Genomic DNA, 53,859 nt, shown 5'->3' on the forward strand with positions numbered 1-53,859 from the left:
CCGACGGTTGTCCGGGACCCCCGCTGCTCGCCCTCGGCCAGGACATCGGCTTCCTCGTCGGGCTGCCGGACGACTACTCGGCCGCCGATGCCTGGACCGCATCCTGAAGGGGGCGAGCGCCTCGTCGACGTCCGCGTCCGCCGCAACCCGGATCGGCGACGGGCCCAGCCGCAGGGTGGCTGGGCCCGTGTGAATCAGCCGTGGCCGGGACAGGGATCACGCGTAGGGGTTCTGCGTCACCAGGTGGGCCTTGAATCCCTCGCCGAAGGTGCTGGTCGGAGTGCCGTTGGCGTCGGTGATGAGGACGTTGCCCGAGCTGTCGCAGACTCCCCAGGCGTTCCAGGTCCAGGCGAGGTAACCGACACCGTTCGCGTCGGCCCAGTTCATGACCTTGTCGATGTAGTCGTGGGCGCAGGTGTTCTGGCCGATCTCACCGGCCACCACCGGCACCTGCGCGGCGACGGCGCCGATCGTGTTGTTCCAGCAGGTGGTGTCCACGCACCCGTTGAAGTTGTAGGAGTGCCAGGAGGCCATCAGGTTGCCGGTCGGGTCTTTCGGCTTGTACTTCAGCCACTGGCTCAGGTCGTTGGTCCAGGTCAGACCGGCCGTCATGATGACGTTGGCGGCTCCGGTCGCACGGACCGCGTCGACCAGGGACTGCATGCCGGCGACCTGGTAGCCGATTCCGGTGCAGGTGCCGCCGTCACGCAGGCAGGTCCACGCCGCGGTGGCGTCCGTCCAGTTGTTGGCCGCGTCCGGATAGGGCTCGTTGAACAGGTCGAAGATGACGGCGTTGTTGCCCTTGAAGGTGTTCGCGACCTGGGTCCAGAACGTCGGCGCGTACTTCGCGTCGGGCATGGGCTTCTGGCAGGTCGCCGCCACATCCGAGCAGCCCGCGCCCGCGCCCGTGTACTGGCCGTAGTTCCAGTGCATCTCGACGATCGGAGTGATCCCGTTGGCGATCAGCAGGTTGACGTAGTCCTTGACCGCCTGCTGGTAGGCCGCGCCGCTGGTCCCGCCCGAAGGCACATTGCCGGTCCCCAGCCAGCACTCCTCGTTCAGCGGGATCCGCACCACATGGATGTTCCACGGCTTCATCGCGCCGACGGAGGCCTGATCCGCCGGGCCGTCCCACATGCCCCTGCCCTGGATGCAGGCGAACTCCCCACTGGAGCGGTTGACACCCAGCAGCCGGTACGGCTTGCCGGCCGAAGTCACCAACGTGTTGCCCGAGACATGCAACTGCGGGGCCGGCCCGCCGGGCTGGGGGCTGGGAGACGGGGATGGGCTCGGGGACGGGGATGGGCTCGGTTTCGGAGACGGACTTGGGCTGGGGCTGGGACTTTGGCTGGGGCTGGGGCTGGGGGACGCGCCGGTGCAGGTGACGCCGTTGACGCTGAACGCGGCGGGAACCGGGTTGCTCCCGCTCCACTTGCCGATGAAGCCGATCGACACCGAGCCGTTGGAGGGGACGTTGCCGTTCCAGCTCAGGCTCTTGGCGGTGACGTGCGCGCCGGACTGCGACCAGTCGGCGTTCCAGCCGTTGCTCACGCCCTGATTAGCCGCAGGGAAGTCGAACTCCAACGTCCAGCCTATCAGCGGGCCGCCGAGGCTGGTGATCGCGACGTCACCCTGGAAGCCACCCTGCCACTCGCTGACGACCTTGTACTGCACCGAGCACCCGCCGGGGGCGGCCGCGGCGGGGACGGATATCGCGGACATGCCTGCTGCAGCCAGCACTCCTGCGGCGGCTGCCGCCAATTTGACACGAAGTTGCATCGAAGCCTCCTTGCTGGGAACCGGACGGCCGTCGAGAGCAGCGCTGTGGATGAACGGTGGGTTACTTAAGGCTTAAGTCAAGGTCGTCTCTCTATGCGGGGGTGCGAGGCGGGCCGGATGCGGAAAGCGACGGAAACGGTTCCCCGCCGTCGAAAGCCGATCCGGACGTGCGGGTCCGTCGGCGGCTGTCGAAGCCTTCGAGGGCCGAAGCGCACCGTGCTCGAGGCCTTGATGGCGTGTGTGTACCGAGAAAGTTTCAGTGCGTCCCAATGTCGCACCGCACGCCGGACGATCGATGTGTTCCTTCGGCGGTCGCCATGGGGATCTCACCGACGTGGTGACTTAAGCGCTTAAGGAACTCACTGTGCTTGCGGACGTTCCATGCCTCCCCGTGAGAGGCGTGGGAAAGGCGATCCGGTGCTGTTCCTCTTCCGGCAGCGGTAACAGAATGGTCAGGACGTGAGGGGGGATGCGGTGAAGCGGCCGACCATCGCCGAGATCGCGGCAAGGGCCGGTGTCTCGATCGGCGCCGTGTCGTACGCGCTCAACGGACGGCCGGGGGTGTCCGCGGAAACCCGCAAACTCATCCTCGACATCGCCAACGAGATCGGCTGGCGGCCGAGCGCGGCGGCCAGATCTCTGTCCGGGTCCCGGGCGCACAGCGTCGGCCTGATCATCGCCCGCCCGGCGGACACGCTCGGTGTCGAGCCGTTCTTCATGCGGTTCATCGCCGGGCTGGAACGCGAACTGTCCGGGCGGCGCACCGCTCTGCTCCTGCAGGTCGTCGAGGACCACCGCGCCGCGATCGACGGATGCGGCTGTGCTGGGCGGAACGGCGCGTCGACGGCATGGTCGTCACCGACCTGTGGACAGAGGACGCGCGCATTCCGGTGCTCGAGGAACTCCAGATCCCGGCCGTCCTGGTCGGCCGGCCCCGGCCGGACACGGAGATACCCGCCGTCTGGACCGACGACGCGGCAGCCGTGGTCGTGGCGGTCGACTACCTCGTGGCGCTCGGACACCGCCGCATCGCCCGCGTCGCGGGGTTGTCCGCGCTGGAGCACACCCAAGTACGCATCGCGGCCTTCCGCCAGGCCGTGCTCGGTCACGGTCTCGGTGAACCACAGGTCATCGAGACCGACTACACCTGGGAGGAAGGCATGCGGGCCACGCGGACGCTGCTGTCCCGGCGCGACCGCCCGACCGCGATCATGTTCGACAACGACGTGATGGCCACCGCCGCGCTCAACGTGGCGCAGGAAATGGGTGTCGCCGTGCCGGACGATCTGTCCATCGTGGCCGGTGACGACTCGCAGCTGTGCGTGATGGTACGACCGGCGCTGACGGCGCTCTCGTGGGACATCCAGGCGTACGGCGTGCAGACCGCACGGGTGCTGGCGGACACGATCGACGACCGTTCCCCCGGCTCGCGACAGGTCGGCACGGCGAGTCTGGTCGTCCGGTCGAGCACCACCTCGCCGCCGGCCTGACCGACCCGCGCTTGAGCTAAGTCGCCATCACCGAGCAGAACAGCAGGAGCTTCGCGGCTGGGATCCGCCCGTACCCGGCTCCGTCAGCGCGGCCCAGGTGAGGTGAAAGAGGGTCCTCTGTGGTTCGGCGCCGGGTGACGATGACGTCGGGTTCGGGGGCTCATGTCCCGTCCGCTCTGCGGCGGTGAAACTCGATGAAGCTTCCGATGCTCGCATAGTCGGCGACCGCGTCCGGGTTGATCACTTCATCCACGGGACGGCCGCGGAGAATCTGCTTGATCGGCGCCTCCAGCTTCTTGCCGGTGAGGGTGCGAGGAACGGCGGGCACCGCCTCGATCGTGTCCGGGACATGCCTGGGCGACAATTCGCGGCGCAGGGCCGTCCGGATCTTCATGCGTAGCGTGTCGTCAAGGGTGGCCCCGCCGGTCAGCGCGACGAACAGCAGGAGATCCCCGGGGCCTCCGCCGGGGTCCTCGCAGTGCACCACCAGGCTGTCCCGTATTTCGGGCAGCTCCTCCACCACGGCGTAGAACTCCGAGGTGCCGAGCCTGACTCCGCCGCGGTTGAGGGTGGCATCGGACCGCCCGGTGATCACGCAGCTGCGTCGCTCGGTGAACCGCACCCAGTCACCGTGCCGCCAGATGCCCGGGTAGACGTCGAAATAGGACGATCGGTAGCGCCGGTCGTCCTCGTCGTTCCAGAACCGTACGGGCATCGACGGCATCGGCTGCCGGACGACGAGTTCGCCGAGTTCCCCCACGACCTCGTTGCCGGCCGGATCGAACGCGGTGACGTCGACACCCAGGCATGGCCCGGAAATCTCGCCGCGGTACACCGGCAACCACGGATTGCCCGTGACGAAACCACCGCAGACGTCGGTGCCCCCGCTCATGGAGTTGACGAGTACGCGATCGGCGAACTGCTCGCCGATCCAGTCGAATCCCTCGCCGGGGAGCGGAGATCCGGTGATGCCGACCATGCGCAGTGCGGACAGATCAAGCTGCCGGCTCGGTTCGAGACCGTCCTTACGGCAGGCCATGAGATAGGCGGGGTTGGTGCCCAGCAGGGTGACGCGGGCCTGCGCGGCCAGGCTCCACTCGGCCAGCAGGTCCGGCCAGAGCGGGTTGCCGTCGTGCAGTACGAGCGTGGCACGCCGCAACAGGCCGGAGACGAGGATGTTCCACATCGTCCATGCGGTGGTGGTGTACCACAGGACTCGGTCGCCGGGGCGGGTGTCGAGGGTGAAGGCGTGCGTCTTCAGATGTTCGAGGAGGATCCCGCCGTGACCGTGCACGATGGGCTTCGGCAGCCCGGTGGTGCCGGAGGAGAACAGTATGTACAGCGGGTGATCGAAGGGAACCGGCTCGAAATCCAGGGGGCCGGTGTCCGCCAGCGCGTCTTCCCAGCGCGTCACGTCCCCGGCGATCTCATGCGGGCCGTACGGCACGGCGACGACATGCCGTACGGTCGGAAGATTCGCCCGGATGGCCGCGACGTCACCGGTCTTGTCGACATTCTTGGTGCCGAAGACGTAGCCGGGGACGACCAGCAGGACCGTGGGCTCGATCTGGGAGAGCCGGTCGATCACCGAACGGACCCCGAACTCGGGCGCGCATGACGCCCACGTCGCGCCGAGGCTCGCGGTGGCCAGGAACGCGACCAGCGTCTCGGGGATGTTGGGCAGGTAGGCGGCAACCCGATCTCCTCGGCGGACCCCGAGCCTGCGCAGCCCGGCACGCGCCCGGGCGACCTGGTCGCGTAGCTGCGCGAAGGTCAGCTCCATGGGATCGCGGGTCTGTGAGTACGCGACAACCGCGAGTGCCTCCGCGTCGGTCGCCGAGTCCCCGAGCATGTGCTCGGCGTAGTTCAAGGCGGCGCCGGGAAACCACTGCGCTCCGGGCATCGTCCGGGACCCGAGCACTCGCTCGTACGGCTGGTGCGCGCGTACGCCGAAGTGGTCCCAGAGGGACGCCCAGAAGGCCTCGAGTTCGGTGATCGACCATCGCCACAAGGCGTCGTAGTCGGCGAACGCCAGACCCCGTTCGTCAGCCAGCCAGCGGACGTATTCGCCGATCGCCGTGGTCGAGAGTGCGTCCGGGTCGGACCGGCGCAGGATCGCACCCGGGGCCGTCATCTCGTCGCTGTCATGCCGCATCGATCGCCACCTTGGGGGAGGTCGTCACGCCGGCGCGCCGCAGCCGGTGGTCGAGCAGCAGCGCCACCCCGGAGGCGGTCAGGATGGTCGCGCCCATGACCAGGAGGGCCGCCGCGAAGTCACCGGTGGCTCCGCGGATGAGGCCGGTGATCTGGGGTCCGAAGTATCCGCCGATGTTGCCGAGCCCGTTGATGGTGGCCAGGCCGGCGGCGAGAGCGGCCCCCGACAGGAATGTCGAAGGAATGGCCAGCTGGGTGGCGATGCACGAGTACAGGCCGATCCCGGCGACGCAGAGCCCGGCGATCGCCGGCGCGGGGTGGTGGACCAGCAGGCCCGCCAGGAGGAAGCCCACGCCCGCCGTCGCGGCGGCGGCCGCGAAATGGCGGCTCCGTTCCTTCGTGCGGTCGGAGTGCCGGGCCCACCAGACCATGGGGCCGATCGCGAGCAACGGCGGCAGCGCGGCGACCCAGCCGACCGCGTTCGTCCCCAGGCCGAACTGCTGCAGGATCTGCGGGATGAAGAACTGATAGCCGAAGAGGCTGAAGGCGAACAGGATGTAGACGACGACGAGCACGAGGACGCGCGGGTTCATGACGCCGTGCCGGAAGCGGTCTCCTCGGACGCCGAGAGTCGCGTGCTCGCGGGACAGTTCGGCGCGCAGCCAGTCACGTTCTTCGAGGGAGAGGAACGCCGCGTCCTCGGGACCGTTACGGATGACTTTGTAGAAGAAGAATCCGAGGACGACCGCGGGCAGCCCGCTCAGCAGGAAGAGCCATCGCCAGCCGGCCATGCCGAGCAGACCGTCCATGCCGGTCATGACGCTGGTGAGCACCGGCGTGCCCACGGCGGCGAGCGGGACCGCCACCGCCATCAGGGACATCGTCATCGCCCGCCGCCCCGGCGGGAACCAGGACGCGATGAGGAACAGCATGGCCGGAGAGAATCCGGCCTCGGCCAGCCCGAGGAGCAGTCGCAGCACCAGCAGGCTGTTCTCCCCCGCGGCGGCGGCGGTCGCCATCGTCACCAGACCCCAGCTGACGATGATCCGTGAAACCCAGATGCGGACGCCGATCCTGGAAACGATGTAGTTGCTGGGAATCTCGAAGAGCGAGTAGGTCCAGAAGAAGACCCCGGCGATAAGCCCGTAGACGGCGGGACCGATTCCCAGCTGCTTGTTCATCGTGAGGGCGGCGACTGCCACATTCTGCCGGTCGAGGTAGAGCACGATGTAGCAGAGGGTGATCAGCGGAATGAATTTCCGCGTGACCTTCCGGAGCGTCCGTGTCTGGATGTCGGCGTGCGCGGATGTCACCGTTCCGACCTCCCTTTCAGCGTTGGTTCAGCACCCTTTTGAGGTGGTCGGTGGACGTCGGAACTGAGATTGCTGTCACGAATATCGCTTTGACGCCGGATGGAAGGTTTTTCGGCGGCGGAATCTCCTGGCCATGCCGGGAATGCACGGCGAGAGTGCCTCCGGCGGCCACGGCGAGCTCATCGATGGTGACGAGAAGCCGTTCGGCCGTCTCCGTCTTGAGGACGGAGTTCAGCAGGGCGACCGTGATGTCGGCGCCCGCCCCCGTGTATCGGCGAAGCCGTGCGAGGGTGTCGGCGCGATCGTCGTCCAGCCCATCGGTTCTGGCGATGACCACGACGTCGAGCGCGGTGCGGATCCGGCTGATCGTGCCGGCGAAGACATCCGCCGGCAGCAGCCCCCCGCCGGGGAGGCAGTCCCCGATGACGACGCCGGCCGCACCGGCGTCGGCGGCCGCGGCGCAGGTGGCCATGGGTTCGCCGAAGCCGTCTTCACCGTCAACGATCACCGGAATGGGCGAGCTCCGGCAGATATGCCGGACATAGTCGAGATAGGTCTTGGCTCCCCAGCGCGGGATCGACGGTGCATCGAACAGCGCCCGACCGACCGCACCGCCGGAAACGAACACCGCGCGCGCTCCCGCTTCCGCGGCCAGCCGCGCGCTGAGCGGGTCATGGCACCCCGGAATGACGGGCGTTCCGGCGGCCAGTTCGGCGCGGAGCTGGGCCGGAGCGATCGAGCCGGCCTCGTGCATGGTGATCCACCTCCTCAGCCCGCGCGGTGGGAGGCGTACCGTCGCCAGGCGTCCAAGAGCGCTTGCTTGAGTGAGCCGGTGGCGTTGCTGAGGTAGCTCTGCTCGATCACGGCCAGGGTCGGCCGGAGGTCCGCGGTGAAGTCCACGCCGAGGAGTAACTCCGACAGCCAGTTGCGGACCATGGGGCTGATCGCGGTGGAGTCGACCTCGACGACACGTCCGGTGCCGCGGTCGATGCGTAGGCTGACCGAAAGATAGTCGTGGGCGCCATACGCGGCGGATGTCCTCGGGACTTTGGCGTAGCCGACCACGATTATGCTGGTGTGCGCGCTCATGGCGATACTTTCGCAGGCCGGCGCGGTTTGATACCCCGGCCGGGCCATCCGCTGAGCCATCGGGGACGTCCCGGGCATCAGTCCGCCAGCCTCTCGACCGCCTGGTGGTCGAACGACGAGTTCTCGGCCAGGAACTCGTTCACCGGCCCGTCGAGCGGGGCCGGAGCCTCGTCCTCGTCGAACAGCCCGACCGCGAAATTCTTGATCGTCGGGTCGTTCTGCAGACCCGGGCTGTGCACCTCGATGATCGTGCATGGGGCATCCGACTTGTTCCATCCCCAGTGCAGCGCGCCGGCCGGGATCCGGAGGAAGTCGCCGGCCCTCAGGTGGAACGCGCGTTCTTCGACGAACACCCATACCTCGCCTGCCTGCAGCCAGTTGAGCTGCTCGCAGGCATGCCGATGGGGCTTGGAGTGGTAGCCGGGCGGACGTGTCGCAATCATGAATGACGCGGAGTTGCCGTAAACGGCTTTCGTCCGGAACGAGGTGTCGCCCATATCGGCGATCTCCTCATATACCTCGTCGCCGGAAACGTGGACGGCCATGAATGTCTCCCTCGGCGCCGTCGAAACGGCTCAGACGCGGCGGCGCATGATGCGACGCGGGCCAAGGGAGAGGACGCGACCTCGGTGTGGGTGATGCGAGCACGAGCCGATCAGGCCGCACACCGTCGACGTCGTCTATTGGTGGCGCGAACGTAAAACGGTATTCCGGCCATGTCAAGAGTCTGGTAGCCCGGCTTCGGGTGCCGGTCGTCCATAAGCTTCGCCCTGCCCGGCGGACTCCGGCCGGCCGAGCGGGTCGCGAGTGTCGAACGCCGACGATGCCGGCATTCATGGGGAGGCGCGTTCCGGCTGTCCCACAAGCGACTTGTCGACAGCCAGTTCTTCACTGATACTCCAACACATCGCCACGTTATTCGCCCATCATCGACGAAAAGAGAATTCCGATGAGGCGACATGTGTTCGTTGTGGGGGTCGGCATGATCCCCTTCGTCAAGCCCAGCCAGAGCGAGAGCGAGTCGGCGGGTGAGCGCGCGGCGCGTGCGTCGGTGCTCGTACGCGCCGGCGGTCTCGATGGCTGAACCTGGCCGGATCCGCCGTGAACTCCACGATGGCGTCGCCATCCTGTGGATGGAGAACGGCGAGCGGAACGTCCTGGACCATGCTCTTTTGGACGGGCTGGCTGCCGCACTCGCCGAATGCGACGCGGATCCGGACGTCCGCGCGGTGGTTCTCACCGGCGCCGGCCGGACCTTCTGCGCCGGCGTGGACCTGTCGAGCGGGCCGACGGCGATCCGCGATCTGCTCCTCGGCGAGGGCGCGGGCCAGGTCGGGTATCAGGAACCCGCGGGACGTATCACCTTGCGGATGTGGCGGATGAGCACGCCGGTCATCGTCGCGGTGAACGGCGACGCGGTCGGCGGGGGCGCGACCATCCCGCTTGCCGCCGATGTCCGCTTCGCCGCTGAAAGTGCCCGGTTCGGCTTCCCGTTCACCCGGCTCGGTGTATGCCCGGAAGGAGCCTCGACCTGGTTTCTGCCCCGACTCGTCGGCGCGTCCCGCGCCGCCGACTGGCTTATCAGCGGACGGATCGTCGATGCGCAGGAGGCGCTGGCGGCGGGTCTGGTGTCGCGACTGCTTCCGGAGGGGGAGGTGCTCACCGCGGCGTACGACTATGCCGGGGAGCTCGTCACCCGCACCTCCCCGGCCGCCGTGGCGGCCACGCGCGCGCTGCTGGCCGCGGGAGGCGGGCCCGACCCCTGGGCGTCGGCCGCGGCGGAGAGCGCGGCCATCGCGAAGCTCGTGGCCGCGAAGGACTGTACCGAAGGGGTGGCGGCGTTTCTGGAACGACGCCCACCCCAGTTCGAACCCTTTCCCCGGCCGCCGTGGAGCACGGACGCCGCGTCATGACGCGTCGGGCGTCCGCCGCGGCACCGCCGAGCCGATGCCGATCACGGCGGCTCGGGTGGCGGGGTGCGGTCCCGTAGGCGCGCGCGCACATCCTGCGCTTCCCTGCGTGTCAGGGCACGTGAGCCGAGGGTGGGGGCAGGGCCGCTCTCGTGGCCCGCAGCCCGGCGATCGCGCCACCGGTCATGGCGATCGCCGCGGCGACGTGCACCGGAGCGAGCACGAACGACGCGGGACGGTGTCGCCCGCTGAGGAGGATCAGAAGTGCGGCCAGCGCGAAGCCGGCCTGGGCCAGGCGAACGGCACGTTCGCTCACCCCTCGTGCGGCCGCGGCCGTCCGAAGGACCCGCCACACGCCGGCCAGATCGCCGCCGCACACCACGTCGGCCGACCAGAACGCGCCGCCGCAGGCGTCGGCGATCGCGACACCGGCGTCGGCGGCGGCCAGCGCCTCCTCGTCCGCGGCCGAGACGACCAGGACATCCTCACCGGCTTCCTGGAACCGCCGTACGTGCCCGGCGAGGCTGTCCTCGGCGTCCACTATTTGATCGGCTCGGGGCAGCAGGGGCAGCAGTTCGGCGACGCTCGGCTCATCGGTCAGCACCACGGTGGATCCGGCGGACCCAGCGGCGTCGAGTACGGCGGCGGCCAGCGGCGCGAGCTCCGCCCCGACGGTGACACGGCCGAGCCGCCGGCCGTGCTCGTGGACGACCAGGCGGTCCCTGTCCGGACCACTGCCGCGCTCCAGCCGGATGCCGCCGTGCCGCCATGGGCCGGCACCGTCGACATCGTTCAGCGACAGCCCGGCCAGCACATCGGCCGCGGCCTGCCACACACGAGCTCCCTCGACGCCCGGCTCGGCGTCGGCGGTCAGCACCCGGGGGCGATCGCCGCAGAGCGCACGAGAGTCGATGACGATCACCGATATCCGGTCCAGCCGCCGGAACACCGCGGCGTTCAGCGGCAGGATTCCTCTGCGTGCCAGTTCCCAGCCCGCTGCCGAGGCGAATCCCCCGCGCCCGTACTGGGCGGCCTTGGGCGCTGCGGCGAGGATCGCATCGGCCGCGCGACCCGGACTGAGCGTGAGGGCGAACACGGTTGCCGCCAGCGCCGGGGCGATGGGACCGAGCCGGTCACTCCATATCTCGACGGGCCCACGAGGGCGGTGCCGCGGCCGGGGCGGGCGAGACCGCGGCTCATGCGGCAGGCTCTCCGGACAGAAGCACAGCTCGGCCTCCCGGCGCTGCCAGACCTTCCGCCGCTCCCACACCTCGGCGAGAAGGAGCGCGCGGAACACGGCGTCGACAGCCGGAGAGGCGATGCCTTGGGACAGGCCGTGGGCGGCGGCACTCACCAGGGAGAGCATCAGATCGGTTTCGATGGGGCCGATCCGTCGCTTGAGCCACCCACGCAAGCCGTGTTCCACCTCGATCAGGGCGACGGCCAGCCGCGCCTCGCGGGGCAGCGCCGGAAGCCGGAACAGTTTCCCCGCCACCGCCGATGTCAGGGCCACACAGTCGGCGGCGAGCTCGGCCGCGGCAGCGGCGATGGCCGCGCTGTCACCCGGGTGAGTCGCCCGGCTCCAGGAGAAGTCCTCCTTCTGCGTGCCGTTGGCCTTCTCCACCGCCCGGACCGTCTCCAGCAGCCGCTCCAGGTCCAGCCGCCGTTCGTCGAACGCCACCAGCACCTGTCCGGTCACCGCGTTGACCTCGGCCCAGCGGACTCCTCGCAGCCGGCTCAGGGCCTTCGGCACACCCGTGGCCAGTTCGCGCGCCCGTCCGCCCCCGCCCTCCAGACCGCGTACCTCGATGTAGGCGTGCCCGTGCTCCGTCCACGCCCGACGATGGTGCCGGCGCTCATGCAGATCCGTCAGGACTTGCCCCACCCAGGCCGCCTTCCGGGGCAGCGCCCTGGCCATGTCGAGGCCCTGCCGCGTCATGGATTCGGCCTTCGCCACGGCCTGGCAGACGCCCGTACCGCCTGCGCCGGCCGCGTCGCCCATCTTGCCGGCGGCGGACGTAGTGACCTTCGCGGCGGCGGCCGCTCCCGCGATCGCCATGCCCGCGCCGGCGACGACTGTCGCCTGCGCGGTGTTCAGCGCCGCGCCCGCCGTGCGGCCGGTCGCCGACGCCATGCGGTACGCCATTCGTGCCGGGCCGCTGAGCAGCGAGAACACATTTCCTGACATCGGCGGCGCTGTACCCGGTAAGACCCTCTCTACGCCTGTCAATCGGAGGAACACCACTGGTGCGCGCCATATCGGGAGCATCAGCGGCGCATTCCGGAAAGCGCCCGTGGCCGCTTGGTGACCACTGATACGCTTTACACCTTTCGGTAACTCTGATTACACACGGGGCAAGAGTGACGACTGGGCCCGGTTATCACCAGCAGTATCCGCCTCAGCCGCCGCAGTGGCAGTCTCCGCCTCCCCCTCCGCCGCAGTGGCAGTACGGCCCTCCACCACAGCAGTGGCAGGCTCCGCCTCCGCCCGCCCCTCCTGCGCCCGGGCGCAAGACCGGACTGTGGGTGACGCTCGGCATCCTGTCCCTCGTCCTCGTCGTCGCGGTGGGTGCGGGAGTGGGCCTGGTCTTGCGGGGCGGCGGCGGTTCCGGCGACGACACCACGGGCGACGCCGCCACCGACTCCAACACGGTCGTCGTGAGGGACGACGAGATCACCAAGCTGGTCCAGTCGCACAGCAGGGCGCTGGCCTCGGGTGACGCCAAGGCGTTCACCTCGATCTTCGATCAGAAGAACGCCGCTCTGGTCCGCGCCCAGACGAGAGTCTTCGGCAACCTGCGCAAGATGCCGCTGGTCGAGAAGTCCTACCAGGTGTTGCGCCGCCAGGGCCGGGCTCAGGACAGTTTCGGGCGAGGCGTGAAGTTCACGCAGGACGTCGCGTTCGTCCACCGGTTCGCCGGCATCGACCTGCGTCCGGTGTCCGAGTGGTATCGCTGGACCATCGAGAAGGCGTCGCCGAACGCACCCCTCGTCGTGACGAAGGTGGAGGGCGCGCCGCCGACGATCAGCGGCGAGGCCTCGAAGACGATGTACTTCCCCGGGCCGTGGGACATCTGGCCGGACATCGTGGTGGCGAAGGCGGGCGGCAGCCTGGTCCTCGCCAGGCCGCAGGACGCCGCCCTGGCCCGGCGCGTCGCGCCGACCGTCTCCGCCGCCGCCGCGAGCGATCTCGCCTTCTGGCAGAAGAACGGCGATCCGGACGCGGCGGTGCCGACCGGATTCGTGGTGGCGCTGGTCGAGGGAAAGACCCAGCTCGGCAAGCTGTTCCGTACGGCCAAGGCGAACGAGGCCGGCGTTTCGATCCCTATGCCGAGCTGGGGGATCGGGGACGACACCGTGAAGATCGGCGGCACTCGCGTCGTCATGGACACGACGTCCGAGTTCTTCAGGAACGAACAGGGGATCATGGAGATCTCCGAGCACGAGCTCGCGCATTCGCTCGTCGCCGGGCTCGCCAGCGCGCAGTTCGCTCTGTTCGGCAGGGCCCACTGGATCACCGAGGGTTTCGCCGAGTACGTCGCGGGCCGCAACCAGCCGATCAACGGAAACCGGCGTATCAGTGAGGGCCGCGCCTACGTGGCAGGACGGCTCGCCATGCCGTTCGACGGGAAGCTGCCGACCAACGCCCTCTGGGACTTCAAGCAGATGACCAGCGTCAACTACCTCATGGGGCATCTGGCCATGCGGTTCGTCGCCCAGAAGTACGGCGAGCGGAAGCTGGTCGAGGGCGTGGTCGCGGCTTACCGGGCGCCGGGCGACGACAGCGAAGCGGCCCTGTTCCAGGCGCTCGGCGTGACGAAGGCGGACTTCGAGCGGCAGTGGGCGGGCTACGTCCGCGCCCAGCTCGCGTGATCGGGGGAGAGGCATGACGGATCAGCACACCGGGAACCCGTACGGCGGCCCCACTCCGCCCTCGCTGTACCCCTACGGCCCGGGCCGATCGCCTCACGGGGGGCAGGAACAGCCGCACCTCGGCCAGGGACAACCAGGTGACGCCGGGGGCTGGGGCCAGCCCGCGGCCGGCCAGGCCCCACCCGGTCAGCCCGCACCCCGCCAGCCTGCGTACGGCCAGCCTGCCTATGGCCGGCCCGCGCGCGGTCAGGCGGTCTACGGTCAGCCGGCCTATGGTCAAGCCGCGCCCGCTCAGTCGGCGTACGGGCAGCCGGGCGGTCAGGGGCAGTGGGGTCAATCCGCGTCGTCGGGCCAGGCCGGGCCGGGTCCGCAGGCCCCGGCCCCTCCGGCGTACGGCCCGCCCGGCCAGGCCGCCCCCTGGAGCCCGGGCGCCCCCGGCGCGCCCGCGTCGTACGGCCAGCCCGGCCAGGGCCAGCCGGGACAAGGCCAGCCGGGACAAGGCGGGCCGGTGCAGGGCGGGCCAGGTCGGGGATATGCGGGCTCGCCGTACTCGCAGCCCTGGCCGCAGCCGGGCCAGGCCGCTCCGGCCCCCGCGCCGCCCGCGCAGGTCCAGGCGCCCTGGTATCCGGGCCAGCAGGGCTACGCCGACCAACAGGGGTACGCCGACCAACAGGGGTACGCCGGTCAGCATGGCTACGCCGGTCAGCAGGGCGGCTACTCCGGCCAGGGCTATGCCGCTCCGGGACATCCCGCCCAGGGGCTTCCGCCGCAGCCGCAGCCGCAGGCGCCCGGCGGCAAGGGCAAGACGGCGGTGTTCGTCGTGCTCGGGCTGGTGGTGCTGCTGGCGGTGGGCGCGGGGACCGCCTGGTTCGTCGCGGGCGGCGGTTCCAGGACCGGATCCGGCGGGGGAGCGGGGGAATGGTCGGTCCCGCTCGCGAGCGCCGACAGCATGGACTTCACCCAGGGGCTCGCGTTCGCGGGCTGGCTGACCGACAAGACGGTGATCCGGGTGCAGCGCGACGGGGTGCTCGCCTACGACCTGACCTCGGGCAAGCGCGCCTGGGGCACCCCCTCGCCCGGTGACCAGCTCTGCGGCGCCACCGCCGACCTGGAGAACGGCAAGGGCGCCGTGGCGTACGGCAGCGACCAGCTGTGCGACCACCTGGCCGGAGTCGACGCCGCGACAGGCAAGATCACCTGGAAGATCAAGATTCCGGCGGAGAAGTCCCGGCTGGCCAACTCGCTCACCGTGCCCCGGATCATGAGCGCGGGCGCCGTCGCCGTGGTGTACGCGAACAGAGTCCTGTCCGGCTACCGCCTGTCGGACGGCGGCAAGCAGTGGACGGCCCAGTTGCCGGAGGGCTGCCACGTCAAGGACGTGAACACGGCGGCCACCCGGGTGGCCCTGCTCCTCGACTGCAGCTTCGAGGGCTCGGGCGGCATCGTGCAGGTGCTCGACCCGAAGAGCGGCAAGGCCGGATGGCGATACAAGATGGGCGATCTCAGCCTGATGAGCCTGGTGCTGTCGGCCGATCCGCTGATCGTCCGGCAGGAGAACGGCGACAAGAGCATCTTCACGGTCCTCGACGACCGAGGCGGCAAGGTCAGCGAGTTCACGACCGGCAAGGTGGACATGCTCGCGATGAACACGGTCGCGTTCGTGGACGGGATGTTCGAGCAGCGCCGCTACGCCGTGCACGGCGACCGTCTCTACCTCACGACCTTCCCCGAGAACGTGCCGGGAAAGGCGCGGTCGGGTGACAAGGCGCTCGCCTTCGACCTCAAGACCGGCAAGCAGGTGTGGGAGTCGTCCGGCACCCAGCCCACGAAGCTGAACCTCGTCCGCGCCGACGACCACGGCCTGCTCGCCCTGGAGGTCGGCGACTGGCGCGACCTGCCTCCCCGGCTCGTCCGCCTGGACGCGGCCACCGGCAAGGCGGCGGAGGTGGCGGAGCTGCCGCAGAAGTACGGCACCGAGGGGGACGACGCACGGGTGTTCGAGCGGAACGGCGCCGTCGTCATCGTGCCGTGGACCTCGGTCGCCGTGAAGCACGCGGTCGTCTACGTCCACACCGAGGAGAGCTGACCGGGCCGAGCCCACGTGGCGGCGGCCGAGAACTCGCATGCCGAAGTGATCGCGGCAGGGCAGCATGTCCCTGTGGACCACCTCCTGTGCGGCCTCGCCGAGAATCCGGCCCTGCCATCCGATCTGGTGGATCGGCTGGTCACGATTGCCGACGAGGACATCGCCGTGAGCCTGGCCGGGCGTGCGGACCTGACCCGTGTGCAGGCGGTGGCGCTGGTCTCGCGCGACGAAGAGATCGCCGCGCGGCTCGCGGAGCACCCCCATGCCGAGGTCCGCCGCTCGGTGGCCGCGAACGAGGCGACCCCACCGGCGGTGCTGGCCGCGCTGCTCACCGGCGAGTATGTCCCCGGCACGGCGGTGCCTGGTCTGCGACCGGAAGGAGACGCCGTCCGTCCACGATCCGTACTGCCCGGAGCCCGACTGCGAGCTGCCATCGGATGCCTCGTGTGACGGCTCCCACGAGTCCACGTCCACGCCGTGCAGCAGCAGACGCTGAGGAACTCGGCCACGCCTGCCGCAGCTGACGCTGAGGAACCCGGCCACGCCTGCCGCAGCTGTGGTCGGCTTCGCCAGCCATCCCTCGAAGCTGCTGCGATGGGAGCTGGCCGAGCGCACCGACCTGCCCCCAGAGGTGTACGAACGCCTCGTCGACAGCCCGGAACCCGTTGTCCGTGCCACCCTCGCGGAGAATCCCGCGATCGGCGACCGCCTGATCCACAGTCTGGCCGCCGACCCCGGTCACGACGTGCAGCGCAGTCTCGCCCACAACCCGCGCGTGCCGCTGGAGCTGCTGACCCGCCTGGCCGGAACCGTCAGAATCGGCTCCACCCTGCCGCCGCGGATCGCCACCGCCTCGCCCGCCGAGGTCGGGGAACTGGCCGCCTCACGGAATCCGGTCGTGCGGATGCTGGTGGCCGAACGGCGCGACCTGCCGGCCGAGATCCGCGACGCGCTGGCCGCCGACCCCCGACGCCAAGGTGCTCAAGTCCATCGCGCCGCACCCGGGCCTGTCCGAAGCCCAGTTGCGTGCCATGGTCGACCGGCACGGCGTACGGGTCCTCGCCAGGGTGGCGAGGAATCCGGACGCGTCACCGGCGTTGCTGGAGGACCTGGTGCGGCACCGGCCGCCCGTGCAGAAGGTGTTCCGCGAGGTCGCGCGCCACCCCAACACGACGGCCCGGGCGCTGTCGGCGTGCCTGCATGGCCGGCAGGCCAGGCCGGTCGCCGCGGGTCACCCGGCCCTGCCGCCCGAGGTCATCGTCGAGTTGCTCGCGGACGACGACGGGCAGGTGGCGGAGGCTGCCGCCGCCAATCCGTCACTGCCGCCCACGGTGATGTCGGCGCTGGTGTCCTCGCACGGCCTGGAGGGCGGTTGATTCGTCCGGTGCGCGACGAGGTCCCGTCCGGCGGACGGGACCTCGTCGATCCGCTTCACGTCACGGGCTGGTGCAGGTGACCGCCGGGGTGGCCGAGGACCCTCCGGCGATGAAGCCGAAGGTCGTGCTCCCGTTGGCCGCGACCGAGCCGTTCCACGCCTCGTTGCGCACCGTCACGTTCGCGCCGGAGCCCGACCGTACGCCTCCCCATATCTGGGTGATGGTCTGCGAACCGGGCCAGGTCCAGTTCACCGTCCAGCCGTTGATCGCCGCGTTGCCCGCGCGCACCGTGACCTCACCCTGGAAGCCGTCGGGCCAGGAGTTGACGACCCGGAACGTCGCCGAGTACGGCCAGGACACTCCGCCGGACGGTGAGGGGCTCGGGCTCGGCGAGCGGCTCGGGCCGGCACTGGGCGACGGGCTGGCACTGGGCGACGGGCTGGCACTCGGCGAGGGGCTGGGGCTGGGCGAGCGGCTGGGGCTCACGCTGGGCGACGGGCTGGGACTGGGCGACGTGGTCGCGCCGCCCCACCCCGCCGTCGAGTCCAGCCAGGCCGCGCGGCGCAGCGTCCAGTCGCGCAGGTACTGCACCTGACCCTGCCAGGTGGACGCGGTCGGGGTGTTGAAGAAGCCGATGGTGCGTGTCGTGAGGTTCGGCCAGCGCTGGAAGTTGCGCTGCGCGGCGTTGGTCAGCGGCTGGGCGAGAGCGTCGATCCTGCTCTGCAGCGCGGCGTCGGAGAGCACGCCGCGGCGCAGCGTCTGCCAGCGCGCCTTGACCTGGTCGACGAAGGCCGGGTCGCGCATGAGCTGGGTGAACCAGTCGTTGGCGAGCGGCTGCCGGGTCTGCTGATACTGCCAGCCCGCGGTCTGGTCGTTCTGGAAGAACCCGCCCACGCCGAACGTGAGGTCGTAGTCCCACAGCGGCCCCGCGAAGATCTTCGTGTCCCGGTCCTTGTAGAAGTAGGCGCTGCGGTAGTTGGCGTCCATGTTCCGGCTCAGTTCGTAGACGATCAGCTGGTCGACGAAGGAGTTCACGTCGATGTTCGCCCGGTAGCCGGTGTTCGGGTCGGCGAAGTTCTGCGAGTGCAGCACGTTGTGGAATTCCTGGATGTAGCCCCGCAGCCAGTCCTTCTGCTGTGGCTGCAGCGGTGAGGGGTCGACCACTTCGAGGTAGCTCCAGCAGGTGGCCGCCGCCCCGCTGCACGGCAGCGTCGGCTCCTCGGCGGCCATCCACTCGAACTTCCAGATGTACCCGCCCGTGAGCTTCGGCAGGGTCGTGTCGTCCTCGTGCAGCTTCTTGAGGTCGAGGCGGTTCTTCGAGTTCTTGATCGTCTCGGCGATCATGTAGACGCCCATGTAGTCGTCGGCGCCCACCGGACCGGCGTCCGTGTTGAGGTAGAGCTCCACGAACCGATACCGGGGAACCTGCAGCCCCATCTCCTTGCCGAGGTCGTAGACCAAGGCCTCGCGGATCAGCGACTTGTCGGGGAACGGCCCGCGCAGCACCCAGTCGGAGTCGGCGGGCATCCCCAGCACCGGATAGTCGGCGTCGTCGTTGTCGTTGTCCCGGAACTCGAGGCGATATGGCGCCTTCTCGAACGAGGCCGACGACTGCCCCCGCAGGTGGACTCCGGCGCGGGTGGCGACCGCCGGAGCCGCGGCCAGCGACGTCGTCGCACCGCCGCCCGGCTCGAAGATCATGGTGGCGGTGTCGACGTACTCCCTGCCGGGCTTGCCCTTGCCGTACGTGTCGATCAGGACCAGCGGCAGGTCGTGAGCCGTGACGGTGGTGCGGGCGACGTACAGGGCCGTTCCGGGCTTCCCGGACGCCGCGCCGCCGACGAAGGCCTGCGCGCGCAGCTGGGTGGTGCCGGTGAACTGCAGCGGCTGGCCCCCGTAGAGCGCCGACTGCGCGGTGGGCGGCGTTCCGTCGGTGGTGTAGCGGATCTGTGCGCCGCCGACCGCGGTGCTCAGCGACACCGACACCTGTCCCTGGAAGGTGCCGCTCGGCACGGAGAAGGCGATGTCGCCGGTCAGGTCGTCCGCCGCGGCGGCCGCAGTGACGGCGTCGGGGGTGCTCGCGGCGCGGCCGGCCGACCCGGTGCCGGAAACCGCCCCGGCGCCCGCCGATGACGGGTACGCGTTGAGGGGCCCGGCGAGGAGCCCGGTGAGGAGCAGGGCGGCGACCGAGGTTCTCGTGATGCGGCGGGCGGCCGCGGCGCCGGTGCTGCGGAGCGTCAGACGCACGATGCCTCCTGTTCGGGGCGGTGGGAGATGTCCGGCGCGGGGCCCATCGGCGACGCGGTGCCGCGGAAGTGGCGGCGCAGCGTCCGCCGCCACGGCGCGTCGGGCAGGTCGGGGCGGAGTGCGGCCAGACCGGTGGCGTACTTGGAGATGCGGGCGGGTCTCATCCCCGCCCGCCACAGCATGCGGTCGACCGGCGTGGCGGCCGAGGCGGTCTTGGTCTCGACCACGGCGAGACCGGGCAGCCGCAGCGCGGAGTCGCCGTGCCGCCACGCGAGTGCGGTGTCGAGGGTGACCCGGCTCGCGGTGTCCGGCAGCAGCAGGGTGGCGCGCTGGTATTCGGTCACCAGGACCGGGTCGAGGGAGCTCCTGGCGGCGGGACCGATCGACTCGCGGGCGAGTGCCTCGTCGACGAAGTCGCGCCCGGGGTCCACCGTGCCGCGGTCCCACAGGTCGTAGGGCAGCCGGTGTTTGGTGATGCTGCCCCGCGCGCCGCTGATCTTGACCTCCAGCCAGCACTGGGCGGAGTCGAGGTAGGTGCGGGTGCGCACCTTGAAACGCCGGCGCCTGCGATAGGCCGCGCAGTGGTAGCTGGCCAACTGAGGGGTGTCGAAATACACCGACTGATAGCGGAAAGTGCGGTCACCGTCGATGTCCAGCACCTGGGCGTACGGCATGAGCCGTTCCAGCAGACGGGGCAGCACCTCCGCCGGGACCAGATACTTGCGGTCCACCCTGGTCTGCAACGCGGCCCGGTCGATCAGCTCGTCGAGCCCGACGGGGGCCAGTCGCGCCAGGGCCGGCCCGATGGGCATCGCGGTCATCGGCGCGCTCCGGCGGGGGCGGGCGCCTCGGGTTCGGCGGTCAGCGCCCGGTCGGTGAGCGCGTACCGGACGTCGACCACGGTGGTCTCGTTGACCAGGTCGAGCCGCTGGACGGTGACGGCGTGCACTCGGGCGTCGAGGAGTTGTTCCAGGTGCGCGACGAGCGCGACATGGTCGGTGAAGGCCGATTCGAGCACCAGGATCTGGTGCCGGTAGTGCCGCAACAGCCGCCGGTGGTCGCCGAGGAACATCACCGCGAGGATGAGCGCCATCATGCCGCCGCTGAGCCACACCGAGGTGGTGCTCACCGCGCCGAGGATTCCCAGGGCGAGGGCCGAGAAGTAGTAGGCGACCTCGTGCTGGTCGAGTTCCGTCGAGCGCAGGCGGATGATGGACAGCACGCCGAACAACGCCATCCCCAGCCCGAGCCCGGCGCCGACGTTACTGGCGCTCAGCGCGCTCGCCACGGCGAGCACGCCGATGTTGACCCCGAGATAGGAGACGACGAGGTCGCGTCGGCGGTGTCGTGGGAAATAGAGCCCGAAGACGAGCAAAACCACTGCGCAGATGTCGATCGCGAACAGGACGAGCTGTGACATCACGGTCGTTCCTTCTGAGTCGCTGCCAGGTTGGGCAGGGAACCGCCCGCTTCAAGGTGAACAAAACTTTCGGATATATAGAGAAAGTTTCGGGAACTCTTGTGGAACAATAGGTGAATCACAGGTGTCTAGTCAACGAACATCTGACAAGCGATCCTGTCGAAAACGGGAGGAACTCCCTGGTCGGCCTTGACAAAGGCGTGTACGTCGTCGTTTGTCGAGAGTGAAGGGCGATCGGGAGTGGGGCGCATCCCTGTGAAACTTTCACTCCCCTCGGCTCGGAAATCGGGCGCCTCTGTATCGCTGTATGGCCGGACGGCCGGCGTCGGGGCCGTGCGACGGCGATCGCCGTCCGGTGATCACCTGGTCGCGGCCGGTAGCCGTGAACCCGGCCGTGCGCGCCGGGCCTGCGAGCGGTGAGACGGGCCCCGCGTCGTCGACCGCCTCCGCCACGGGAAACGCGAGACGGTCGTTCTCGCCGCGAGCGTGAGCACCTCGCCCTCGCCTCGCCCAGACGTTTCTCCCCGCCGGCCTATAGGCCCCGCGGCGTCGAGTTCCGTGACCGCCCGGCATATCGCCCGAGCCGCCGATGACGGGTGCCCGAAGGGGCCCGCACGCTGCGAAATAAAACACGCCCGGCGGAGGCCGGCCCTCCGGCGCGGCCGCCCCGCACCTCGGGCGTCACGTGCGGGTGCGAGAAATCACCTGCGCATTTTCCGTACGTGCGGAGAAGGCCGCAGGTCACTGGTTGACAGGCTCACATTCAGCCCGCAGACTTACTGAAACTTTGCAGTCAGCGGCTGTTCGGGGGGTGTCGCGTACTGCCGAAAGACGGCTCGGAGAAAAGGATGCGGTTTTTGAATCCTGCTCGTCCGTAGCTGAGAAAGGTTTCAGCATGTCTTCTGGAGGCACGTTCCCCTCCACTGCCTCTGTCGCCAGGAAACGCGTCGTCACGCTGGCGTTGGGCGTCGGTCTTCTGGGCGGTCTCGGCATTCCGGCCACCGGCGTCAGCGCCGCCGCAACGACGGATTCCCAGGCGATCGTCCAGCAGCAGGCGCCGAGCCTGCCCAGCGGACGGACCACCTACCGGACGATCACGGACTACAACGACGAGATGCTGGCGCTGAGCGCCCGGCACCCCGGCCTCGTCAAGCACATCACGCTGCCGCACAAGACCCGCCAGGGCCGGGAGGTGTACGGCATCGAGGTCACCCACGACGTCGGCGCCGCCGACGGCAAGCCGGTCCTGCTGATGATGGGCGTCCACCACGGCAACGAATGGCCCTCCGGCGAGCACACGATGGAGTTCGCCTACGACCTGATCGACAACGACGGCAAGGACCCCCAGGTCACGCGCCTGCTCGACAAAGCGCGGGTCATCTTCGTCCCGGTCGTGAACGTCGACGGGTTCGTCATCAACCGGCGTACGAGCTGCGGCCTGTCCCCGACGTGCGCGAGCAGCGCCGGGGTCGACATCAACCGCAACTACCCCTTCGGCTGGGGCAGCAACGCCGGTTCCAACGCGACGACCCGGGGCCCGGGGCCCGGTTCCGAGCCCGAAGTGCAGAACATCATGGACCTGACCAAGAACAACCAGGTCACCGTCCTGATCACGAACCACACCTCCGGTCACACCGTCCTTCGCCCGCCGCTGGAGAAGCGCGCGGGCGACACCCCGGACGAGGCCGTCTACGCCGCCCTGACCGACGCGATCACGGCCGAGAACGGCTACACGGGCATGAAGTCGGGCTTCGACTACGAGACGACCGGCGAGACCCCGGACTGGTCGTACTACGCGACCCGCGGTCTCGGGTTCACCTTCGAGATCATGAAGACCCAGTCGACCAACAACACCTACTCCGAGGTGATCGAGGACTACACGGGCACCGGCCGCTACGAGGGCAAGTCGAACCGCGAGGCGTTCATGGTGGCCCTGGAGTACGCGGCCGATCCGGCTGGGCACTCCGTCATCACCGGCAAGGCGCCGAAGGGCGCGGTCCTGAAGATCACCAAGGACTTCGACCTGTGGACCGCGCCGATCCGGCAGGCGAACAACGTCGTCGACGCGCCCCAGAGGGTCCCCACCCACCTGGAGTCGACGCTGGTCGCCCCGGCCAACGGCAAGTTCGCCTGGCACGTCAACCCGTCCGTACGGCCGGCCCCGGCCTACACCGAGACGGGCGTCGTCGCCACCGGGCCGGGCAACTTCATCAAGGAGAGCTGGACGCTCACCTGCGCCCGCCCGACCGGCGAGGTCCTCGAGACGGTGCACGTGACCGTCGACCGGGGCGAGCAGGTCGACGTGCGGCTGCAGGAGTGCAAGACGAGGTTCAACGGCAACGGACCGAAGAACTGACCGACATCACGAAGCAGCGTAGCCGGGCGGTCCCCACGGGGGCCGCCCGGCGGCGTTGCATCCGGTAGGCGCTTCGCGATTCACGGGTAAGGCGACCGGCCATGGAGCCGGGTCGTCACTCCACGAAGAAGGGAAGTGTTCCAGGATGAGGCACGTTCCAGAGACCGGCCGGTCGCTCGCCGTGCTGGACGCCTCCCGGATCGTCGCGAACCTGCGGACGCTCTTCGACGGCCACCGCCTCTCGCCGTCACAACGCAGGATCGCGCGCTACCTGCTGGACAACGCGCAGGAGGCCGTCTTCTTCACCAGCGCCGACCTCGCCGCGCGCGTCGGCGTCAGCCAGCCGTCGGTCACCCGATTCGCCGCCGCGCTCGGCTTCCGCGGGTTCCCCGAGTTCCGGGAGGCGCTGCGTACTTCCGTGTTCGGTGATCGGCGGCCGGCGGCGACGGACGACCGCTACAACGAGATCCAGGAACTGGTCAACTCCGAGATCCGCGACCTCGAACGGCTGCGCGACGGCCTGGCCGATTCCGGCCGGCTCCGGCGGGTGGCGGGTCATCTGGCCAGGTCGAGCCCGCTTCTGGTCATGGGCCTGCGGATCTCCGCGCCGCTGGCGCATCTGTTCGGCTACCTCGCCGAGAAGGTGCTCCCGGACGTACGCGTACTGGACGCGCCGGGCTCGATCCTGGAAGACCGGCTGAGCAGGGCGGCCGAATCGGGCGCCGAATGGGTGCTCGCCATCGGCCTGCCGCGCTATCCGCGTGAGCTGGAGCAGGGGCTTGTCTGGGCGCGGCGGGTCCGGCTGAAGGTCGCCCTCGTCACCGACCAGCCGGTGGGCCGGCTCACCGACCTCGCGGACGAGGTCCTGCTCGCCCCGGTGAGCTCGGGCTTCGCGTTCGACTCCCACGCCGGCCCGACGGTCCTGTGCACCGCGCTGCTGCACACCATGCTGGACACGCTCGCCGCCGAGGGGCAGGCCCGGCTGGAGGCGTTCGACGACAGGGCCGCCGAGCGTCAGGTCTTCCTCACCGGCTGACGGGTGAGGGCGTCGAGCAGACCGGGAAACACCTCGTCCACCTCGGCGCGGCGCAGCGAGTTCATCCGCGACGTCCCGACGTAGTACTGCCGGATCAGGCCCGCCTCACGCAGCACATTGAAGTGGTGGGTGGCGGTGGACTTGCTGACCGGGATGTCGAAGCCCCCGCAGGGGAGGTCCGCGCCGGTGGCGTCGAGTTGCGCGACGATGCTCCGGCGTACCGGATCGACGAGGGCCTCCAGCACCTGCTGGAGGTCGAACTGTGACACCTCTGGATGCGGCGGCGTACGTCCCATGGGCTCATGGTACGACATTCATCAAAGTTTGACACCGATCGTACTTCTGTCGCAGAGTGGGCCGCGGACGAACGGAGGACGACGACATGTCCAAGACTGTGCGGTTCCACGAGATCGGCGGGGCCGAGGTGCTGCGGCTGGACGACCTGGAGCCGGGCGAGCCGGGGCCGGGCGAGGTGCGGATCCGGGTGGAGGCGATCGGCGTCAACAGGGCCGAGATCCTGTTCCGGTCCGGCCGGTACATCGAGCCGGTGAAGCATCTGCCCGCCACGCTCGGCACCGAGGCGGCCGGCGTGGTGGAGGCGGCCGGCCCGGAGGTGGCCGGGTTCGCGGAGGGGCAGGCGGTCAGCGTCCTGCCGGGCTTCTTCTCGCAGAACGACTACGGCGTCTACGCCGAGCGGACGATCGTGCCGGCGTCCGCGCTCCTGCCCCGCCCCGATGGGATGGACGCGGTCGCCGGTGCGGCGGTGTGGATGCCCTACCTCACGGTCTACGGCGCGATGGCGGAGGTGGCCGGCATGCGGGCGGGCGACGTTGCGGTGATCACCGCGGCGTCCAGCAGCGTCGGCCTGGCCGCGATCCACACGGCCGGCCGCATCGGGGCCACGCCGATCGCCGTCACCCGCACCCGCGCCAAGGCGCAGCGGCTGCTCGAGGAGGGCGCGACCGAGGTCGTCGTCTCCGGCGAGGAGGACGTCGCGGGGCGCGTGCTGGAGCTGACCGACGGCAGGGGCGCCGAGTACGTCTTCGACGCCGTCGCCGGACCGGGCGTGACGGAACTGGCCAGGGTCGTCGCCCCCGGCGGGACGTTGTTGCTGTGGGGTGCGCAGAGCGGGCAGCCGACGCCCTATCCGGGGTTCGACCTGGGCATGCCCGCGCTGAACATGCGTACGTACACGGTGCTGGAGATCACCAAGGATCCCGGGCGGCTGCGTCGCGCGGTCGCCTTCGTGACCTCGGGTCTGTGCGCGGGCGCCTTCCGCCCGGTGGTGGACCGCCTGTTCCCGCTGGAGGAGGTCGTGGAGGCCCACCGGCACATGGAGTCCGGCACCCAGATCGGCAAGATCGTGCTCACCGTGCGTCAGTAAGCCTTCGACCATGCGTGCGTGTCCGCCGTGGCGCGTGCCGAACGCTACAGAGCCGGTGTCCGCATGACCGCCTCTTCTAGGACTACAGTTTATATAACTGTAGTCCTACATCTGTGAGTGTGCGCATGGACAAGCCGGTCGAGATGTTCGACCGCGACTACGAATGGTCCGCCTTGACGCGGTTCATCACCGACAAGCAACCGGGCGCGACTCTCGGCGTGGTCTCCGGGCGACGCCGCCAGGGCAAGACCTTCCTGCTGGACGCCGCGTGTCGTGCCGCAGGCGGCTTCTACTTCGGAGCGACCGAGGCGGCCGACGCCGAATCGCTGCGCCGCTTGAGCGCCGCGTTGACCGCCCATGCCCGCCCTGCCACCCCCTACCATTTCGCCGACTGGTCCGAAGCCCTCGACGCGCTCCTCGCTCTTGGCGCCGAGCGGCCCACCCCCGTCGTGATCGACGAGTTTCCCTACCTCGCACGGGCGAATCCGGAGCTGCCTTCCCTCATCCAGGAGGCGTTCCGGCCGATGCGGGATCAGCGCACCACATCCCGTACGCGTCTGTTGCTGTGTGGTTCGGCCCTGTCCTACATGGGCCGGCTGTTGTCCGGCAACGCGCCGTTGCGCGGACGGGCGGGACTGGAACTGCTCGTCCGTCCGCTCGACCACCGTCTGGCCGCCGAGTTCTGGGGGATCCCCGATCCGGCGCTGGCTCTCAAGGTCAACGCGGTTGTCGGCGGCACGCCCGCCTATCGTCGCGAGTTCGCACGGGGTGACACCCCGGTGGGACCGGAAGACTTCGACGACTGGGTGGTGCGCACCGTGCTCAACCCGGAGACGCCGCTGTTCCGTGAAGCCCGCTACCTACTGGCCGAGGAGCCGGACCTGCGTGACAGCGCCCTGTACCTGTCCGTCCTGGCGGCTGTCGCCGACGGCAACGCCACGCGCGGGGGCATGGCCGGCTACCTGGAGCGCAAGGCGACGGACATCGCGCATCCCATCAACGTCCTCGAAGACGCAGGCCTGTTGCATCGCGATTCGGACGTTTTCCGGGACAACCGCGCCACATATCGCATCTCCGAGCCGTTGATCCGCTTCTATCACGCCATCATGCGGCCGGTCTGGGACCAGCTCGAGCGACCGGGCAGCGCCGCCCGGGTCTGGCAGGCCAGCCGCCGCCGTTTCGTCAGCAACGTCCTCGGCCCGCATTTCGAGCAGATCTGCCGCGAGTGGTCGCTGCATCACGCCGATCCTGACCTGTTCGGCGGGCTGCCTGCCCGCGTCGGTCACGGTGTCGTCCACGATTCCAAAGCCAGAACCGGTCACGAGGTGGACGTGGCCGTGATCGGCATCGGCGATGGCGGCAAACCGCCGCTCCTGGCCCTCGGCGAAGCCAAATGGAACGACACGATGGGAATCGCTCATATCGAACGTCTCCAGCACATCCGCGACTTGATCGCCGCGTCCGGCCGTTACGACACTACGGGTACCCATCTCGTCTGTTTCAGCGGCACCGGATTCAACGACAAGGCGGTGGCCCAGGCGAGCGCCTCACCCGATGTGCACCTGATCGACCTGCCGGCCCTGTACGGCCGGAGCTGACGCGAACCGGCCTGCCGCGGCCGGCCGCCGCGTCACGTACTCGGTCGGCGCCCCGTGGCAGGGATGCCGTCGGTAGGGTCCTCTGGGTAGGACGCCGACGAGAGGAATCGTGAGCGTGGTGGAGCGGGCCGACGGGGCGGGGCTGCACGAGGTGGGGGCGGGGATCTTCGCCTGGGTGCAGCCGGACGGCACCTGGTGGCTGAACAACGCCGGAGCCGTGGCGGGCGACGATGGCATCCTGATCGTCGACACCTGCGCGACCGAGGCGCGCACCCGGCGGTTTCTCGGCGCGGTCGCCGAGGCGACCGGTGGAGCCCCGGTCCGGATGGCGGTGAACACTCACCAGCACGGGGACCACTGCTACGGCAACAGCCTGCTCCCGGACGACACGGTCGTCTTCGGGCACGCGGCGATGCGAGAGGCGTTGCTGGCCGATCCGATCATCGAGGGCTGCCCGCCGATGTGGACGCCGGTGCCCGACTGGGGACACGTGACGCGCCGCCCGCCGTCGGTGGTGTTCACCTCCGAGCTGACCGTCCATCTCGGGGCGCGCCGCGTCGAGTTGCGGCACCCCGGCCACGCCGCGCACACCCCCGGGGACGTGGTGGCGTGGCTTCCCGGCGAACGGGTGCTGTTCGCCGGGGACCTGCTGTTCAACGGGCTCACGCCGCTGGTGCTGATGGGATCGCTCGAGGGGGCGTTGCGATCGCTGGACTGGCTGGCGGCCTTCGACCCCGAGTACGTCGTTCCGGGACACGGACCGCTCGCCACCGCCCCCGAGCTGCCGCAGATCCTGGCCGCACACGAGCGGTACTACCGCTTCGTCCTCGACACAGCCCGGGCGGGACGCGAGAACGGGCTCACTCCGCTGGCCGCCGCGCAGGCAGCCGACCTGGGCGAGTTCGCCGGATGGGCGGACGCCGAGCGCCTGGTGCTCAACCTCCACCGTGCCTACGCCGAGGCCGAAGGCGGCGAGGTGGATCTCCTCGCCGCCTTGGCCGACGCCGTGACCTGGCACGGCGGGCCGCTGCCGACCTCAGTCTGAGGCCGGCGTCACGACCAGCCCTGCAGCCCGGCTCCGTACGGATAGAGGGGGTTGCCGTAGGTGGTGGGGACGGTCTGGCCCGCGTCGATGCGGGCCCGGATCTCCGACCGCTGGGCGGCGGTCGCGCCCAGGTCGTAGGGGAGGTTCCAGTCCTCGACGGCGTCGGCGAGCACGTCGCCGCCGCCCGGCTTGAGGATCTGGTCGAGGCTACGCGGGAGCTGCCACGGCAGGCGGCCGCGCGGCGTGTAGTCGCCGAACAGGAGGCTCGCCGTGGCCGGGCCGACCTCCTCACCGCCCCGGTACGTCACCACGATGGCGTCGGCCAGGCCGTTCCACTCGCTGATGACGATGGGCCGGGGGAGGGTCAGCACGACGACCACCGGAATGCCCTGGTTCTTGAAGTTCTGGATGACGGCCAGCTGGTCGGCGGGCAACTGGGGCTGCTCCTTCACCCAGGCGGTGGCGTGCGTGTAGGTCGGCTCGCCGACCGCCACGATCGCGAGCTTGGGCGAAGGCCCGGTGTCCTGATAGACGTTGACGCCCGCGGTGGCCGCCCGCGCCTTGACCGCGTCCAGCAGGGTCTGCGAGCCGTACTCCTGGTGGAAGAAGCTCGTCCAGATGCAGCAGGCCGATCCGTCGGTGGCCCGCGGACCGGCCACCACGACGTTGTCGCCCGCCTTGAGCTTCAGCGGAAGCACGCCGTTGTTCTTGAGCAGCGTGATGGACTCCCGGGCGGCCTGGTTGGCGAGCGCGACGTACGACGGCTGGTGGAAGCGGTAGGAACCGTTCACCGGGTCGCCGTACGGGTGCTCGAACACGCCGAGCGTGAACTTCAGGCGCAGGATCCGGGTCACCGCGTCGTTGATCCGCGCGATCGGAACACTTGAGAGGAAGGTCGCCATCGTGAACCCGGTGGCTCCCGGGTCGGCCCCGCCCATCACGTCGGAGCCGGCGTTCGCGGCCTTGACCCAGACCGAGGACGGCAGCCAGTCGGTGGTGATGAGGCCGGTGTAGCCGAGGTTGTTCCGCAGGTAGTCGAGGATCGGCTTGCTGTCGCCCGCGCCCGAGCCGCCCGGGTCGAGGTAGGAGCTCCCGGCGTACCCCGGCATGATGTTGACGGCGCCGGCCTCCATGGCGGCTCTGAACGGGATCATGTGATACTTGATCGTCACCGCGTCGTAGGTGATCCCGGCCTCGCCGCCCGCGCCCTCGCCCGGCCAGTGCTTGACCGTCGCCAGCACGGAGGCGGGGTTGAGCTCGGGGCCGCCCTGGAGCCCGGCCACCAGCGCGCGGACCTGGGCGGCCGCGACGTCGGCGTTCTCGCCGTTGCCCTCCTGGATGCGGGGGTAGAGGACCTTCGTGCCGACCTCGGCGAGCGGGCCGAGCACGCCCCGCGCCCCGACCTCGAGCTCCTCGCGGCGCTGCATGTCGCCGAGCTTGTAGTCGAGCGCGTAGTCCTTGCCCGCCGCGAGCGCGCTCTGCAGCGGGTAGGTGGTCTGGTAGCCGGCGATGGTGTCGCCCGCCGAGACGGGCGGGATGCCGAGCCGGGTTCCGGACGCGCCGAGCAGGACGGCGTGCAGGTCGTTCGGCAACGCCGGGCCGAAGTGCCAGCCCGAGAGCGAGTAGGTCTGGGCGTTGTAGAACATCTGGTACGCCTTCTCCTCGGGGGTCATCCTGCCGAGAAGGTCGTTGACTCTGGTTTCGACGGGCAGCCGCCAGTTCTCGTACGGCTCGATCGTGCCGTTCCTGTTGAGGTCGCGGGCGCCGTTGACGATCGGAACGCCGTCGGCGACCTGCTCGATGTCCGGCAGGTAGAGGCTGAAGGTGCGGATGTTCGACGTCGTCCTGGCACCCGACCCGCTCACCGCGACGACGAACCACTTGTACGTCCACCGGTCGGGGATGTCCCAGGTGGGCGTGTAGCTCGTGCCGGTCGGCTCGGCGACCTTGGTGTAGAGGTCGATCAGGTTGCCCGAGGCGGTGAAGTCGTAGTCGGTGCGGCTGACGTTCAGCCAGACCTCGTAGCGCACCGCGCCGGAGACGGCCGCCCAGGAGAACGCGGGCCGCCGCGTGTCGGTGACCATGGCCTTGTCGGCGGGGGCGGACAGGGCGAACTGGCCGGTGGTCGCCGGGGCCGTGGTGGGCGGGGACAGCAGGGGAGCGGTCGTGGCCGCCATGTCCACGGTGCCGAAGACCTGGAACTCCCACAGCGAGTAGCCGTAGCCGGTCGCGCGGGCCGTGCCGACGAAGCGGACGTAGCGGCCGTCCCCGGTGACGTTCAGGTTCTCGACGCCGCCCCTGCCGCTGGTCGTGGTGTAGATCGGCGTCCACGACGTGCCGTTGGCGGACACCTCGATCCGGTAACCCGTGGCGTACGCGGACTCCCAGTCGAGCGTGACGCCGGTGATGTGCCCGGCGCCGCCGAGGTCAACCCGCAGCCACTGGTCGTCGGAGTACTGGCTCGACCAGCGGGTCGTCGTCCGCCCGTCGAGCGCCGCCGCCGGAGCGTTGCCGCCCTCCCAGGAGGAGGCCGTCACCTGCTTGTACGCCGAGATCGGCGTCCCGCCCGGCGGGTCGGTGGTGCCGCCGCCGCTGGTGTGGACGGCGAACTCCCACAGCGAGTAGCCCCAGCCGGTGGCGCGGGCGGTGCCGTACAGCCGGACGTACCGGCCCGAGCCGGTCACGTCGAGGGTCTGCGTGCCGCCGGTGCCGGTGGTCGTGCTGTAGACGTCGGTCCAGGTGGAGGCGTTGTCGGACACCTGGACCTTGAAGGCCGTGGCGTAGGCCGCCTCCCAGGTCAGGACGACCTTGCAGATCGTCTTGGCCGAGCCGAGGTCCACCTGGAGCCACTGCGGGTCGGCGGCGGCGCTGGACCAGCGGGTGCCGGGGTCGCCGTCCACCGCCGCGGACGCGGGCGTCCCGGCGTTCTCGGTGGACGAGGCGGTCGCGGGCCGGTTCAGCGCGCTGTTGGGGCCGGTGCAGCCCGAGGATGCGCCGGTGGTGCCGTAGACCTGGAACTCCCACAGGGAGTAGCCGTAGCCGGTGGCGCGGGCGGTGCCGTAGACCCGGACGTACCGGCCCGAGCCGGTCACGGTGAGGTTCTGTACGCCGCCCGTGCCGGTGGTGGTGGAGTAGACGTCGGTCCAGGTGGTGGCGTTGTCGGATACCTGGATTTTGAACGCCGTGGCGTAGGCGGCCTCCCAGTTGAGGGTGACCTGGCTCAGCGTCGCCGTGGTCCCGAGGTCGACCTGGAGCCACTGCGGGTCGCTGAACGCGCTGGACCACCGGGTGCCGGTGTCGCCGTCCACCGCCGCCGATGCGGGGGCGCCGGCGTTCTCGGTGGACGAGGCGGTCGCGGTCTTGCCCTGCGACAGCAGGACGGGCGCGGCGTGGGCGGGCCCGGCGACGACGCTCGCGAGCAGCGCCAGCGCCACCGCCAGGACGAGAGGGAGCCCGCGCCGGAGCGTGAGGGGGTGCTTCATGGCGTCTCCTGCCTGCGCTACCAGCCGACCGCGACCAGCAGCCACTGCGGGTCGCCGTGCGAGATGAACGAGGACTGGCCCGCGTAGTCGTCGTAGGGGAAGCCGTAGGCGAGCTTGCCGATGGCGTGGTCGTGCCAGAACTTCGCGTAGTAGTTCGCCGGGGCGGCCTTGTAGTAGTTCGCCGGGTCCGACTGCTGGGCGTCGGACAGCCCGGCGACGTGCCGGTTCAGCGCCGCGCACATCTTCGGGGCCTCGGCGAGCGGTCCGGCGCACCCGGTGACCTGCGAGGTCGTCGCCGTCACGCCCTGCTGGGCGGCGTAGCCGGTGAAGTAGTTCGCGTACGCCCCGCCGGGCTGGAAGATCGACGCGCTGCCCGGGGCCGGAATGCGGTACGGCGCCTGCACCTGGGCCAGTTGCTTGAACTCGGCAGGCACCTCGTCGATGAACCGTTGGAACGTCGCCGCGCGGGATTCGGCGAAGGTGGCGTAGTCCTCGCCGACCGCGACGTCGTAGCCGTCGCGTGCGTGCAGGCGCATCGCGAGCTTCAGGCCGAACGCGTCCACCCGGGTCGTGTTGCCGTTGAACACCGAAGGCCCGACGGTGAACTCGATGAAGTCGTAGTACTGGCTGTTGGGGGAGCCGAGGTAGAAGTACATCCGGCCCGCCGTGTTGGCCGGCATGTCGAAGTAGGGCTGCTCGGCGATCGAGTGGACCTGGCCGTTGTAGCTCCAGTAGACCTGTGAGTCGGGATACTGGCCGTTGGTCCGGTTGAGGATCTTGACCATGACGACGTTCTTGGCCGCCGGGATGTTCGCGGTGTCGCCCCAGAAGGCGTCGGGCGGCGGGGTCGTCGGATCCGTCGAGCCGCCTGTGGTGTTCACGGTGAAGCTCCACAACGAGTAGCCGTACGCGGTGGCGCGGGCGGTGCCGTACATCCGGACGTAGCGGCCCGAGCCGGTGACATTGAGGGTCTGCGTGCCGCCGGTGCCGGTGGTCGTGCTGTAGACGTCGGTCCAGGTGGAGGCGTTGTCGGACACCTGGATTTTGAACGCCGTGGCGTAGGCCGCCTCCCAGGCCAGGACCACCTTGCAGATCGTCTTGACGGAGCCGAGGTCGACCTGGAGCCACTGCGGATCGCCGAACGCGCTGGACCAGCGGGTCGCGCTGTTGCCGTCCACGGCCGCCGACGCGGGTGTCGCGGCGTTCTCGGCGGAGGAGGCGGTCGCGGGCCTGCCCTGCGCGGCGTCGGCCGTGCCGCAGGAGGTGCCGGTCGTCGTGCCGTAGACCTGGAACTCCCACAGGGAGTAGCCGTACGCGGTGGCGCGGGCGGTGCCGTAGACCCGGACGTACCGGCCGGTGCCGGTCACGGTGAGGTTCTGTACGCCGCCGGTGCCGGTGGTGGTGGAGTAGACGTCGGTCCAGGTGGTGGCGTCGGCCGACACCTGGATCTTGAAGGAAGTGGCGTAGGCGGCCTCCCAGTTGAGGGTGACCTGGCTCAGCGTCGCCGTGGTGCCGAGGTCCACCTGGAGCCACTGCGGGTCGCCGAACGCGCTGGACCACCGGGTGCCGGTGTTCCCGTCGACGGCGGCCGACGCCGGGGTGCCGGCGTTCTCCGTGGACGAGGCGGTCACGGGTTTGCCCTGCGACAGCAGCGCGGGCGCGGCCGTGGCCGGGGCGGACATCGCCGCCGCTGCGACGACGCAGGCCACGACCAGGACCAGCGCGCTGAGCACGGCCGCCAGGGCGCGGCGCGTGGGATGGATCGTCGAACGCTTTCTCATGATGGCGATCTCTCTTCGGGGGGTGAACGGGGACGAGCCCTGACCAGAGAATGATCGCCTTCGAAACTTAGGTCAATACTTGAATTTAGTGTGCAACGAAAAGATCTTGACTCGCGACGTCCACTCCCGCCGACGATCGGGAGTTGCCGAGGTACTGCATGTTCCGTTCGCAGTCGGAATCGTCCCCAGTGCTCGGGTCTTTGAGCCAGCTGCAAGCCCCTCCGTGCCCGCCCCCCTTGGAGCAGTTCGCCTGGGAGGGCGTCGAAACCGAGCTGCGCCGTGCCGCTTTTGACACCTGGCGCGGCCTATACCGCAGGAACGACGACATCGACACGAAGCTGTACGCGCACGTGTTCGGCGCGCTGCACCAGCAATGGGACGACCGTGATGGACTACGCGGGCGCGGCGGTCGGCAACAGGGTCGGGCAGACCGTCCTCTGCGACGGGGGTTTCGCGCTGAAGGTGTGGAGCGACATCCCCGGTCAGAACTGCCAGGTGACCGGCAACCGCCAGTACGGCTACTTCTTGGCGCCATGGGTGAAGTCCGCGATCCTCAACGGCTTCACTCTGGCCGGGAGCGCGTCAGAGCCGGCTGAACACGGCGGCCAGCGTTTCGATCTCCTCTGCGGAGAGCTTGTCGGCGAAGTGGCGGCGTACTGCGGCGTCCAGGCCGGGAAGCGCGGCGGTGATGGCGGCGCGGCCGGTGTCGGTGAGGGTGACGATGACGCCCCCGGCGCGCTCGCGGGTGACGAGTCCGCGGGTGCTCATGCGGGTGAGCTGGTGGGAGACGCGGGTGCGATCCCAGCCGAGCGACGCGGCGAGCTCGCTCTGGCGCAGGGCGCCCCCCGCCTTGTCGAGATTGACGAGGATCGCCAGGTCCGGCTCGGACAGGCCGGCCGCCTCGGCGGTGTCCGCGATCACGCGGGCCCGGACGACCTCGTGGGCGCGCTTGAAGGCGGACCAGAACTCGATGGGCTCCGGTGCGGCGCCGGTCACGGCCTCGCTCGAAGCGGCCGTCTCTCCATCTCGCGTTGACATATCAACATGCCTCTTCCTAGTGTTGAAATATCAACGCTAACAGGCGGCTGCCTTCGCGGCAGCCCTGTCGGCGGCGTCCATGTTTCTCGCCCCGCAGGAGGCGCCATGCACACCCGACCTCTTGGAACCGGTGGCCCTCCGGTCGCCCCTCTCGCCCTGGGCTGCGCCGGCATGTCCGACCACACCGCCCCCGCAGACGAGGCCGACGCCATCGCCACGATTCACGCGGCCCTCGACGCCGGCGTCACCCTCCTCGACACCGCCGACTTCTACGGCATGGGCCACAACGAGGACCTGATCCGCCGTGCCCTCCGCGTCGGCGATCGCGACAAGGCGCTCCTGAGCGTCAAGTTCGGCGGTCTGCGTGGCCCCGACGGAGCCTTCGTCGGCATCGAGGGCCGGCCCGCCCACGTCAAGAACGCGCTCGCCTACTCGCTGCGCCGCCTGGGCAGCGACCACGTCGACATCTACCGGCCCGCGCGCCTCGCCCCCGACACCCCGATCGAGGACACGATCGGCGCGATCTCCGAGCTGGTCCAGGCCGGGTACGTGCGCCACATCGGGCTCTCCGAGGTGGGGCCGGAGGCCATCCGCCGTGCCCACGCCGTACACCCGATCTGCGATGTGCAGATCGAATACTCCCTGTTCAGCCGTGATCCCGAGACCAACGGCATCCTGGACACCTGCCGCGAGCTGGGGATCGGCGTCACCGCCTACGGGGTCCTCGCGCACGGCCTGCTCACCGGCGCCTATCGGCGACCCCCCGGAGGTGACCCGCGCGCCCACTGGCTGCCCCGCTTCCACCCCGGCAATCTCGCCGCGAACCTCGCCCTCGTCGACCGGCTGCGGCCGCTCGCCGACGCGTACGGCATCAGCGTCGCGCAACTCGCCGTCGCCTGGGTCATCGCCCAGAGCCGCGAGCGCGGCACCATCGTGGCCGTCCTGGGCACCCGCCGGCCGCATCGCATCGAGGAGGCCCTGGCCGCGGCCGACGTCGCCCTGACCGACACGGACCTCCGCACGATCGACGAGGCCATCCCGGCCGGCGCGGTGGCCGGGACCCGGTACGCCGCACCCCTCATGGCTCTGCTGGACAGCGAGCGCACCCCGGAGCCGTCCGCGTCGGTGCCGTCTACAGAAAGAACAGGCGGCGAATCATGAACGCATCTGCGTCGCCGATTGCCGAAGCGGCCCGGTCAGGCAAGCCGATCGGAGTAGGGATCATCGGACTGGGGGCGAACGGAAGCTGGGCCGAGCGCTCACACCTGCCGGCCCTGCGCGCCGTCCCTGGTTACGAGCTGAGGGCCCTGAGCACGAGTTCGAAAGAGTCGGCGGAGCGCTCCGGCCACCAGCACGGAGTGTCGCGCACCTTCGGGACGGCCGCCGAACTGGCCGCCTGTGACGAGGTGGACCTCGTGGTCGTGGCGGTGAAGGTGCCGCACCACCGGGACCTGGTGCGGACGGCGCTGAGCGCCGGCAAGAGCGTGCTGTGCGAGTGGCCGCTGGGCAACGGGCTCGCGGAGGCCGCGGACATGGCGCGGCAGGCGCGCGACCGCGACGTGCCGACCGTCGTCGGGCTCCAGGCGCGGTCGCACCCGGCCCTGGCCTACCTGCGGGATCTCGTGGCCGACGGCTACGTGGGGCAGGTGCTGTCCACGACGGTCGTCGGCTCCGGCGGCGCCTGGGGCGCCACCGTCGGCCCCGGCGATCACCACGTGCTCGACGCCGCCAACGGCATGACGCTGCTGACCATCCCCTTCGCCCACACCCTCGACGGACTCGCGTCCGTCCTGGGAGAGCCCGAGGATCTGCGGATCCACCTGGCGTCGCGGCGTACGTCGGCCGTGGACACCGGGAGCGGGCGGCCCGTCCCCATGACCGCGCCGGACCAAGTGGTGGCCTCGGGACGGCTGCCGGGCGGCGCGGTGACCACCTTCCACTACCGCGGAGGGATCTCCCGGGGCACCAACTTCCGCTGGGAGATCAACGGCACCGAGGGCGACCTCGTCCTCACCGCCCCGATCGGCCATCTCCAGCTCAGCCCGATCACCATCAAAGGCGGCCGCGGGACGTCCACCGGCCTCGCTCCTCTGGCGGTGCCGGAATCCTACGTTCGCGTTCCGCGACTGGACCCCCACGCTGACGCGCCGGCCTACGCGGTCGCCCACGCCTACCAGCGGTTCCTGGACGACCTGCGCGAGGGCGGCACTCCGGGCGTGCCCGATTTCGCGCACGGCGCCGCCCGGCACCGCAGCATCGAATCCGCCGTCGCGACAGCCTGACCGCGACCCCTCAACCGCCGGGCCAGCAGGCTGCGGAAGCCCGCCCGTACGAGCGCCTGGTCGTCGGCGAGGAGCACTCTGATCGTCATTCCGCCGAACCTGCCACAGGGATCTCGGCCTTCACGGCGAAGCCCCGGGGGGCCGGGCCCACGGTGAGCGTCCCGCCGAGGATGCGCACCCGCTCGCGCATCCCGGTGAGGCCGTTCCCCTCGGCGACTCCCCCGCCGGAGGAGTCGCCCTTGCCGTTGTCGGTGATCTGGACGATGACCGAGTGCGCGGGGCGGCCGACCGCCACCTCGGCCGTGGTCGCCCCCGAATGCCTGAGCGCGTTGGCGAGGGAAGCGGGTGCCCCGCGACTCGCGTCACGGGGCACCCCGGGTGAATCAGATCGGTGAACCAGGTCTCAGCAGGGCGTCAGCTCTTCGGCGTGCCGCCGTACTCGACGATCAGCGCGTCGGCGTCACGCAGGAGCGTGGCGCGGACCTGGGCGTCGGTCACGACCTTCTTGTCGTCGACGGTCTTCTTGAACTTCTCGAGTTCCTTGACGATCTTGTCGTCCCTGTCCTTGCCCTTGTCGTCCTTGTTCTCGGCCTTTCGTATGCCGTCGAGCGACTTGTGCAGCTTGTCGGCGTTCTTTCCGGTGAGGTTTCCGGCGGCCTCGAAACGGTCGATCAGCGCGGAGATGTCGTCCGTCGAGGTGACGACGGAGAACTTCACCGTCTGAACGGTCCGGTTGCCGGCCTTGTTGACGGCGGTGACGGTGAGCGTGTGCTCGCCCAGGGCCAGCTCGTACAGCGCCTGGACCGTGCCCGCCGTGAACGGCTTGCCGTCCAGCGTGCCGGTGACCGTCTTGATGCCGGAGCCGTTGTCGACGGCCGTCCATCCGATGGTCAGGTCCTGGCCGTCGCCGTACTTCTGCCCGCCGGCCACTCCGGAGACCGCGACGGTCGGGGCCTTCGTGTCGATCTTGACCGTCACGGCCTTGATCTCCTCGACGTTGCCGGCCTTGTCGGCCGAGCGGTAGCGCAGCTCGTGCTGCCCCTCGCCCGTGACGTCGACCGTCTTGGCGTACGCCGTCCAGGCGCCGCCGTCCATCGAGTACTCGGTCTTCGCCACGCCGGACGTGCCGTCCGTCGCGGCCAGGGTCACCGGGACCGCGCCGTTGTGCCAGCCGTCGTCGTTCGCCGGCGCGAACGACGCGGTGGTCATCGGCGCCGTCGCGTCCACCTTGACCGCGAGGGTCTTGGCGTCCTCGACGTTGCCCGCCTTGTCCGCGGAGCGGTAGGCCAGCGTGTGCGAGCCGTCGCCCGAGACCACGACCGGGTCGGTGTAGGCGGTCCACTCGCCGCCGTCCACCTTGTATTCGGTCTTGTCGACCCCGCTGCCGTTCGCCTCGTCGGCGGCCTTCAGCGTGACCGAGATCGGTCCGGTGAACCAGCCGCTCGCCGGCTCCGCCGGATCGAGGGTGGCCGTCGTCACGGGCGCCTTCGCATCCTTCGAGGCGCGGACGAGCGTGAAGTCGTCCACGTCGAAGTCGGCCCCGGTGAACACCAGGTAGAGCTTCACGCTCCCGGAGGGGACGTTCGTGAGCGCCGTGGAGACGTCCGCGTACGACTCCCACCCGCCGGTGTTCGGGACGGTGACGCTGCCGAGCACGGGGCCGGTCGGGGAACCGGTCCGGATCTCGAAGCCGCCGCTCGGGTTGGGCGAGGCCACCCGGGCCGTGAAGCGGGTGACACCGGTGAGGTCCACGCCGTCGTACGCCGCCCAGTCACCCGGGTTGACGTAGCCGAGCACGGTGCCGCCGTGCGCGGGGGCGTGGGGGTAGGTGTCGACGCCCTTCGCCTCCGTCCAGCTCTCGGCCTGGACGGTGACGTCGCCCTCCGCCGGGCCGAGCTCCTTGATGCGGATGTTCCGGAACGCCACTTCGTCGCCGTCGCCGTGGTTCTGGATGCCCACGTAGCCCTGCTGGAGGGACCGCTTCGGGTCGGTGTTGGTGAAGTCGTTGATCTTCACGCCGTTGAGGAAGATCTGCAGGCGCTCACCCTCCACCCGGAGCTCGTAGGTGTTCCACTGCCCCGGCGGGTTGAGCGCGGCGTCCCTGGCCTTGAGGTCCGCCGACTGGAAGCCGTAGACCGACCCGGTGGTCTTCTCCGGGACGTCCGTGGCGTCGATCTGGATCTCGTAGCCGTTGTCGACCGCCGACCACGGGTCGTCCGAGGCGGGGAAGCCCACGAAGACGCCCGCGTTGTCGTCGCCGCGCATCTTCCAGTCGAGCTTGAGCGAGTAGGAGTGGAACTCCTTCGCCTTGTACCAGAACAGCCCCAGGCCGCCGTGCGAGGTCAGGGTGCCGTCGGCGTTGGTGAATCCGCCGGGCCCGGCCTGCTGCCAGCCGGTGGTGCTGCCGTTGTAGAGCGTCGTGTAGCCGGTCTCGGGACGGCAGTCGGCCTTGAGGTCGCCCATGGCGTACCTGATGCCGCCGAGCAGGTGCTGCCGGAACTCCGGCTCGGAGAAGGATTCCGCCGTGTGCCCGCCGCCCGTGTAGAACGAACGACCGCCCTGATACTCCTTGCACCAGGCGATCGGGTGGTCCTCGCCCATCCTGCCGCCGGAGTAGGACTTCTCGTCCAGCGTGGCCAGCACGTGCGCGGTGGTGCGGGCGTTGGAGCGGTAGTCGTACCACTCGTCGGTGCGGGTCCACTGCGAGCCGAGGTGGGCGGTCGCCGGGTGGGCCCGGTCCTCCACCTTCACGGTCGCCTTCTGCACCGCGGGGTGCGAGGCGAACCACGCGCCGACCAGGCCGCCGTAGAACGGCCAGTCATACTCGGTGTCCGCCGCCGCGTGGATGCCCACGTAGCCGCCGCCCGCCTTGACGTACGACTCGAAGGCCGCCTGCTGGGCGTCGTTCAGCACGTCGCCCGTGGTGCTGAGGAACACCACGGCCTTGTACTTGGCCAGGTTCTGGGCGGTGAAGACGGCGGGGTCCTCGGTCGCGGTGACCTTGAAGCCCAGGTCCTTGACGGCCTGGATGCCCGCCGGGATCGAGTCGTGCCGGAAGCCGGCCGTACGCGAGAAGACCAGGACCTCGCCCTCGGCGCCGCCGCCCGGGGCAGTCGAGGTCGTCCACTTCTGCGCGTTGCTGCCGTCACAGGTCTTGATGACCATCTGCCCGGTGTTCGAGCCGTCGAGGCACTTGCCGGACTGCGGGTTCTTGATGGTGCCGTCCGTCCCGATCGTCCAGACCTGCGCGCCGACATTGGCGACGCAGTCCCAGATCTGCACCCGCGTGCCGTCGGCGGTGCCGCCGTTGGACACGTCGAGGCACTTGCCGAGCGAGCGGAGCGTGGAGCCGTTGACGCTCCAGACCTGAGCCCCGGTGCCGTTGCACTGGTAGAGCTGCACGTTGGTGCCGTTGGCCGGGTTGGCGCCCGCGACGTCGAGGCACAGGCCGCCGGCGTTGACGATCGGTCCCGGGCTTCCGCCCGCGGGCGGCTCGGCCGTCAGCGTGAAGTCGTCCACGTCGAACAGCGCGCCGTCGTTGCCCTTGAAGAGCAGGAAGAGCTCGGTCGTCCCCGCCGGGGCGTTCGACAGCGGCGCGGAGACGTCGGTGAAGGTCTCCCAGCCTCCGGTGACGGGCACGCTCACCTTGCCCAGCAGGGTGCCGGTCGGCGATCCCGTGCGGACCTCGATGGTGCCGCCCTTCCCGCCGGACGAGACGCGGGCGGCGATCCCCTTGGCCTTGCTCAGCTCGTAGGGCTTGAAGGAGATCCAGTCGCCGTTGTTGATGTCGCCGACGGTCTTGCCGCCGTGCGCCTGCGACTTGCTGATCGGGTTGACGCCCGAGGAGGCCGCGTAGTGCTCGGCCTGCCGGTGCCGGGGCTGCAGGATGTGCTGGGTGTGGGTGGTCAGCCCGCCCTTGTCGGTGTACTCGGCGTCGAACACCGCGAAGATGTTCGCCGCGTCGTCGTGCTCGCCGTCCACGGGGATGGTCAGCTGGCCCGAGCAGCCGTTCTTCGAGCTGATCTGGTGGCCGTGGCTGTCGTGGCCCAGCACGTAGGTCATCTTGACCTTCGCGCAGTCGACGTCGCCGTCCTCGGGGTCGGTGACCTTGATCGTGAAGGGGACGGAGTCGCCCCACTGGAACAGGCTGCCCGCCGTGGGCGTCTCGATGGTCACGGTCGGCGCGGTGTTGCCCGCCGTGACGACCACGCTGGCGCTGCCGCTGTTGCCCGCGGGGTCGCGCACCGTGAGCGTCGCGGTGTACGTGCCGTCCTTGTCGTACGTCTTGACCGGGTTCGCCTCGGTGGAGGTGGTGCCGTCGCCGAAGTCCCAGGAGTACGTGAGCGTCGCGCCCTCGGGGTCGGCGGAGCCGGCCGAGGAGAACGTGACCGTGAGAGGCGTCTTGCCCGAGGTCTTGTCGGCCTTGGCCACCGCGATCGGGGAACGGTCACGGCCCTTGATGTACTCGAAGCGGTACAACGCCGAGTTGGCGTCGCCGTTGAAGTAGCCGGTGCCGTAGTCGAGCACGTACAACGCGCCGTCCGGGCCGAACGCCAGGTCCATCACCTGCGTGCCGGTCCACGGGAAGTCGGCGATGTCGCCGCGGGTCCCGTCGGCCTGCACGTCGATCGCCTTGATCCACCTGCGGCCGAACTCACCGGCGAAGAGGTGGCCGTCGAGATCCTGGGGGAACTTGACCGCCGAGTTGAGGGCGGCGTCGTAGTGGTAGACCGGCCCGCCCATCGGGGACTCGGAGCCGCCGCCGAACTCGGGTGGCGAGCCGGCGTCGCCGCCGTACCTGATCCACGCGGGCTGGGCGGGCGGCAGCGTGCGCTGCCCGGTGTTGCGAGGAGAGGCGTTGACCGGGCCGCCGGCGCAGTCGTACTTCGCCCCGGAGGGACCGGAGGGGAAGGTGAACGCGTTGTAGGTCTCGACCGGCGTGTTGGTGCCCGTGCAGTAGGGCCAGCCGTAGTTGCCGGGGCGGGTGACCCGGTTGAACTCGACCTGGCCGCTCGGCCCCCGGTTGGGGTCGGTGGTGCCGGCGTCCGGGCCGTAGTCGCCCACGTAGACGACGCCGGTGGCCTTGTCGACGCTCAGCCGGAACGGGTTGCGGAAGCCCATCGCGTAGATCTCGGGCCGGGTGTCCGGGGTGCCCGGCGGGAACAGGTTGCCCTCGGGGATGTCGTAGGTCCCGTCCGGCTTGACCTTGATGCGCAGGATCTTGCCGCGCAGGTCGTTGGTGTTGCCGGAGCTGCGCTGGGCGTCGTACGCCGGGTTGCGGTCGGGCCGCTGGTCGAGGGGGGAGTAGCCCGACGAGTCGAAGGGGTTGCTGTCGTCGCCGGTCGACAGGTAGAGGTTGCCGGCGGCGTCGAAGTCCATGTCGCCGCCCACGTGGCAGCAGATGCCGCGGTCGGCCGGCACATCGAGGATCTTGACCTCGCTGTCCTTGTCCAGCGTCCAGTCGGGCTTGACGGTGAACCTGGACAGCCGGTTCACGCCCTTCCAGGCCGAGAAGTCGGACGCGGTGGCCGGGGCGTCGCCGTCGGGGGTGTTGAGACGGGGAGCGTAGTAGAGGTAGATGAACCGGTTGGTCGCGAAGCCAGGGTCGGCGGCGACCCCCTGGAGCCCCTCCTCGTCGTGGGTGTAGACGTTCAGCGTGCCGACCACGGTGGTGTCGCCGCGGGCGTCGGTGCGCCGCAGGACACCCTCGCGAGCGGTGTGCAGCACCGACAGGTCGGGCAGCACGGTCATCGTCATCGGCTCGCCCATCTCGGCGACGCCCCTGGCCAGCTCCACCCGCTGGTAGTCGGTGGCGTCGATGGGCGCCGCCTGCGCGGGCGCGGCCGGGGTGAGCACGGTCAGGCCCGTGAAGGCCAAAAGTAAGGCGCAGGTCTGCGCGATCCGTTTTCTGGCGCGATCGGTCGGCCGCCTGGGGGGCATGGCGGGGCTTCCTTTCCCTCGGTGCGATATGGCCCGGCACGGTCATGGGCACGCGTTCGCTTCACAAACCAGCCGTGTTAGCGGTGATTCGTCCCGAAGGTAAGCGTCTTTTGGAGACTTGTGAAGATAGTTTTGGCAAAACGGCGGAACTTTTGCTGGGTTGTGACGAAAGTCCCGCCGGATCGCGGCATGCGGCCGCTCAGGCCCGGCATCACTGCCGTGGCCCGTCACCTGGGATCTACTCCCGGCCCTCGTCCTCCTCGGAGTCCTCCTCGAAGCCGGGGCCGAACGAGTCGAAGCCGTCGTCGAGCATCGCGTCGAGTTGCCGGCGCGTCTCGGCGAGCTCGGCGGCGATCTCCTCCGACGGCTCGGCACCCGCCAGGAACTCCAGCTCGGCGAGCACGGCCCGCATCGCGGTGACGCCGGGCGGCTCCGCCGTGTCCCCGTCCGCCGTGTCCCCGTCCGCCGTGTCTCCGTCCGCCGTGTCCCCGTCCGCTATGTCACCGTCCTCGCCCGTCCAGTCCATCAGCCACGCGGCGGCGCGCAGGCAGCGTACGCGCGGGACGGTCATGCCGAGATCGGCCCACAGCCGCGCGGCCCGCTGGTAGGCGGGCAGCGCCTCGTCCGCCATCCCGGCGAACTGCAGCGACTCGGCGGCCGACCAGGCCAGCTCCGCGTGCAGTTCCCGTGCGCCGGGGTCGTCCTGCACCAGCCGCGCGGCCGTGACGAACTGTTCGGCGGCCTCCCGGTGCCGGCCCAGCTCGGCCAGCGACCTGCCGTACTGCGCCCGCGTCCGCGCGACGGCCTCCCCCTCGTACGGGACCTCGACGCGCGGCATGACCTCCTCGAACAGCGCGGCGGCCTCGCCGTGCCGGTCGAGGAGGTGGTAGGCGCGGGCGGCGGCGAAGGTGTTGTGCAGCGTGTCCGGCTCGGAGAGGCCGTCCCAGCGGGCGGCAGCGGCGAGCGCCGCCCCCACCACGTCGAGTTCACGGCCGGGCTGCCGGATGAGCGCGTCGACGAGAAGGGAGCTCAGCTCCGCCGCCTCCTCGGCGGGCAGCAGGTCTCCGCCGTACTCCAGGGCCGTCGACGCGTAGCCCTCGGCGCTCTTCGGATCGCCCTGATCGAGGGCGATCCGACCGAGCATGCCCGCGGGCCGCGCGGCGTGCCAGGGCATCCCCGCGTCGCGGTAGCGGTCGAGCGCGGACGTCAGATGCGTGCGGGCGGCGTCGAGGTCGCCGAGCATGAGAAAGATCCGGGCCAGCATGTTGTGGTAGGTGCCGGCCCGGCCGGTTCCGCCCAGTTCCTCCGCCGCGGACAGCTCCGCCTCCACCCGGGCGCGCGCCGCCAGGATGTCGGTCTCGGCCGGCCCGTCCGGCCCGTCCGGCCCGGCGAGCGTGTTCATCGCGATGTACGCCCCGGCCCTGCGGGCCGCCAGGTACTCCCCGGCGTCGAGCGTCCCCTGGGCGTACGCGGCGGCGGCCTCGGCGGTGACGGTCTCCGCGAGACCCTCGCCGCCGGCCCGGTCACCCGCGTGAACCAGGGCGACGGCCGCCGCGGCGCGCGCCTCCAGCGCGTGGGCCCGGTCGCCGAGCCGCTCGAACCGTGCCGCGACCGCCAGGAGCCGCGCGTGCGCGGCGCCGGGGTCGCGCTCCATCGCCGTCCCCGCCCTCCTGAGCTCGACCTGCGCGGCCACCGGCTCGGGCAGCTCGGTCTCGGCGGCGCCGACCCGTTCCCACGCCTCGTCCGTGTGCGGGTGGCGCAGTGCGGACAGCCGCCGCGCCTCCGCGACGAGATCGTCCAGGGATGCCTGCGCCGGGCGGGGCGGGGCCGGGACGGCGACCTTCGCCGCCGGCCGCGGCAGCCGTACGGGCGAGCCCAGCGGCAGCCGGTCGAGCAGCGGCTCCCGGCTCAGCCGCGCCGCCACCCGCTCGCTCACGACGCGGGTGCCGTTGCGGGCGTCGTAACGGGCGCAGATGTCGCCGATCTCCCGCTCCAGGTCACCGAGCACGGCCCCCGCCGTACGGCCGCCCACCGGCAGGTCGTCGTGTCCGAGCGCGGCCAGGCGGCGCAGCAGCACGGCGGCGCCGCAGATGAAGCCGAGCCGCCGCGAGACGTCCTCGCCCTGCGGGGTGAGCCATCCGACGTGCTCGCCGAGGATCTCCAGGCCGCGCGCCTCGTTGCCGGTCAGCGCGCAGAACTCGATGTGCCGCCCCACCGTCTCCCGGAGGGAGAGCGTGCGCCGGGCCAGGTGATACCCCTTCAGATGGGCGCCGCGGGCGTCGTCGACGCGGCCCGTCCGCAGCAGGGGCAGGAGGGCATGCCCGAGCACCCGGTGAGGCTCCTCGGCGCAGGTCAGCGTGCCGTCGAGCAGCGGCGCCCAGAACTCCAGCGCGCCCTCGTCGTCGCCTGCGGCCTCCCGCCGCGTGCCCCACCCGTTGTGCTCGCAGGCGTCGCAGTCGGTCATCACGTCCTTGGGCGCGGCGATGGCCGCCTCCATCGCGGCGGCGGCCGTGGCGAGGTCGCCGGTCTCCTGCGCGAGCATCGAGCGCAGCGTGAGCACCGGGCGTGCGCTGTAGCCGTGCTCCCGATAGCGGCTCTGGAGCTCGTCGAGCCAGCGGTGGGTCGTCTCCAGCGGCACGGCGGGATTGTCGACCAGGCTGTGCGTCATCCATTTGAGCTGCCAGTGGATGGAGTAGGTCAGCCGGCCCAGTTCGGCCGGGAAGTCGTCGAGGAGCCGCAGGAGCCGTCCCGCCGCGACCGGCATGCGGTCGCTCTCTGCGGCGTACATGTACGCCTCGACGAGGGCGAGCAGGACCTCGCCCTCAAGCGCGCGGTCGTCGGCCGTGCGAGCCTGCGCGGAGAGCACCTCCAGGCGCTCTGTTTTCTGCCGCCCCTCGGGCAGGGCCGCGCACTCCTCCAGGCCCGCGCGGATCGCGGCGGTGCCGCTCATTGCCCCTCTCCTTCCGGCGCGTCGGTCACGCTCGCCGCGGCCCAGCCGAGCAGTTGGTCGAAGGCCCGGTTCAGCAGCGAGGTGTCCATCGGCCGCAGCGGCCGGTGCGTCATCAGCAACGCCTGGCCGTACAACGCCTCGACGGCGGTGACGAGCAGCGTGCGGTCGCGGATCGTCGCCAGCCTGCGCACCACCGGGCTGCGGTGGTTGAGCACGAGCTGCGCGCGCGGCGCGGACGACTTGAGCGCGCCGAGGATCTCGGCCCACAGCTCGTCGGACTCGGCGGCGGTCTCCGCGCGGGCGCGCTCGCTCCTGGCCGCCCGTGAGTCGAGATGGAGGGCGGACACCGACGCGGGATAGAAGGCGCGCAGGATCACGTCGCACTCCAGCGGGTCGAGCGCCGCGCGGGCCGCGGTGAGGAAGGCGGCCATCGCCAGTTCCTCGCGGGGGTCCACCGAATCGAGAGCCGCGGTGACCGCGTCCGCGTCCAGCTCCTCGACGGCGACCCCCGGCAGGACGCCGGGAAGCGCGGCGACCAGCTCGCCGTCGTAGGTGTAGCCGCCGTTGACCACTCCGAGCCCCTGGGCCGCCGCGATGCCGGCGACCTGCCGGAACTCCTCGACGGAGGACGTGACCCGCACGACCGGGTGCTTCCTGGCGAACTCGGCGAGCGTCACCTCGCCGTCGGTGGTCTCGAAGCGCAGATAGGGCAGCATGATCGCGAAGAGCTCGGTGTCGTGCCTGGCCAGCGACTTGACGCCGAGGGCGTGCACGGACAGGAACGTGGCCAGGCGGCCCGGCTCCTGCGCCGCCAGGCCGGTCAGCCAGTCGCGCAGCCGGGCGCCCAGGGCCTCGCGGACCGCCGCCAGCGTCTCGTCCTCGTACAGCCCCTCCCGGGAGGCGGTGGGGCGCAGGGTGTCGGTGTCGATCACGCAGCGCGCGAAGAAGGCCCAGTCGGGCAGCAGGCCGGTGACCGCGTCGCCGAGCAGCATGCCCTTCAGGTAGACCCGGTGACGGCCCCCGGCGGCCGGGTTGGCCGCGTTCGGCAGGATGTAGGCGGCCCCCCGCACTCCGGCCAGCTCCACGTCGAGCTCGACCACGTCGAGCGCCGCGAAGCCGAGCACCCGCTCGCCGTACGCGAGCAGCGCCGCCCGGCGCTCGGCCGCCGACCGGTACGGGCGGTCCCACACCGGAGGGCTGTCCGTGGTGCGTACCGTCCGCCCGCCTCCTGTCACCGTCACCTCGTACGGCAGCAGCGCGCCGAAGTCGCGGGCCAGGTCGGCCACGAGGTCGGGGGCGAACCACCGCCGCGCCCCCGGCCGGGCCAGCAGGCGCACCGTCGTTCCGGGGGTGCCGACGAGGGCGGCACGCTCGTCCGGCGAGAGCGTCCGCACCGAGTAGGTCCCGTCGGAGGTCGCCGACCACTCCACACCCGGAGCGTCCGGGTCGCGGGCCGACCGGGTGAGCACCTGGATCCGCTCGGCCACGGTGAAACAGGCCAGCAGACCGATGCCGAACTGACCGAGGAACTCCTGCCGGGCACCTTCGAGGTCGTCACGCTTCGACGAGCGGCCGATGGTGGCGAGGAAGCGGTGCACGTCGGCCTCGGTCAGGCCGATTCCCGGGTCGTCGATCCGCAGCCCGTTCTCCTCGACGGTGATCCGGATGTCCGTCGGCGCCGCCGGGTCCACCGCCAGCCGTGCGGTGACCGCGTCCACCGCGTTCTGCAGCAGCTCGCGCAGGTACACCCGCGGGCTGGAGTAGAGGTGGTGGGACAGGAGGTCGACCAGTCCGCGCAGGTCGACCTGGAAGGATCGGGCGTTCCTCGCTAAGTCGTCCGACATGCGCATGATCGTAGCGTCGCGCACCGACACGGAAGGGGCGCTCGCGGCCTTGGCAGACGGGCTCCGGGGGCGTACACCTGAATGTAACAGGTTCTTGTTTTGCCCGGGCGAGGAGCGTCGCATGGGTGCATCCGTAGTGAAATCCGCTTTTCGGTCAGGATTACGGCCGGGGCTGACGCGCCGCGGCTTCCTCGCTGTAACAGGTTTCACTGTCGGGGCGCTCGCTGCGCCGGGCCGCTGGACGGCCGCCGCGGCGGCGCCGCACCGCGCGCTCGCCGACGGCGACCGCGTGCCCGCGCTCGTCATCGGCAGCGGATACGGCGGTGCCGTGGCCGCGCTCCGGCTCACGCGGGCCGGAGTGGACACCCACATCGTGGAGATGGGCCGCGCCTGGACCACCCCCAGAGCCGACGGCCGGGTCTTCTGCGACATGCTGAACCCGGACGGGCGCGCCTACTGGCTGCGGACGAGGACGGCCCAGCCCGTGGGCCATCTCCTGGGGCTGCCGGTCGACCGGGGCATCGACAGGTACACCGGCGTGCTCGACGCGGAGGACTTCCCCGGCGTCCGGGTGTACCAGGGGCGTGGCGTCGGCGGCGGGTCGCTCGTCAACGGCGGCATGGCCGTCGTCCCCAGGCGCGCCTACTTCGAGGAGATCCTGCCCGACGTCGACGCCGACGAGATGTACCGGACGTACTTCCCGCGCGCCAACGCCGGACTCGGCGTGAACGAGGTCGATCCCGTCTGGTTCGAGTCCGCCGAGTGCTACCGGTTCGCGCGGGCCGGCCGCGACGCCGCGCGCCGCGCCGGCTTCGCCACCACGTTCGTGCCGAACGTCTACGACTTCGCATACATGGAGCAGGAGCAGGCGAACCGGGTGCCGCGCTCCGCGCTGGCGAGCGAGGTCATCTACGGCAACAACCACGGGAAGCGGTCCCTCGACAAGACCTATCTGGCCGCGGCCGCGGCCACCGGCAGGCTCACCATCAGCCCGTTGCACACGGTCACCGGGGTCGCCCCCGCGGCCGGTCGCGGATACCGGGTGGAGATGGTGCAGACCGACACCTCCGGCGCGACGGTCGCCACCAAGTCGGTGGTCGCGGACCTGGTGTTCTTCGCGGCCGGGAGCGTCGGCACGAGCAAGTTGCTCGTCGCGATGAAGGCCCTGGGCAGGCTGCCCGACCTGCCCGACGCCGTCGGCCGGGGCTGGGGCAACAACGGCAACGTGATGGTCGCCAGGGCCGGCCACGTGTGGAACCCCACCGGCGCCCTGCAGTCGGGCATGCCGGTCGTCGGCATCGACAACTGGGCGTCGAGCGCACCGGTGTTCGCGGAGATCGCGCCGTTCCCGGCCGGGGTCGAGCTGTGGATCAGCCTGTATCTCGCGATCACCAAGAACCCGAACCGGGGCCGCTTCGCGTTCGACCAGACCACCGGCGCCGTCGGCCTGACCTGGCAGACCGCCCAGAACCGCCCGTCCGTCGAGGCGGCCAGGACCGTCTTCGACGCCGTCAACAGGAAGGAGGGGACGGTCTACCGGTCCGACCTGTTCGGCGTCGGCAAGGTGTGGGGCGACGACCTGACCTACCACCCGCTCGGCGGCTGCGTGCTCGGCCAGGCCACCGACGCGTACGGCCGCCTGCCCGGCTATCCAGGCCTGTACGTCGTGGACGGCTCGCTGATCCCCGGCAGCACGGGCGTCAACCCGTTCGTCACGATCACCGCGCTCGCCGAACGCAACCTCGACAAGATCATCGCGACCGACCTCCAGCGTCCTGGGTAGAGGCCCGGCATGATCTCCATGCCGTCGGGTCGGGTCGAGCGTCCGGTGATGTACCACCGCTGGGCCGACATCACGTTCATCCACTGGAGGTATCCGCCCGAACTCGTGCAGGCGTTCCTGCCGGACGGGCTCACGGTGGACACCTACGAGGGGTCCGCGTACGTCGGGCTCACGCCGTTCCTGATGCGGGACGTGCGGGCGCCCGGCCTGCCGCCGTTGCCGTGGCTGTCGCGCTTCCCCGAGACCAACGTGCGCACGTACGTCAGGGACCGCCGGGGGAGGGGCGGCCTGTGGTTCCTGTCGCTGGACGCCGGGAGACTGCCCGCCGTGCTCGGCGCCCGGGCCACGTATCGGCTGCCGTACTACTGGTCGGACATGTCCGTGACCGGCGAGGGGGCGCGGCGCCGCTACCGCTGCCGTCGCCGGTGGCCGGGGCCCTCCGGGGCACGCTGCGACGCGGACGTCGACCTCGGCGCTCGGCTGACCGAGGCCGAACGGGACGGCCTCGCGGACTTCCTGGTCGAGCGCTACCGGCTGTTCACCGTCGTCGCGGGCCGCCTGGCGACGGCGGAGGTGGAACACCCACGCTGGCCCCTGCACCGTGCCCGGCTCGCCGGGCTGGAGCAGGGACTGCTCGAGGCGGCCGGCCTGCCCGCGCCCGACCAGAACCCGCCCGACCACAATCCGCTCGTGCACGCGTCTCCTGGCGTACTCGTACGGATCGGCATGCCGCACCCGGTCCCCGATTAGACGGCCGCGGCCTCGTCCCAGAAAGCGGCGAGCACCTCGTTCAGTCTCTCCGGCGCTTCCACATGGGGATAGTGGCCGGCGCCGGGGATCGACACGTGGCGTGCGCCGATCCGTTCGGCGGTGACCCGCGCGCACGCGACGAGGGGGACACCGCCGCGCTCGCGATAGGGCTCGGGGCCGCTCTCCCAGGTGCCGGAGACGACCAGCTTGGGGAACCCGGCCGCCCGCAGGGCGGGGAGCGGGATCCCGGCCTCCCAGCACACACGTTCGCGCAGGACGGTGGCGGCCGCGCGGAGCCGGCGCTCGGTCGCCTCCAGCGGTGGCATGCCGGCCGAGTCGGCGGCGGCCCGCAGCCACTGCTCGGGCGTCAGCTCGGGGAGGTCCGCGTAGGCGGCGCGGTTGGCGCGCAGCGCGGCGGCCACCGCCGGGTGGTCGGCCGCCGCCTGGTAGCAGCCGGGTTCGATGAGGGTGAGCGACCGGACCGCCTCGGGCCGTCGAGCCGCGGCGATCATGACCCCTACCGCGCCGTAGGAGTGGCCGACCAGGTGCGCGCCCTCGCCGAGCAGTTCACCGATGTCGTCGGCGTCGGCCAGGTAGTCGCCGGCGAACCGTTCTCCGGCGTCGGGGCTGCCGCCGTACCCGCGCCGGTCGACGAGCAGCAGCCGGAAACGGGCGGCCAGCGGAGCCTGCGCGGCGAACCCGTACTCCGGATCGTCCCCCCAGCTGGTGGAGCCGTGCACGAAGATCACCGGCGATGCGCCGGTGTCCGTGCCCAGCGCGGTCACGTGCATCTCGCCCGGCAGCGGCCCGTTGGCGCGGAACACGGGTGCGAGAGTCATCGGCGCTCCCTAAACGACGTTCGATGCCTTGAACGCTGTATAAGACCGATGAACGCCGATCGTCAACTCCTATAGCGTTGGCTCGTGTCCTCAGATGTTCAGGACGGGTCGGTCTGGCTGCGGCCCCAACGGCCTCCGCGCGACCGTCAGCTCACCCGTGACCAGATCGTCGACGCGGCCGTCGTCGTCCTCGACGCCGACGGGCACCGTGGGCTGTCGATGCGCCGCATCGCCGCCGATCTCGGGGTGACCGCCGGATCGCTGTACTGGTACGTGCGCACGAAGGACGACCTGCTGGAACTGGCACTCGACCGGGTGCTGGGGGAGGTGAGCGCCGATCCGGACGAGCCGGACTGGCGGCGGGCGCTGGCCGCGCTGGCCCGCAGCAACCGGGCGATGCTGCTGCGGCATCCATGGGCGTTGTCGGAGCTGACCGTCCGGCCGAACCTCGGGCCGAACGCTCTGGCGCTGGCCGAGACCGGTCTGCGGCTGCTGGCCCGGGCCGGGTTCGCCGACGCGGACCTCGACGCCGCGATGGCGGCGGTCAACGACCACGTGGTCGGCGCGGTCATCGCCGAGGTCGCCTGGCGGGACACGCTGGCGCGCATGAGTGCGAGCGGAGCCGACTGGAGCGAACGGGCCGACGGCTACCTGCGCGAGGTCACCGGGCGATACCCGATGCTGGGCCGCCGGATGGCCGCCGCCGGCGACCTCGACGTGGAACGCGAGAGCGAGCGGCGCTTCGAGTTCGGCCTGCTGTGCCTTCTGGACGGCCTGGCCGCCCACCGCGCGGGCTGAGGCCCTTCCGGCCGGGAGCCCCCGACGCGTACGAGTCGCGAGACGGGCGACCCGGAGGCGCCACTCCGAAAACAGCAGTCCTGAAAACACCAGTCCCGAAGTCACCGGGGGCGTCAGGCGCCGGGCTCCTCGAAGCGGTCGAGGTAGGCGGCGTACCAGGCGCGCTCCTCCTCCACCAGCGCGTGGCGGTCGGCGTAGACGTGGTCGAACATCGCGTCCACCGGCGGGTCCGGCATGGCGATGACCCCGTTGCGCAGTTCGAGGGCCATGCGGTCGCCCTCCTCGTCGACCTCGGCGAAGAACGCCTCGTCGGCCATGCCCTCCCGCAGCAGGTACGACCGCATGCGCGCGATCGGGTCCTTCTTCCGCCACGCGTCCACCTCCTCGGCCGGCCGGTAACGGCCCGGGTCGTCGGAGGTGGTGTGGGGGCCCATCCGGTAGGTGTGCGCCTCGATGAGGAACGGCCCGCCCCCGGAGCGTACGTGCCGCAGCGCGGCCCTCGTCACGGCGAGGCAGGCCAGCACGTCGTTGCCGTCCACCCGTACGCCGGGGAAGCCGAAGCCCTGCGCGCGCCGGTGGATCGGCCCCCGGCTCTGCCGCCCGACGGGGTGGGAGATGGCCCACTGGTTGTTCTGGCAGAAGAACACCACCGGCGCGTCGAACACGGCCGCGAAGTTGAACGCCTCGCTGACGTCCCCCTCGCTCGCCGCGCCGTCGCCGAAGTAGGCCACGACGGCCGAGTCGTCGCCGTCCCTGCGGACCCCCATGGCGTACCCCACGGCGTGCAGCGTCTGCGCGCCGAGGACGATCGTGTAGAGGTGGAAACGGGTCTCCCGGGGGTCCCAGCCGCCGTTCGTGGTGCCGCGCAGCATGCCCATGAGCGTGAGGGGAGCGATGCCCCGGCACCAGGCGACGCCGTGCTCCCGATAGGAGGGGAACACGTGGTCGTCCGGAGCCAGCGCCCGGCCCGAGCCGATCTGGGCGGCCTCCTGCCCCAGGCAGGGGATCCACATCCCGAGCTCGCCGAGGCGCTGGAGGGCGAAGGCCTCCCGGTCGATCCGCCGCACCAGCGCCATGTCGCGATACAGCCCCCGATACTGGCTCTTCGACAGGTCCAGGTCGTACTCGGGGTGCGCGACACGCTCGCCTTCGGGCGTGAGCAACTGGACCAGATCTTCGGCCTCGTCCTGGCGCCGCACGTCGTCTCCTCTCTGACCACGGTGACCGCTGCCCGGCGCGCCGGACCCCTCATCGTCGACGGGTCGTCGGCACCGTGCGCAGCCAATCATTGCGGCTGTGCGGCGCGAGGGTTCACACGACGTGCCCGCCACGCCGATGAGCTGTGAGTTTGTGTGACCGCCCCGTGACCGCGGTCAGCCGGTCGCGGCGGCGGGGCGCAGTCCCGCGAAGACGATCGCGAGCGTACGGGCCCGCAGATCGGGTTCCCACCGGGTGTGCAGGGACGCCTGGCACACGCCGATCAACAGGGCCATGACCTCCGGCACCCGGACGTCGGAACGTACGGCCCCGGCCTGCTGGGCCTTGGCGACGAGCACCTCGACGGCCTCACGCAGGGCGAGGACCGGCTTGGCGACGGTGACCGGGATGCCGGCCTCGGCGAGCAGGTCGACGACGGTCTTCTTCTCCGCGGCCTGCTCGACGGTGCGGGTGAAGAAGGTGAAGAAGGCGGTGGCGGGGTCGCCCTCGGTCGCGAGCGCCCGGGTCTCCTCGGTCAGCCTGACCGCGACCGCGTGCATGATGGCCTTGAGCAGGGACTCTTTCGTAGGGAAGTGCCGGAAGACGGTCCCGATGCCGACTCCGGCCTTCTGGGCGATCTCCTCGGTCGAGGCGGAGGGGCCCTTGGCCGCGAAGACGGCTTCGGCGGCCTGCAGGATGCGCGTACGGTTGCGCTGGGCGTCGGCGCGCAGCGTCCTGGCCGGCCCTCCGGAGGCGTCCGGCTCGGGAACGCGCTGGTCGTTCGGCATTCCTCGGCTCTCCCCACGCCTCGATTGACATCCGCATTCGCCGGTTCATAGCCTGTAACCGAAGTGGAGACTCCGATTGTAGGTCACGCCGCAGCGAGGAGTGCAGATGTTCGAGAGGTTCACCGACCGTGCGCGGCGGGTTGTCGTCCTGGCCCAGGAAGAGGCTCGGATGCTCAACCACAACTACATCGGTACTGAGCACATTCTTCTTGGTTTGATCCATGAGGGTGA

At 70.5% G+C, this 53,859-nt stretch carries 40 protein-coding genes (1 of these 40 cut by a window edge); 19 read left to right on the forward strand and 21 right to left on the reverse strand.

What is annotated here, in order from left to right; translation table 11 throughout:
* Positions 1-107, forward strand: the 3' portion of a protein-coding gene (locus tag IL992_RS39645) for a hypothetical protein (RefSeq protein WP_193208445.1). The gene continues 121 nt to the left of window position 1, outside the view; only the last 107 of its 228 coding nucleotides appear in the window; its start codon lies beyond the left edge, outside the window; the stop codon is at positions 105-107.
* 109 nt (positions 108-216) lie between these two features.
* Here IL992_RS39645 and IL992_RS39650 read toward each other — a convergent pair whose 3' ends face one another.
* Complete coding sequence (locus tag IL992_RS39650; RefSeq protein WP_264295182.1) at positions 217-1,779, reverse strand: cellulase family glycosylhydrolase; 1,563 nt, start codon at positions 1,777-1,779, stop codon at positions 217-219.
* An 812-nt stretch (positions 1,780-2,591) separates the two neighbouring features.
* On the opposite strand from IL992_RS39650, the gene IL992_RS39655 reads away from it, so the two are divergent.
* Positions 2,592-3,269 carry a LacI family DNA-binding transcriptional regulator gene (locus IL992_RS39655; protein WP_226874640.1) on the forward strand — a complete coding sequence of 226 codons (678 nt, stop codon included), beginning with the start codon at positions 2,592-2,594 and terminating at the stop codon, positions 3,267-3,269.
* A gap of 160 nt (positions 3,270-3,429) precedes the next feature.
* Here IL992_RS39655 and IL992_RS39660 read toward each other — a convergent pair whose 3' ends face one another.
* The 5 genes from IL992_RS39660 to IL992_RS39680 all read right to left on the reverse strand — a co-directional run bounded on the left by IL992_RS39660 (position 3,430) and on the right by IL992_RS39680 (position 8,370).
* A complete protein-coding gene (locus IL992_RS39660; RefSeq protein ID WP_226874641.1) occupies positions 3,430-5,424 on the reverse strand; it encodes an acetoacetate--CoA ligase in 1,995 nt (664 codons plus the stop codon).
* A complete protein-coding gene (locus IL992_RS39665; RefSeq protein WP_193208446.1) occupies positions 5,414-6,736 on the reverse strand; it encodes an MFS transporter in 1,323 nt (440 codons plus the stop codon). Before IL992_RS39665 ends, IL992_RS39660 begins: the two co-directional genes overlap by 11 nt.
* 16 nt (positions 6,737-6,752) lie before the next feature.
* Positions 6,753-7,490 carry an isocitrate lyase/phosphoenolpyruvate mutase family protein gene (locus tag IL992_RS39670; protein WP_193208447.1) on the reverse strand — a complete coding sequence of 246 codons (738 nt, stop codon included), beginning with the start codon at positions 7,488-7,490 and terminating at the stop codon, positions 6,753-6,755.
* A 14-nt stretch (positions 7,491-7,504) separates the two neighbouring features.
* Complete coding sequence (locus IL992_RS39675; protein ID WP_193208448.1) at positions 7,505-7,825, reverse strand: DUF3870 domain-containing protein; 321 nt, start codon at positions 7,823-7,825, stop codon at positions 7,505-7,507.
* A 77-nt stretch (positions 7,826-7,902) separates the two neighbouring features.
* A complete protein-coding gene (locus IL992_RS39680) occupies positions 7,903-8,370 on the reverse strand; it encodes a cupin domain-containing protein (RefSeq protein WP_193208449.1) in 468 nt (155 codons plus the stop codon).
* A gap of 404 nt (positions 8,371-8,774) precedes the next feature.
* Here IL992_RS39680 and IL992_RS48055 point away from each other — a divergent pair, with 404 nt between their 5' ends.
* Both IL992_RS48055 and IL992_RS39685 read left to right on the forward strand, forming a co-directional pair.
* Positions 8,775-8,909 carry a hypothetical protein gene (locus IL992_RS48055; RefSeq protein ID WP_264295186.1) on the forward strand — a complete coding sequence of 45 codons (135 nt, stop codon included), beginning with the start codon at positions 8,775-8,777 and terminating at the stop codon, positions 8,907-8,909.
* Entirely contained in the window at positions 8,902-9,738 is an 837-nt protein-coding gene (locus IL992_RS39685; protein ID WP_193208479.1) for an enoyl-CoA hydratase-related protein, read from the forward strand. Before IL992_RS48055 ends, IL992_RS39685 begins: the two co-directional genes overlap by 8 nt.
* Before the next feature lie 109 nt (positions 9,739-9,847).
* Here IL992_RS39685 and IL992_RS39690 read toward each other — a convergent pair whose 3' ends face one another.
* Positions 9,848-11,923 (reverse strand): heavy-metal-associated domain-containing protein, encoded by a 2,076-nt coding sequence (locus tag IL992_RS39690; protein ID WP_193208450.1) that lies wholly within the window; start codon positions 11,921-11,923, stop codon positions 9,848-9,850.
* 173 nt (positions 11,924-12,096) lie between these two features.
* Between IL992_RS39690 and IL992_RS39695 the strand changes: the two genes are divergently transcribed.
* The 4 genes from IL992_RS39695 (at position 12,097) to IL992_RS47145 (ending at position 17,070) form a co-directional block, all read left to right on the forward strand.
* Positions 12,097-13,608 (forward strand): hypothetical protein, encoded by a 1,512-nt coding sequence (locus tag IL992_RS39695; protein ID WP_193208451.1) that lies wholly within the window; start codon positions 12,097-12,099, stop codon positions 13,606-13,608.
* A gap of 13 nt (positions 13,609-13,621) precedes the next feature.
* On the forward strand, positions 13,622-15,694 hold the full coding sequence (locus IL992_RS39700; protein WP_193208452.1) for an outer membrane protein assembly factor BamB family protein: 2,073 nt from the start codon (positions 13,622-13,624) through the stop codon (positions 15,692-15,694).
* 15 nt (positions 15,695-15,709) lie between these two features.
* Positions 15,710-16,144 (forward strand): hypothetical protein, encoded by a 435-nt coding sequence (locus tag IL992_RS47140; protein ID WP_226874642.1) that lies wholly within the window; start codon positions 15,710-15,712, stop codon positions 16,142-16,144.
* Between the two features lie 527 nt (positions 16,145-16,671).
* Positions 16,672-17,070 carry a hypothetical protein gene (locus IL992_RS47145; protein ID WP_226874643.1) on the forward strand — a complete coding sequence of 133 codons (399 nt, stop codon included), beginning with the start codon at positions 16,672-16,674 and terminating at the stop codon, positions 17,068-17,070.
* A gap of 60 nt (positions 17,071-17,130) precedes the next feature.
* Here the strand turns inward: IL992_RS47145 and IL992_RS39710 are convergent, their stop codons facing one another.
* Genes IL992_RS39710 through IL992_RS39720 form a run of 3 tightly spaced genes read right to left on the reverse strand, consistent with a single transcriptional unit; the run spans position 17,131 to position 20,737 of the window.
* On the reverse strand, positions 17,131-19,317 hold the full coding sequence (locus IL992_RS39710) for a CotH kinase family protein (RefSeq protein WP_319019120.1): 2,187 nt from the start codon (positions 19,315-19,317) through the stop codon (positions 17,131-17,133).
* Positions 19,308-20,138 carry a polyphosphate polymerase domain-containing protein gene (locus tag IL992_RS39715; protein WP_193208453.1) on the reverse strand — a complete coding sequence of 277 codons (831 nt, stop codon included), beginning with the start codon at positions 20,136-20,138 and terminating at the stop codon, positions 19,308-19,310. The genes IL992_RS39710 and IL992_RS39715 overlap by 10 nt, the downstream gene beginning before the upstream one ends.
* The gene (locus IL992_RS39720) at positions 20,135-20,737 is read right to left on the reverse strand and encodes a DUF4956 domain-containing protein (RefSeq protein ID WP_193208454.1); all 603 of its coding nucleotides are present in this window, start codon (positions 20,735-20,737) and stop codon (positions 20,135-20,137) included. Before IL992_RS39720 ends, IL992_RS39715 begins: the two co-directional genes overlap by 4 nt.
* An 895-nt stretch (positions 20,738-21,632) precedes the next feature.
* On the opposite strand from IL992_RS39720, the gene IL992_RS39725 reads away from it, so the two are divergent.
* A complete protein-coding gene (locus IL992_RS39725; protein ID WP_193208455.1) occupies positions 21,633-23,093 on the forward strand; it encodes a M14 family zinc carboxypeptidase in 1,461 nt (486 codons plus the stop codon).
* A 145-nt stretch (positions 23,094-23,238) separates the two neighbouring features.
* Positions 23,239-24,129 carry a MurR/RpiR family transcriptional regulator gene (locus IL992_RS39730; RefSeq protein WP_193208456.1) on the forward strand — a complete coding sequence of 297 codons (891 nt, stop codon included), beginning with the start codon at positions 23,239-23,241 and terminating at the stop codon, positions 24,127-24,129.
* On the opposite strand, the gene IL992_RS39735 is transcribed toward IL992_RS39730, so the two are convergent.
* Positions 24,108-24,425 carry an ArsR/SmtB family transcription factor gene (locus IL992_RS39735; protein ID WP_193208457.1) on the reverse strand — a complete coding sequence of 106 codons (318 nt, stop codon included), beginning with the start codon at positions 24,423-24,425 and terminating at the stop codon, positions 24,108-24,110. The genes IL992_RS39730 and IL992_RS39735 overlap by 22 nt on opposite strands.
* 86 nt (positions 24,426-24,511) lie before the next feature.
* Between IL992_RS39735 and IL992_RS39740 the strand changes: the two genes are divergently transcribed.
* The 3 genes from IL992_RS39740 to IL992_RS39750 all read left to right on the forward strand — a co-directional run bounded on the left by IL992_RS39740 (position 24,512) and on the right by IL992_RS39750 (position 28,156).
* The gene (locus tag IL992_RS39740; RefSeq protein WP_193208458.1) at positions 24,512-25,513 is read left to right on the forward strand and encodes a zinc-dependent alcohol dehydrogenase family protein; all 1,002 of its coding nucleotides are present in this window, start codon (positions 24,512-24,514) and stop codon (positions 25,511-25,513) included.
* Between the two features lie 125 nt (positions 25,514-25,638).
* Complete coding sequence (locus IL992_RS39745; protein ID WP_193208459.1) at positions 25,639-27,111, forward strand: AAA family ATPase; 1,473 nt, start codon at positions 25,639-25,641, stop codon at positions 27,109-27,111.
* 109 nt (positions 27,112-27,220) lie between these two features.
* Positions 27,221-28,156, forward strand: coding sequence for an MBL fold metallo-hydrolase (locus tag IL992_RS39750; protein ID WP_319019121.1), 936 nt, complete (start codon positions 27,221-27,223; stop codon positions 28,154-28,156).
* Between the two features lie 8 nt (positions 28,157-28,164).
* On the opposite strand, the gene IL992_RS39755 is transcribed toward IL992_RS39750, so the two are convergent.
* The 3 genes from IL992_RS39755 to IL992_RS39765 all read right to left on the reverse strand — a co-directional run bounded on the left by IL992_RS39755 (position 28,165) and on the right by IL992_RS39765 (position 34,457).
* Entirely contained in the window at positions 28,165-31,638 is a 3,474-nt protein-coding gene (locus IL992_RS39755) for a discoidin domain-containing protein (RefSeq protein ID WP_193208460.1), read from the reverse strand.
* 17 nt (positions 31,639-31,655) lie between these two features.
* Positions 31,656-33,419: a discoidin domain-containing protein gene (locus IL992_RS48745; RefSeq protein WP_193208461.1), complete on the reverse strand. Its 1,764-nt coding sequence runs from the start codon at positions 33,417-33,419 to the stop codon at positions 31,656-31,658.
* A gap of 582 nt (positions 33,420-34,001) precedes the next feature.
* Positions 34,002-34,457, reverse strand: a complete 456-nt coding sequence (locus tag IL992_RS39765) for a MarR family winged helix-turn-helix transcriptional regulator (protein ID WP_193208462.1) — start codon at positions 34,455-34,457, stop codon at positions 34,002-34,004.
* Positions 34,458-34,562: 105 nt separating this feature from the next.
* On the opposite strand from IL992_RS39765, the gene IL992_RS39770 reads away from it, so the two are divergent.
* Positions 34,563-35,618: an aldo/keto reductase gene (locus IL992_RS39770; protein WP_193208463.1), complete on the forward strand. Its 1,056-nt coding sequence runs from the start codon at positions 34,563-34,565 to the stop codon at positions 35,616-35,618.
* Complete coding sequence (locus IL992_RS39775; RefSeq protein ID WP_193208464.1) at positions 35,615-36,739, forward strand: Gfo/Idh/MocA family protein; 1,125 nt, start codon at positions 35,615-35,617, stop codon at positions 36,737-36,739. Before IL992_RS39770 ends, IL992_RS39775 begins: the two co-directional genes overlap by 4 nt.
* Before the next feature lie 85 nt (positions 36,740-36,824).
* Here IL992_RS39775 and IL992_RS39780 read toward each other — a convergent pair whose 3' ends face one another.
* The 4 genes from IL992_RS39780 to IL992_RS39795 all read right to left on the reverse strand — a co-directional run bounded on the left by IL992_RS39780 (position 36,825) and on the right by IL992_RS39795 (position 47,473).
* Positions 36,825-37,112 carry a sensor histidine kinase gene (locus tag IL992_RS39780; protein ID WP_226874644.1) on the reverse strand — a complete coding sequence of 96 codons (288 nt, stop codon included), beginning with the start codon at positions 37,110-37,112 and terminating at the stop codon, positions 36,825-36,827.
* Positions 37,113-37,153: 41 nt separating this feature from the next.
* Positions 37,154-42,679 carry a ThuA domain-containing protein gene (locus IL992_RS39785; protein ID WP_193208466.1) on the reverse strand — a complete coding sequence of 1,842 codons (5,526 nt, stop codon included), beginning with the start codon at positions 42,677-42,679 and terminating at the stop codon, positions 37,154-37,156.
* Positions 42,680-42,917: 238 nt separating this feature from the next.
* Entirely contained in the window at positions 42,918-45,629 is a 2,712-nt protein-coding gene (locus tag IL992_RS39790; RefSeq protein ID WP_193208467.1) for a tetratricopeptide repeat protein, read from the reverse strand.
* Entirely contained in the window at positions 45,626-47,473 is a 1,848-nt protein-coding gene (locus IL992_RS39795; RefSeq protein ID WP_226874645.1) for an HSP90 family protein, read from the reverse strand. The genes IL992_RS39790 and IL992_RS39795 overlap by 4 nt, the downstream gene beginning before the upstream one ends.
* A gap of 121 nt (positions 47,474-47,594) precedes the next feature.
* Between IL992_RS39795 and IL992_RS39800 the strand changes: the two genes are divergently transcribed.
* Together IL992_RS39800 and IL992_RS39805 are read left to right on the forward strand one after the other, a co-directional pair.
* Complete coding sequence (locus IL992_RS39800; RefSeq protein WP_193208469.1) at positions 47,595-49,256, forward strand: GMC oxidoreductase; 1,662 nt, start codon at positions 47,595-47,597, stop codon at positions 49,254-49,256.
* 9 nt (positions 49,257-49,265) lie between these two features.
* On the forward strand, positions 49,266-50,006 hold the full coding sequence (locus IL992_RS39805; protein ID WP_193208470.1) for a YqjF family protein: 741 nt from the start codon (positions 49,266-49,268) through the stop codon (positions 50,004-50,006).
* On the opposite strand, the gene IL992_RS39810 is transcribed toward IL992_RS39805, so the two are convergent.
* Positions 50,003-50,845, reverse strand: coding sequence for an alpha/beta fold hydrolase (locus IL992_RS39810; RefSeq protein WP_226874646.1), 843 nt, complete (start codon positions 50,843-50,845; stop codon positions 50,003-50,005). The two genes, IL992_RS39805 and IL992_RS39810, sit on opposite strands and share 4 nt — an antisense overlap.
* Before the next feature lie 84 nt (positions 50,846-50,929).
* Here IL992_RS39810 and IL992_RS39815 point away from each other — a divergent pair, with 84 nt between their 5' ends.
* Entirely contained in the window at positions 50,930-51,643 is a 714-nt protein-coding gene (locus IL992_RS39815) for a TetR/AcrR family transcriptional regulator (protein ID WP_193208471.1), read from the forward strand.
* A gap of 113 nt (positions 51,644-51,756) precedes the next feature.
* Here the strand turns inward: IL992_RS39815 and pdhA are convergent, their stop codons facing one another.
* A complete protein-coding gene (pdhA, locus tag IL992_RS39820; protein ID WP_319019122.1) occupies positions 51,757-52,842 on the reverse strand; it encodes a pyruvate dehydrogenase (acetyl-transferring) E1 component subunit alpha in 1,086 nt (361 codons plus the stop codon).
* A gap of 174 nt (positions 52,843-53,016) precedes the next feature.
* A complete protein-coding gene (locus tag IL992_RS39825) occupies positions 53,017-53,628 on the reverse strand; it encodes a TetR/AcrR family transcriptional regulator (RefSeq protein WP_193208473.1) in 612 nt (203 codons plus the stop codon).
* Positions 53,629-53,734: 106 nt separating this feature from the next.
* Here IL992_RS39825 and IL992_RS49155 point away from each other — a divergent pair.
* Positions 53,735-53,859, forward strand: a 125-nt coding sequence (locus IL992_RS49155) for a Clp protease N-terminal domain-containing protein (RefSeq protein WP_139578418.1), incomplete at its 3' end; no start/stop codon positions are given.

It is taken from the genome of Microbispora sitophila, assembly GCF_014892245.1.
GTDB classification, from domain to species: domain Bacteria; phylum Actinomycetota; class Actinomycetes; order Streptosporangiales; family Streptosporangiaceae; genus Microbispora; species Microbispora siamensis.

Bases quoted from the DNA above. Each gene is read 5' to 3' on its own strand.
- IL992_RS39650 (WP_264295182.1), bottom strand. From the start codon at position 1,779: ATGCAACTTCGTGTCAAATTGGCGGCAGCCGCCGCAGGAGTGCTGGCT.
- IL992_RS39655 (WP_226874640.1), top strand. From the start codon at position 2,592: ATGCGGCTGTGCTGGGCGGAACGGCGCGTCGACGGCATGGTCGTCACC.
- IL992_RS39660 (WP_226874641.1), bottom strand. From the start codon at position 5,424: ATGCGGCATGACAGCGACGAGATGACGGCCCCGGGTGCGATCCTGCGC.
- IL992_RS39670 (WP_193208447.1), bottom strand. From the start codon at position 7,490: ATGCACGAGGCCGGCTCGATCGCTCCGGCCCAGCTCCGCGCCGAACTG.
- IL992_RS39675 (WP_193208448.1), bottom strand. From the start codon at position 7,825: ATGAGCGCGCACACCAGCATAATCGTGGTCGGCTACGCCAAAGTCCCG.
- IL992_RS39680 (WP_193208449.1), bottom strand. From the start codon at position 8,370: ATGGCCGTCCACGTTTCCGGCGACGAGGTATATGAGGAGATCGCCGAT.
- IL992_RS48055 (WP_264295186.1), top strand. From the start codon at position 8,775: ATGAGGCGACATGTGTTCGTTGTGGGGGTCGGCATGATCCCCTTCGTC.
- IL992_RS39685 (WP_193208479.1), top strand. From the start codon at position 8,902: ATGGCTGAACCTGGCCGGATCCGCCGTGAACTCCACGATGGCGTCGCC.
- IL992_RS39690 (WP_193208450.1), bottom strand. From the start codon at position 11,923: ATGTCAGGAAATGTGTTCTCGCTGCTCAGCGGCCCGGCACGAATGGCG.
- IL992_RS39700 (WP_193208452.1), top strand. From the start codon at position 13,622: ATGACGGATCAGCACACCGGGAACCCGTACGGCGGCCCCACTCCGCCC.
- IL992_RS39715 (WP_193208453.1), bottom strand. From the start codon at position 20,138: ATGACCGCGATGCCCATCGGGCCGGCCCTGGCGCGACTGGCCCCCGTC.
- IL992_RS39720 (WP_193208454.1), bottom strand. From the start codon at position 20,737: ATGTCACAGCTCGTCCTGTTCGCGATCGACATCTGCGCAGTGGTTTTG.
- IL992_RS39725 (WP_193208455.1), top strand. From the start codon at position 21,633: ATGTCTTCTGGAGGCACGTTCCCCTCCACTGCCTCTGTCGCCAGGAAA.
- IL992_RS39730 (WP_193208456.1), top strand. From the start codon at position 23,239: ATGAGGCACGTTCCAGAGACCGGCCGGTCGCTCGCCGTGCTGGACGCC.
- IL992_RS39735 (WP_193208457.1), bottom strand. From the start codon at position 24,425: ATGGGACGTACGCCGCCGCATCCAGAGGTGTCACAGTTCGACCTCCAG.
- IL992_RS39740 (WP_193208458.1), top strand. From the start codon at position 24,512: ATGTCCAAGACTGTGCGGTTCCACGAGATCGGCGGGGCCGAGGTGCTG.
- IL992_RS39745 (WP_193208459.1), top strand. From the start codon at position 25,639: ATGGACAAGCCGGTCGAGATGTTCGACCGCGACTACGAATGGTCCGCC.
- IL992_RS39755 (WP_193208460.1), bottom strand. From the start codon at position 31,638: ATGAAGCACCCCCTCACGCTCCGGCGCGGGCTCCCTCTCGTCCTGGCG.
- IL992_RS48745 (WP_193208461.1), bottom strand. From the start codon at position 33,419: ATGAGAAAGCGTTCGACGATCCATCCCACGCGCCGCGCCCTGGCGGCC.
- IL992_RS39765 (WP_193208462.1), bottom strand. From the start codon at position 34,457: ATGTCAACGCGAGATGGAGAGACGGCCGCTTCGAGCGAGGCCGTGACC.
- IL992_RS39770 (WP_193208463.1), top strand. From the start codon at position 34,563: ATGCACACCCGACCTCTTGGAACCGGTGGCCCTCCGGTCGCCCCTCTC.
- IL992_RS39775 (WP_193208464.1), top strand. From the start codon at position 35,615: ATGAACGCATCTGCGTCGCCGATTGCCGAAGCGGCCCGGTCAGGCAAG.
- IL992_RS39785 (WP_193208466.1), bottom strand. From the start codon at position 42,679: ATGCCCCCCAGGCGGCCGACCGATCGCGCCAGAAAACGGATCGCGCAG.
- IL992_RS39790 (WP_193208467.1), bottom strand. From the start codon at position 45,629: ATGAGCGGCACCGCCGCGATCCGCGCGGGCCTGGAGGAGTGCGCGGCC.
- IL992_RS39795 (WP_226874645.1), bottom strand. From the start codon at position 47,473: ATGTCGGACGACTTAGCGAGGAACGCCCGATCCTTCCAGGTCGACCTG.
- IL992_RS39800 (WP_193208469.1), top strand. From the start codon at position 47,595: ATGGGTGCATCCGTAGTGAAATCCGCTTTTCGGTCAGGATTACGGCCG.
- IL992_RS39805 (WP_193208470.1), top strand. From the start codon at position 49,266: ATGATCTCCATGCCGTCGGGTCGGGTCGAGCGTCCGGTGATGTACCAC.
- IL992_RS39810 (WP_226874646.1), bottom strand. From the start codon at position 50,845: ATGACTCTCGCACCCGTGTTCCGCGCCAACGGGCCGCTGCCGGGCGAG.
- IL992_RS39825 (WP_193208473.1), bottom strand. From the start codon at position 53,628: ATGCCGAACGACCAGCGCGTTCCCGAGCCGGACGCCTCCGGAGGGCCG.